The organism is Pseudomonas sp. FSL L8-0168, assembly GCF_037976155.1.
GTDB lineage: Bacteria > Pseudomonadota > Gammaproteobacteria > Pseudomonadales > Pseudomonadaceae > Aquipseudomonas > Aquipseudomonas paracarnis.
Map to the genome: position 1 here is coordinate 5,714,752 of NZ_CP150262.1, position 57,671 is coordinate 5,772,422.

Below are 57,671 nucleotides of genomic sequence, written 5' to 3' on the forward strand. Positions count from 1 at the left end.
AGCAGGAGCGTGCGGCCACCGACAAGATCAAACGTTTCATGGAAGACCGCTTCGAGCTCAAGCTGGGTTCGTTCGAGGTCGCCGAGATTCTTGAGCTGTTCACCACCGAAGTGGCGCCGCATTATTACAACAGGGCGGTTTTCGACACGCAGACGCTCCTTAAGGAAAGGTTCGAAAGCATCGAAAGCGACTTGTGGTCGCTTGAGAAACCCTGATTTCCCAAGCATTGCTGAATATCGAATAAGGTTTGCCAGATGCTGATTATCCCCGCTATCGATCTCAAGGACGGCGCTTGTGTCCGCCTGCGCCAAGGCCGCATGGAAGATTCCACGGTGTTCTCCGATGACCCGGTGAGCATGGCTGCCAAATGGGTAGAAGGGGGCTGCCGTCGTCTGCATCTGGTGGACTTGAACGGCGCCTTCGAAGGCCAGCCGGTCAATGGCGAGGTGGTCACCGCCATCGCCAAACGCTACCCGAACCTGCCGATCCAGATCGGCGGTGGTATCCGCTCCCTGGAAACCATCGAGCACTACGTCAAGGCGGGCGTGAGCTACGTGATCATCGGCACCAAGGCCGTGAAAGACCCGGCCTTCGTCGCCGAAGCCTGCCGCGCGTTCCCCGGCAAGGTTATCGTCGGCCTGGATGCTAAAGACGGCTTTGTTGCCACCGATGGCTGGGCTGAAATCAGCACCGTGCAGGTGATCGACCTGGCCAAACAGTTCGAAGCCGACGGCGTGTCCGCCATCGTTTATACCGACATCGCCAAAGACGGCATGATGCAGGGCTGCAACGTTCCGTTCACCGCAGCCCTGGCAGCGGCCACCAAGATTCCGGTGATCGCCTCGGGCGGCATTCACAACCTGGGTGACATCAAGTCGCTGCTGGACGCCAAGGCTCCCGGCATTATCGGCGCCATCACCGGCCGTGCGATCTATGAAGGTACCCTGGACGTCGCCGAAGCTCAGGCTTACTGCGACGCCTACAACGGCTGAGGACTGACCATGGCGCTGGCCAAACGCATCATCCCTTGCCTGGACGTCGACAACGGTCGTGTGGTCAAGGGCGTCAAGTTCGAGAACATCCGTGATGCCGGCGACCCGGTAGAAATCGCCCGTCGCTACGATGAGCAAGGTGCCGACGAGATCACCTTCCTCGACATCACCGCCAGCGTCGATGGCCGCGACACCACGCTGCATACCGTCGAGCGCATGGCCAGCCAGGTATTTATCCCGCTGACCGTGGGCGGTGGCGTGCGCACCGTGCAAGACATCCGCAACCTGCTTAATGCCGGTGCGGACAAGGTCTCGATCAACACCGCCGCCGTGTTCAACCCTGAGTTTGTCGGCGAAGCCGCGCAACACTTCGGCTCGCAATGCATCGTGGTGGCTATCGACGCCAAAAAGGTGTCCGGCCCGGGCGAAACCCCGCGCTGGGAGATCTTCACCCACGGCGGGCGCAAGCCTACCGGGCTGGACGCGGTGGAGTGGGCGATGAAGATGGAAGGCCTGGGCGCCGGTGAAATCCTGCTGACCAGCATGGACCAGGACGGCATGAAAAACGGTTTCGACCTGGGCGTCACCCGCGCCATCAGTGATGCCCTGGGCATCCCGGTGATCGCGTCGGGCGGCGTCGGCAACCTGCAACACTTAGCCGATGGCGTGCTCGAAGGCCATGCCAGCGCGGTGCTGGCGGCGAGTATTTTTCACTTTGGTGAATACACCGTGCCCGAGGCCAAGGCCTATATGGCGGCGCGCGGTATCGTCGTGCGCTAAACGCTGCTGGACACCATGGCAGGCTCGCGGCACTCTCTGCGCTTGCCATGGATTCCGGTAGCCTTCATGTTCAAACACCTGCTGCTCGCCCTCGCCAGTTCCTCCATGTTCATGGCGGCTACGGCACACGCCGAACAACCGTCTGACGCCTCCCTGGTGTTGCTGACGGAAAATTTTCCGCCCTACAACATGGCGAAAAACGGCAAGAACTTCGCCAAGGACGAGAACATCGAAGGCATCGCCGTAGACATCATGCGCGAAACCTTCCAGCGTGCCGGCATTTCCTACAACCTGACCCTGCGCTTCCCGTGGGAACGAATCTACAAGCTCGCCCTGGAAAAACCCGGTTACGGTGTGTTTGTGATGGCGCGTCTGCCAGACCGTGAAGCCTTGTTCAAATGGGTCGGCCCCATCGGCCCGGATGATTGGGTACTGCTGGCCAAGGCCGACAGCAAGATTCAGCTAGAAAGCCTGGAGCAAGCGCGCCGCTACAAGATTGGCGCCTACAAAGGCGACGCCATTGCCGAAAGCCTCGACAAGCAGGGGCTCAAGCCGATGGTCGCCCTGCGTGACCAGGACAATGCGCAAAAGCTCATGGAAGGCCAGATCGACCTGTGGGCCACCGGCGATCCTGCCGGGCGTTACCTGGCGCGGCAGGTGGGGGTAAACGGGCTCAAGACGGTGTTGCGGTTCAACAGTGCGCAGCTTTACCTGGCGTTGAACAAGGACGTGCCGGATGAGGTGGTGGCCAGGCTCCAGGCCGCATTGGATGAGTTACGCAACAGCGGCCGTATAGACGAAATCATGGCGCGTTACCTCTGAAGTCGGCAGGATGAACATGATCAACAATGTGGGAGCGGGGTTGCCCGCGATAACATTGGATCAGCCAATACCTGTGTGACCGACACTCCGCCATCGCGGGCAAGCCCGCTCCCACAGTAGATCTTTGCGATCTTCCTTAACGGTAAATACCGTCCTTGCCATGCCCGGCCATCGCCCGATTACTGCGCACGCTGATCATCAACTTGATATCGATCCACTCCACGCCCTGGGCCTTGAGCTTGGGCAATTCGCGCTCCAGCACCGCCAGCGTCTGTGGGTAAGGATGCCCGATCATGACTGCCGAACCCTGCTTATGTGCCAGTTTGATCGCGGTCTGCAGTTGCGTGGTAATCGCTGCCTCGGTGCGTTCGTCATCGAGAAATACATCCCGCGACACATGGGCCAAACCGATCTTCTGTGCCTCGGCGGCGGCGACGGTTTGCGCACTGGTGCGGCTGTCGACGAAGAACTTGTGACGCCGTTGCAACTCACCCATCAGCCAGGCCATCGCTACCGGTTGTGCAGTCATGCGGCTGCCCATGTGGTTGTTGATACCGGCGGTGTAGGGCACGGCTTCAAATGCCGCGTCCAGGCGCTTGCCCAGTTCTTCGATGGACAGCTCCGGGTGCCAGGCGAATGGGCCGGTGGCCGGGTCCATAGGCATGTGCAGGATCACGATCTTGCCAGCCTTGTGGGCCTCACGGGCGAATTCGGCGGCGTGGGGCGTGTCCGGCATGATGGCGGCGGTCACCGGGCCGGGTAGCGCAAGCACGCGACGATCCCGAGGCAGGTTTTGCCCCAGGTCGTCGATGATAAGCGTCAGGTAGGCTTTGTGCGGTTCGCCGGCAGGGGCCGCTTGAGCGACCCCTGCCAGGCTGCACAGCACAGCGAAGATCAGGGCAAAGCGCATGATCAACGGCTGCGGGTGATGCTCAAGCCCTTGAGCAGGCTGAGTGCCTGGGCCAGTTGGTAGTCATCGTCCTGGGGCATCGGCTTGGCCTTGGCGCGGCTGCCGGTTGGCTGGTCGGCGCCGCCGTTGCCATTGCCCAGGTGACCTTGCAGATCGGCCTCTTTGTAGTATTCGCCATCGATCTCGTTGGTGATCTTGGCGCGGCGTACTTCGATGTCCGGCACGATGCCCTGGGCCTGGATCGAGCGGCCGTTAGGCGTGTAGTACAGCGCCGTGGTGATCTTCAGTGCGCGTTCGTTGTTCAGCGGCAATACGGTCTGCACCGAGCCTTTGCCGAAGCTGGTGGTGCCCATCAGCACGCCGCGCTTGAGGTCTTGCAGGGCGCCGGCGACGATTTCCGAGGCCGAGGCGCTGCCGCCGTTGATCAGCACCGCCAACGGCACGTTTTCGCTCAAGTCGTTGCCGGTGGCCGAGAAGCGCAGTTCGGAGTTGGCAATCCGGCCTTTGGTATAAACGATCAGGCCCTTGGTGACAAAGTGGTCGACCACTTCAACCGCCGACTGCAACACGCCGCCTGGGTTGTTACGCAGGTCAAGCACGATGCCGTTGAGCTTCTTGCCGTTGTCTTTGCGCAGCTTGGCCAGGGCCTTGGCCACTTCGTCGCCGGTCTTGACCTGGAACTGGGTGATACGGATGTAACCGTAGCCCGACTCCAGCAACTGGCTCTTCACGCTCTTGACCGTGATGGTCGCACGGGCCAGGGTCACGTCAAACGGGTTGCCGCCGTCGCGTACCAGGGTGAGGGTGATCTTCTGGCCGAGCTTGCCGCGCATCTTGTCGACGGCTTCGGTCATGGTCTGGCCACGGGTCGGCTGGCCATTGATCTTCACGATCAGGTCGCCGGCCTGGATGCCGGCCTTGGACGCTGGGGTGTCGTCGATGGGCGAGACCACTTTGATCTGGCCGTCTTCGGAGCCCACTTCGATGCCCAGGCCGCCGAACTCACCACTGGTGCTTTCCTGCAGCTCGGCGAAATCTTCCGGGCCCAGGTAGGCGGAGTGCGGGTCGAGGTTGCTGAGCATGCCCTTGATGGCATTTTCCAGCAGGGCCTTGTCGTCTACGGGTTCGACATACGCTGCCTTGATCCGGTCCATGACCTCGGCAAAGGTGCGCAGCTCGTCCAGCGGCAATGGCGCCTTGGTCGTCGCAGCCATGGCAGGTGCAGCCGGTGCGGCCTGGTCGGCAAAAGCCAGAGGCGCGCCGATCACCAGAGCGATCGTCAGGGCCAGCGAAGTGAGGCGGGACAAATGCAGCATGTCGAACGAACTCCTAATGTAGATGCGACCCTATCCTTGGGACCGGCACCATTGTGCAGGGTCGCTCGGGCGGCCCTGCTGACGAATAGCAAAGTACAGCGCCGGGGTGTCCTGACCACCACTGTTACCGACAGTGGAGATGGATTCACCGGCTTTTACAACATCACCTGCCGACTTGAGTAGTGTCTGATTGTGGCCGTAAAGGCTCAAATAGCCATTACCGTGGTCAAGAATCACCAGCAAGCCGGCGCCCCGCAACCAATCGGCGAACACCACGCGCCCACCATGCACGGCGTGGACCTGGCTGCCGGCAGAGGCGCTGATCATCACGCCATCCCACTTGGCACGGGTGTCATCGCCACGGGTTTCCCCAAAGCGTGCCAGTAATCGACCATCAACCGGCCATGGAAGTTTGCCCCGAGCTGAAGCAAAAGGGCCACCGAAGGACTCGCCACTGCTGGAAACCAGCGGGCCAGGGGCTGCACGCGCCGGTTTGCGCGGGGCCGGAGCGTCGCTGGTGGCAGCCAGTTCGGCCTCACGCTGACGCTTTTTTTCGGCTTCCTGCTGGGCGATCAGCGCTTTTTGCCGCGCTTCTTCGGCCTCGCGTGCCTGGCGGGCCAGGGTTTCTTCGATAGTCTTGAGGACTTTGGCCAGGTCGGCCTGGTCCTGCTCGCGTGCCTGGAGCTTGGCGTCGCGGGCTTTTACGTCGCTGTTGAGCTTGGCCAGGGCCTGCTGGCGTTCCTTGCGCACCTTGTCCAACTGATCACGCTGGGTGTCGAGGGCGGTTTTCTGGTCGAGCAGTTGCGATTGCTGGTCGGCAATCTCCTGCTCGACATTGGCCAATTGGCGCAGGGTTTCGTTAAACCCCTTCAATTGCGCCAGGCGTGCCTGGCTCAGGTAGTCGTAATAGGTGAGGGTACGGGCGAATTTTTCCGGGTTCTGCTGGTTGAGCAGCAGCTTGAGGTACTCCTGGCGTCCGCTCTGGTACGCGGCACGGGCCTGGATCGCGATCAGGCGTTGCTGTTCAACGCGTGCGCTCTGGAGTTTTTTTTTCTCAGCGTCGAGTCGCTCCAGTTCCGACTCGCTCTTCTTTAGTTCTTTTTGCAGCTCCTGGACCTGCTTCTCCAGCTTGCCCATCTCGGTTTCCGTGCCGCGCAGGTCTTTCTGCACCCCGGATTTTTCTTCCTGGAGCTTGCCGAGCAGTTTTTTCAGCTCGGTAATGTCCTGACGCGTAGCGTCCAACTGTTGTTGGGTTTGTGCGCGCTCATCGGCAAATGCCGGTTGGAGCAGGCAGACAAGAGCAAGGGTGATCAAGGCGCGAAGCATAGAGGCGGGCGACACCAGGGGAAAAGGACGGCCTAGTATGCCCGCCAAGCGCTGCAAAAAAAACGCCCAATTGGGGCGGTAGGGCAAGATAGCCGCCGAGTGGCGATGGTATGGCAAAAAGACATCTATCAAACACCACAAAACCAATGTGGGAGCGGGCTTGCCCGCGATTGCGGTGGGTCAGCGACATAGAGGTCGACTGATTAGCCGCTATCGCGGGCAAGCCCGCTCCCACACTGTTTTGTGGCGCACTTTGGATCAGACCAGGATCGAGGTCCCGGTCATCTCCTTCGGTTGCTCCAGCCCCATCAGTTTCAGCATGGTCGGCGCCACATCCGCCAGCACGCCACCTTCACGCACTTTCAGGTCACGTTTGCCGACATAGATGAACGGTACCGGCTCGGTGGTGTGGGCTGTGTGAGCCTGACCAGTGGATTCGTCGGACATCTGTTCGCAGTTGCCATGGTCAGCGGTGATCAGTGCTTCGCCACCGACTTTGTCCAGCGCATCCACGATGCGGCCAACACATTTATCCAGGCATTCCACGGCCTTGACCGCCGCTTCCAGGTTGCCGCTGTGGCCAACCATGTCGCCGTTGGCGTAGTTGACGACGATCACGTCGTAACGCTGGTGATCAATGGCGTCGACGATCTTGTCGGTCACTTCCGGTGCGCTCATTTCCGGCTGCAAGTCGTAGGTAGCGACTTTTGGCGACGGGATCAGGATGCGCTCTTCGCCGGGGAACGGCTCTTCGCGGCCACCGGAGAAGAAGAACGTCACGTGGGCGTATTTCTCGGTTTCGGCGATGCGCAGCTGGGTCTTGCCGTTTTTAGCCAGGTAGTCGCCCAGCACGTTCTCCAGGCTGCCCGGGGCGAATGCCGACGGGGCCGGGATGTTGGCGGCGTATTGAGTGAGCATGACGAACTCGACCTTCGGCTGGCGCGCGCGTTCGAAGTCCTTGAAGCCTTCATCGACGAACACATGGCTCAGTTCACGGGCGCGGTCGGCGCGGAAGTTCATGAACACCACGGCGTCGCCGTCTTCGACCTTCACCGGTTCGCCGATGGTGGTGGCTTTGACGAATTCATCGCTTTCACCTCGGGCGTAGGCCGCTTCCAGGCCTTCCTGGGCGGTGGCTGCGTTGAATTCGGCCTGGCCGTCGACGATCAGGTTGTACGCCTGGGCGACACGGTCCCAGCGGTTGTCGCGGTCCATGGCGAAGTAACGGCCCACCAGGCTGGCGATACGGCCCTTGCCCAGAGCGGCGAAGGTGGTATCCAGCAGTTCGATGGAGGATTGCGCGCTTTTAGGCGGCGTGTCGCGGCCGTCGAGGAAGGCGTGCAGATAGATTTTGTCAGCGCCGCGCTTGAACGCCAGTTCGGCCATGGCGACCAAGTGATCCTGATGGCTGTGTACGCCGCCGTCCGACAACAGGCCCATGAAGTGCACGGCCTTGCCCGCGGCAACGGCTTTATCGACCGCGGCGCAGATGGTCGGGTTCTCGAAGAACTCGCCATCGCGGATCGCCTTGGTGACACGAGTGAAGTCCTGGTACACCACTCGTCCGGCACCGAGGTTCATGTGGCCGACTTCCGAGTTGCCCATCTGGCCGTCCGGCAGGCCCACGTCCATGCCGGAACCTGAGATCAGGCCGTTGGGCACGGTGGCGGTCAGGCGGTCCAGTACCGGCTTGTTGGCCGAGTACACCGCGTTGTCGTGGTGGCTTTCACTGTGTCCGAAGCCATCGAGAATTATCAGGACCAAAGGTTTAGGCGTGGTAGTCATAGATCCTCTCGCGGCGCTAATAAAGGAAGACAATTGAAAAGGGAGTGGCAGTTTAAAGCGAAGTTCCAACCACGTCACCGCTTTACGGGGGTTGGCCCCCCCTGGCGGCTGTGTATACTTACCGCCATTTTAACGCCCTGGAACCTCCTTGATGGTTGATCACCTGATTGCATTTGCCACTGCCCACTACCTGCTCGTGGGTGCCTTCGTCATCCTGCTGGCGCTGCTGATCGCGCATGAACTGAGCCGCGGTGGTCGCAGCCTGAGCACGTCGGAGCTGACCGCGCTGGTCAACAAGGATGAGGCCGTTGTCGTCGATATTCGCCCGGCCAAGGATTATGCCGCTGGCCACATCGTTGGTGCCCTGAACATTCCTCAGGACAAGCTGATCGCGCGCTTGGCCGAGCTGGAAAAATACAAGGCCAAGACCATTATCCTGGTCGACGCCCAAGGCCAGCACTCGGGCACCCACGCCCGCGAGATGCTCAAGACCGGCTTCACCGCCGCCAAGCTGTCGGGTGGTATCAGCAGCTGGCGTGGCGATAACCTGCCGTTGGTGAAGTGATATGAGCCAGGTTGTCGTATATTCCAGCGATTATTGCCCGTTTTGCATTCGAGCCAAGCAGCTGCTGCAGAGCAAGAAGGTCGCCTTCGAAGAGATCAAGGTTGATGGCAAGCCTCAGGTGCGCGCCGAAATGGCCCAGAAGGCTGGCCGCACGTCGGTCCCGCAGATCTGGATCGGCACCCGGCATATCGGTGGTTGCGATGACCTGTTCGCTCTGGAGCGCGCCGGTAAACTTGATGCGCTGCTGTCCGTCTGACTGCCAACCCCTTAAGAACCCCAAGATAAAGAAGGATCTGCGATGACTGATCAACAGAACACCGAAGCAGCAGAAGCTCAAGGCCCACAGTTTTCGCTGCAGCGCATCTACGTGCGTGACCTGTCGTTCGAAGCGCCAAAAAGCCCGGCGATCTTCCGTCAGGAATGGACCCCAAGCGTTGCGCTGGACCTGAACACCCGTCAGAAAGCCCTGGAAGGCGACTTCCACGAAGTCGTGCTGACCCTGTCGGTTACCGTCAAGAATGGTGAAGAGGTCGCTTTCATCGCTGAAGTGCAACAGGCCGGTATCTTCCTGATCCAGGGCCTGGACGAAGCGTCCATGAGCCACACCCTGGGCGCGTTCTGCCCGAACATCCTGTTCCCGTATGCCCGTGAGACCCTGGACAGCCTGGTCACCCGTGGTTCGTTCCCGGCCCTGATGCTGGCCCCGGTGAACTTCGATGCCCTGTACGCCCAAGAGCTGCAGCGCATGCAACAGGAAGGCGCGCCAACCGTTCAGTAATTTGCTGAGCGATGCCGTTCTAAAATGTGGGAGCGGGCTTGTGTGGGAGCTGGCTTGCCTGCGATAGCATCACTGCGGTGTGACTGACACACCGAGGTGCCTGCATCGCGGGCAAGCCCGGCTCCCACCCAAGCCCCCTCCCACATTTGTTTTGCGTTTTATTTAAAGCCCAGTTGTCGCCAGCCTTCGTAAACAGCGACGGCCACGGTGTTCGACAGGTTCAGGCTGCGGCAGCCTTCACGCATCGGCAAGCGCAGGCGATGGCCATCGGGCAATGCGTCGAGCACCTCGGCCGGCAGGCCCCGGCTTTCCGGGCCGAACAGGAAGGCATCGCCCTCGGCAAAGCTGGCATCGTGAAACGGCCGCGAGCCCTTGGTGGTGAACGCGAACAGCCGAGGGTGGCCCAGGCTCTCCAGGCAACTGGCCAGGTCGGCATGGCGCTTGAGGGTGGCGTACTCGTGGTAGTCCAGCCCGGCGCGGCGCAGGCGCTTGTCGTCCATGTCAAAGCCCAGCGGCTCGATCAAATGCAGGTGGCAGCCACTGTTGGCGCACAGCCTGATAACGTTGCCGGTATTCGGCGGAATTTCTGGTTGAAAAAGGATGACGTGAAACATGCACGGCTCCGAAGGCAAAGATGCGCTGCATTCTACCCCCGAAGACGACCCGAGACCGAAGCTATTGCCGAGGGTGTTGGGCTCATTGGCGATTGTCGGCTTGATGATTGGCTTGATGATCGGTCGCTTGACCACCCCCGAGCCGCTTGAGCTGCAACAGGTAGAACCTGCGGCGGATGGTTTGGTGGTGTGGTTCAACGACGAACCCAAGCTGCACGGCGAGCATATCGACGGCACCGTGGCGTTGCTGTTTGACGCCCAGGGCAAAGCTGCCAGCGGGCAGCTCAAGGTCAATGACAAGGACGTGAATTGGCGCATCCGCAAGACCGACGCTGGCCTGCTGCTGAATCTGGTGGCGGCTCGGCCGTTGCGTGGGGAGTGGAGCGGTGCAGAGGTCGATGGCCGCTGGCGGCTGGAGATCCATCTCCAAGAGCAATAAAAGAGGGAGTTCCCGGCCTGCCTGTACCAGGGCTCCCAAAACGGGGTGAAGCCTGAGGCTTCGGTGTTAAAGAGGGGATTCTCGGCCTGCCTGTACCAAGGTCCCCGAAACTGGGTAGTACTGGGGTTATTGCAGGGGGCGTGCCAAAACTTGCAATTGCTGCTGGAAAAAAATGCCAAAAAGCGCAAAGCCCCGGAATACGGGGCTTTGTTTGTTTCTACTGCCAAGAAATTTGTAGCGAAAGCGATAGGCGAGTTTTCTGGTCTGTGCTCAATGCCGGTTCATCGTGCATTGAAGCGGTGCACAGTCTGCAGGCATTGCACAAAACCAATGTGGGAGCTGGCTTGCCTGCGATGACGGCGTGTCAGCCCTATACTGGGTGACTGACACACCGTCATCGCGGGCAAGCCCGGCTCCCATACGGGGCCTTCAGCGGTCTTGGGGTTCAGGCTTCATCACCCTCGTCATCATCCCCACCATCCACCTTCATTCCCAATTCCTTGATCTTGCGCGTCAGGGTATTGCGCCCCCAACCCAGCAGCACGGCGGCATCACGGCGGCGGCCGGCGGTGTGTTTGAGCGCGGTCTCGATCATGATCCGCTCGAACGCTGGCACGGCGCTGTCCAGCAGGTTCGACTGGCCGCGTGCCAAGGCCTGGTCGGCCCATTGGCGCAGCGCCTGTTCCCAGTTGGTCACGGGAGCCGAGTCCTGCGGCAGGCTCAGCAGCTCCGGCGGCAGGTCGCTGATGTGCACTTCGCGCCCGGAGGCCATTACGGTGATCCAGCGGCAGGTGTTCTCCAGCTGGCGCACGTTGCCGGGCCACGGCAGATTCTTGAGGTATTCCTCGGTCTCGCTTTTGAGCAGCTTGGGCTCCACCGCCAGCTCCAGGGCGGCGCGGCTGAGGAAATGGCGGGCGAGGGTAGGGATATCTTCGCGGCGGTCCGACATGCGCGGAATGTGGATGCGGATCACGTTGAGGCGGTGGAACAAGTCCTCACGGAATTTACCCGCATGCACCAGTGTTTCCAGGTTCTGGTGGGTGGCCGCGATGATGCGCACATCCACCTTCACCGGCGTATGCCCGCCCACACGATAGAACTCGCCGTCAGCCAGCACGCGCAGCAAGCGAGTCTGGGTGTCGGCCGGCATGTCGCCGATTTCATCAAGGAACAGTGTGCCGCCGTCCGCCTGTTCAAAGCGTCCGCGACGCAGGTTGGCTGCCCCGGTGAACGCGCCTTTTTCATGGCCGAACAACTCGGACTCCATCAAATCCTTGGGAATCGCCGCCATATTCAGTGCGATAAACGGCGAGGCCGCCCGAGGGCTGTGGCGGTGCAGGGCGTGGGCCACCAGTTCTTTACCGGTCCCCGATTCGCCGTTGATCAGCACGGTGATGTTGGAATGGCTCAAGCGCCCGATGGCGCGAAACACTTCCTGCATCGCCGGCGCTTCCCCGATGATTTCCGGAGTACGGGTCAGGGTCGGCGGCGCTTCCTGGTTCTGTTGTTCCTGGGCGTGCTGGTTGGCGCGTTTGACCAGCGCTACCGCCTCATCCACGTCAAATGGCTTGGGCAGGTATTCAAAGGCGCCGCCCTGATAGGACGCGACAGCGCTGTCCAGGTCCGAGTGGGCGGTCATGATGATCACCGGCAAGCGCGGGTGCTGCTCGCGAATGCGCGCCAGCAAGTCCAGGCCACTGGCCCCAGGCATGCGGATATCGGAAATGATCACGTCCGGTTGCTGACGTGCCAGGCGGCTCATCACCCCATCGGCGCTGTCGAAGCTCTGGGTGGTCATGCCTTCTTGTTGCAAGGCTTTTTCGAGGACCCAGCGGATAGAACGGTCGTCGTCGACGATCCAGACAGTTTCACTACGGCTCATGTCGTGGGGGCTCCTTGTTCCAATGGCAGGAAGATCGAGAACGTGGTGTGGCCGGGGTGGCTCTCACATTCGATCAGGCCCTGGTGCTGGCTGATGATGTTCTGGGTAATGGCCAGGCCCAGCCCGGTACCGTCCGGGCGGCCGCTGACCATGGGAAAAAAGATGGTTTCCTGCAGCTCCGCAGGAATGCCGGGGCCGTTGTCGATGATCTCGACCTTGGTCACCAGGCGATGGCGCACATGGCCGATGGTGAACTGGCGCAGGGCGCGGGTGCGCAAACTGATGCGGCCCAGGCGCAGCTCGTTCTGGCTGCTGATGGCCTGCATGGCGTTGCGCACGATGTTGAGCACCGCCTGGATCATCTGCTCGCGGTCGATCAACACGTCGGGAATGCTTGGGTCGTAGTCGCGCACCAAGGTGATGCAACCTTGGCTTTCGGCCTCGACCAATTGGCAGACGCGCTCCAGCACCTCATGCACGTTGGTCATCGCCAGGGACGGCAGCTTGTTGGAGCCGAGCATACGGTCTACCAGGTTACGCAGACGGTCGGCTTCTTCGATGATGACGTTGGTGTAGTCCTTGAGGTGCTCGTCCGGCAGCTCGCGGGACAACAACTGTGCCGCGCCGCGAATGCCGCCCAACGGGTTCTTGATCTCATGGGCGAGGCCGCGCACCAGCATCTTGCTGGTTTCTTGCTTGGACAGCTGTGCTTCCTCCTTGGTGATACGCAGCAGGCGGTCGCGGGGGTGGACTTCGAGCAGCAACAGGGTCGCGCCATTGCTCAGGATTGGGGTTACGGCGTAGTCGACGGTCAACGTTTGCCCGGTCAGCGCGGTGAGCATCGCTTCGCGCTTGGTGAACGGGTGTGCCTGCTCCACGGCCTGGCGCAACGAGCTCAAGGCTTCGGCCGACTCGGTGAACAATTCGCTGATGAACTGCCCATGGCTGCGCTGGCCGCTGATCGCCAGGAGCATCTCCGCCGCCGGGTTCATGTACTCAAGGCGCAGGTCGGCATTGAGCAGGATGGTCGCGGTGGTCAGGTTGTCGAGTAACAAACGGTGCAGTGCATCGCTGATGGTCATCGGGACCTCTTTTGGAGCAAGGCGCGGGCTTGAGGCACACGCTGATACAAGGAAAATGCAAAAACCAAACCAAGGCTCCGAAAAGAAGCGCTAATGCCCTGAAATAAGGGGTTCAGGCGCGAAACTGTGGCGTTCTGCCAGCCTCAACGGGAAGTTTCGAACCAAAATGGGCTGGGCAATTGAGAAGGGTGCAGGCTATCGCACCAATATAGTGCGGTTTTGTGAAGGTTGTTCAGCCACTGAAGATTGAAGGCAAATCGCAGTCAGTGTGGGAGCTGGCTTGCCTGCGATAGCTGTGGTGCATTCAACACCGTTATCGCAGGCAAGCCAGCTCCCACATTTTTAATTGGATTTGCAGTCCTTTTAACCTTTATAGATGCAAAGCTCGGCGGTGGCGCGGATCATCGCCAGCTGGCGCAGCGGATCATTCAGCGGTTCGTGCACGGCCTCGGCCAGCCATTGGGGGCATTTGGGGTCTGTGCGCAGGGGCGTGAAGTCAGCCAACTGCTGCAGCAGCCTTTTTTGCAGCGCGTCCAATTGCGGGCGAATCTGCTGGACCAGATCCGGGCGCGGGTCGTCGGGCGCTTTGCCCTGGAACTGCCAGTCGGACAGGTGGGTATATTGCACCAGTTTGTTGGCTTCGATCTGGGCGGCGAAGAACTGCTCGGCAGCGGCCGGGTCCAGCTTGTAGCTCGGCGCCTGGGCAGTGACGCTGGCGATCACCTCTTGTTCGCGCTTCTTGTCCTCCACGGGCTTGTGGCTGTCCCACTTGCTCAGTGCTACCTGGTCGGCAATCTCAAGGCGTTCGGCGATGCTGTTGAGCAGGGGTTCGAGCGTAGGCGGCGCAGCTCTCGCACTGGCACTGATGAACAGCAGGGCAAATACAAGTCGATATCTCAAAGGTGATCTCCTGTGGGAGCGGGCTTGCCCGCGATGGCGGTGTGTCAGTGATACAGCAGGTGGCCGGCAGTGCGCTATCGCAGGCAAGCCAGCTCCCACACTTTGATTGGGTTTGAAGAGTTGGGCTAGCGTAACGCCCAGGCAAAAAAAAGACCTCCCGAAGGAGGTCTTTTTCATCACGCTGCCTCAAGCAGCGCTACCGGATCAGCAGCTGTAGTACAGCTCGTATTCCAGTGGGTGTACGAAGGTGCGTACTTTGATTTCTTCTTCGCTTTTCAGGGCGATGTAAGCGTCGATGAAGTCGTCGCTGAAAACGCCGCCTTTGGTCAGGAACGCACGGCCCTTGTCCAGCTCTTCCAGGGCTTCTTTCAGGCTGCCGCACACTTGTGGGATCTCTTTGGCCTCTTCAGGCGGCAGGTCGTACAAGTTTTTGTCGGCGGCGTCGCCAGGGTGGATCTTGTTCTGGATACCGTCCAGGCCGGCCATCATCAGGGCGGCGAAGGCCAGGTAAGGGTTGGCAGCCGGGTCTGGGAAGCGCGCTTCGATACGACGGCCTTTAGGGCTGTTGACGTAAGGAATACGGATCGAGGCGGAGCGGTTGCGTGCCGAGTAGGCCAGCATCACCGGCGCTTCAAAACCTGGGACCAGACGCTTGTAGGAGTTGGTCGACGGGTTGGTGAAGCCGTTCAGGGCCTTGCCGTGCTTGATGATGCCGCCGATGAAGTACAGGGCGGTATCGGACAGGCCGGCATAGCCTTCGCCGGCGAAGGTGTTCTTGCCGTCTTTGGAAATCGATACGTGAACGTGCATGCCCGAGCCGTTATCGCCGTACAGCGGCTTAGGCATGAAGGTAGCGGTGCGGCCATAGGCATCGGCAACGTTGTGCACGCAGTATTTCAGGGTTTGAACTTCGTCAGCCTTCTTCACCAGCGTGTTGAATTTCACGCCGATTTCGTTCTGGCCGGCAGTCGCCACTTCGTGGTGGTGAACTTCAACGGTCTGGCCCATTTCTTCCAGTGCGTTGCACATGGAGGTACGGATTTCATGGTCGAAGTCGAACGGTGGTACTGGGAAGTAGCCGCCTTTCACGCCTGGACGGTGGCCTTTGTTGCCGCCTTCCACGTCCTGGTCGGACATCCACGAACCTTGCTCGGAGAAAATCTTGAACATGGAGCCGGAGATGTCGGATTTGAACTTCACCGAGTCGAAGATGAAGAACTCTGGCTCAGGGCCGAAGAATGCGGTGTCGCCGATACCGGTGGACTTCAGGTATTCCTCGGCACGGTGGGCGATGGCGCGTGGGTCGCGGTCATAGCCTTGCATGGTCGAAGGCTCGATGATGTCGCACACCAGGATCAGGGTTGGCTCTTCGGTGAACGGGTCGAGTACGGCGGTGCTGTCGTCTGGCAGCAGGATCATGTCGGAGGCTTCGATGCCTTTCCAGCCGGCGATGGAGGAACCGTCGAACATCTTGCCGACTTCGAAGAAGTCATCTTCCAGCGCATCGCGAGCCGGCATGGTCACGTGGTGCTGAGTGCCTTTTGTGTCCGTGAAGCGCAGATCAATCCATTTAACGTCATGATCTTTGATGAGTTGAACCGACTTCGACATGGTGTCCTCCGGGTGGCTTCGGGCTTGGGTAGTGGAGTTAGCCCTTAGAATTTGGGTGATGCCGGCGCGGATACTCCGCCAAGGCAACCTGCCTCACAAGAGAGCAAATTGCATGCCAGTGCGCCAACATGGCCGTTTTGCCTCAAAATAGCCCCTATAACGGTGCAATCGGCAAAAATGGCATAAATCGCGCACTGCAATGTAGCGTTTATTTGTGTAAATGACCCGTTTTGGTGCATTGCGTAGGCAATGCATATTAACTGGTTAAACCTTGAGCGATTTCCGCTATAATCCGCGCCCCCCTTTTTCAGCAGGCCCGGCGCGCGCTGTTTCCATGAAATTAATCGTTAAAGTCTTCCCCGAGATCACCATCAAAAGCCGACCGGTACGGACGCGTTTCATCCGTCAGTTGGCCAAGAACATCCGTGCCGTGCTCCGTGACCTGGACCCGGCTGTGGTGGTGAACGGCGTGTGGGACAACCTCGAGCTGGAAACCCGCATTACCGACGCCAAAGCCTTGAAGGACATGACCGAGCGCCTGAGCTGCATGCCGGGCATCGCGCATTTCCTGCAGGTGGATGAGTACCCGCTGGGCGACTTCGACGACATCACCGAAAAGTGCAAGCAGCACTACGGCAATGCGCTTGAAGGCAAGATTTTTTCGGTGCGTTGCAAGCGTGCCGGCAAGCACCCGTTCAGCTCCATGGATGTCGAGAAATACGTCGGCAGCAAGCTGCGTCGCGAGTGCGGTGCCGCTGGAATTTCCCTCAAAGCGCCGCAAATTGAAGTGCGCATGGAAATTCGCGACCAACGGTTGTTCGTGATCCACAGCCAGCACAACAGCATCGGCGGCTACCCGCTGGGTGCCTTGGAACAGACCCTGGTATTGATGTCCGGCGGTTTCGATTCCACGGTGGCGGCCTACCAGATCATGCGTCGCGGCCTGATGAGCCATTTCTGCTTCTTCAACCTGGGCGGGCGTGCACACGAATTGGGCGTGATGGAAGTCGCGCACTTTATCTGGAAGAAGTACGGCAGCTCCCAGCGCGTGCTATTTGTAAGCGTGCCGTTCGAGGAAGTGCTGGGCGAAATTCTCGGCAAAGTCGATAACAGTCATATGGGCGTAGTATTGAAGCGTATGATGTTGCGCGCTGCGTCCCGAATCGCCGATCAATTGCAGATCGACGCCCTGGTGACCGGCGAAGCGATTTCCCAGGTTTCCAGCCAGACGCTGCCGAACCTGTCGATCATTGATTGCGTGACCGAGAAGCTGGTGCTGCGCCCGCTGATCGCCAGCCACAAGCAGGACATCATCGACCTGGCCGAGCAAATCGGCACCGCCGACTTTGCCAAGCATATGCCTGAATACTGCGGGGTCATTTCGGTGAACCCCAAGACCCACGCCAAGCGTCACCGCGTGGAGCATGAAGAAAAAGAATTCGACATGGCGATTCTGGAGCGTGCGCTCGAGAACGCCAAGCTGGTGCCAATCGATCGAGTGATCGACGAATTGGGCCAGGATGTGCAGATCGAAGAAGTCAGCGAAGCCCTGGCCGGCCAGATCATCATCGACATCCGTCACCCGGATGCCGCCGACGACGAGCCGCTGGAGATTCCTGGCATCGACGTACAAACGCTGCCGTTCTATGCATTGAACGCGCGTTTCAAGGAACTGGATGACAGCCGTCAGTACCTGCTGTATTGCGACAAAGGCGTGATGAGTCGCCTGCATGCCCACCATTTGCTCAGTGAGGGGCATGCCAATGTGCGCGTTTATCGACCGAGCTAAGAGCCCGGGGCTGTTTGCCTGTGGCCTGCGTCACCGGCCCCCCGACTCTGCCGTCAAGCTGTAACGGCAAGGCCTGACTCTACTGTTAATCGCTGCCACGACCTGTCAGCACACCGAATCCTCTGATCGAGATACACAAGTGATCGAAAATCTACGTAACATCGCCATCATTGCTCACGTTGACCATGGTAAAACCACCCTGGTAGACAAACTCCTGCGTCAATCCGGCACCCTGGAGCGCAACGAGCTCAACGACGAGCGCGTGATGGACTCCAACGACCAGGAAAAAGAGCGCGGTATTACCATCCTGGCTAAAAACACCGCTATCAACTGGAACGGCTACCACATCAACATCGTGGATACCCCGGGCCACGCCGACTTCGGCGGCGAAGTAGAACGCGTAATGTCGATGGTTGACTCCGTTCTGCTGCTGGTTGACGCTCAAGACGGCCCTATGCCGCAAACCCGTTTCGTGACCAAGAAGGCTTTCGAAGCCGGCCTGCGTCCGATCGTGTGCATCAACAAGGTTGACCGTCCAGGCGCGCGTCCGGACTGGGTTCTGGACCAGATCTTCGACCTGTTCGACAACCTGGGTGCTACCGAAGAACAGCTGGACTTCCAAGTCATCTACGCCTCGGCCCTGAACGGTATTGCTGGTCTTGACCACACCGACATGGCTGAAGACATGACCCCGCTGTACCAGTCGATCGTCGACAACGTACCAGCACCGAAAGTCGACCGTGAAGGCCCGTTCCAGATGCAAATCTCGGCACTGGACTACAACAGCTTCCTGGGTGTTATCGGCGTTGGCCGTATCGCTCGTGGTAGCGTCAAGCCGAACACCCCGGTTGTTGCTATCGGCGCTGACGGCAAGAAGCGTAACGGTCGTATCCTGAAGCTGATGGGTCACCACGGCCTGCACCGCATCGACGTTGAAGAAGCTTTCGCTGGCGACATCGTATGCGTGAGCGGTATGGACTCGCTGTTCATCTCCGACACCCTGTGCCAGCCGGACAACGTCGAGGCGATGAAGCCTCTGACCGTTGACGAGCCAACCGTTTCCATGACCTTCCAGGTAAACGACTCGCCTTTCTGCGGTAAAGAAGGCAAGTTCGTGACCTCCCGTAACATCAAGGAGCGTCTGGACAAAGAGCTGCTGTACAACGTTGCTCTGCGCGTTGAAGAAGGCGACTCGGCTGACAAGTTCAAGGTCTCCGGCCGTGGTGAGCTGCACCTCTCGGTACTGATCGAAACCATGCGTCGCGAAGGCTTCGAAATGGGTGTTGGTCGTCCGGAAGTGATCATCCGTCAGGTTGACGGCGTGAAGCAGGAACCGTTCGAAAACGTCACCATCGACACCCCTGAAGAATCCCAGGGCAAGGTCATGGAAGAGATGGGCCTGCGTAAGGGCGACCTGACCAACATGGTGCCGGATGGCAAAGGCCGTGTGCGTCTGGAATACAACATCCCTGCTCGTGGTCTGATCGGTTTCCGTAACCAGTTCCTGACCCTGACCAACGGTGCTGGCATCCTGACCTCGATCTTCGATCGCTACGACACCATGAAGTCCGGCGACATGTCCGGCCGTCAGAACGGTGTTCTGGTATCGGTAGAAACCGGCAAGGCGCTGACCTACTCCCTGGAAACCCTCCAGGCGCGTGGCAAGCTGTTCGTTGAACACGGTCAAGAGATCTACAACGGCCAGATCGTTGGTCTGAACAGCCGTGACAACGACATGGGTGTCAACCCAACCAAAGGCAAGAAGCTCGACAACATGCGTGCTTCGGGCAAAGACGAAACCATCGCTCTGGTTCCACCTGTTCGCTTCACCCTGGAACAGGCCCTGGAATTCATCCAGGACGACGAGCTGTGCGAAGTCACGCCTAAGTCGATCCGCCTGCGTAAGAAGATCCTGGACGAAGGCGAGCGTACCCGCGCTGCCAAGAAAGCCAAGAACTGAGTTAACTCAGGCTGAATGAAAAACGCCCCCGGTCGAAAGGCCGGGGGCGTTTTTTTATGCCTGCAGGTTTTGTGGTGACTGTGCCGTTGTGATCGTTCCCACGCTCCGCGTCCTGCTTTCAAGAGCGGACGCAGAGCGTCCACAGCTGCATTCCCACGCAGAGCGTGGGAACGATCAAAAACTTAGAACTTGTCGAGGGTCTTGAAGTTGGTCTCGCGCACCACTTCCTTGGGCTTATACGCGCAATACCCCGGCCGCGGCCCGATTTTCGGATGGTTGCGGCACGTATCCGGGCGTTTGTCATAAATAGTGCAAAAGCGCGTCTTACGATCCAGGTACAGGCAGTCGTTGTTGCTCATGCGCTGCAGGGTAAAAATTTCGGACTTGTTGTTGTACCGCTCGACGATGCCTTCTTTCTGCAAACGCTTGGCGATGTTCTTCGGCGGATCGCCGCGCTCGAACTCATCGACGATGCCAATGCGGATCAGGTCCTTGATCTTCACCTCAACCGGTAGGGTGCAGCAGCTGGACACGCAGCCGCCGCACATGTGGGCGGAATATTTCTGCCAGGTCTCTAAACGGTCGAGTTCCGCGGCGGCGATCAGTTGAGGCTTCATCAGGGTTCCAGGGTGGGGCGGTATACGGGCGCGGGATCATACCGGGATTGGTGGTTTTTTGAACAATATTTTGCAGGTTTCAGCTCAAAGGTTTGGCCACTGCCTGATCGGGCACGACCCCTGCATCAAATTCAGTCCATGGCGAATGAGTTAAAAAACTGCCGAACCAGCACGTCTACCGTCTGTCAGACCGACTAGGCTCTAGCAACTCCTTCAATCTCGCCCGAGGTCGCACCGATGTCTCAGGAACCGCTTGCACGAGAAGCAGAGGTAGCCGCATTCCGCGATGCTGTCTTGACCAAACTCACCTACGCGGTGGGCAAGGACCCGGATCACGCCTTCGACCATGACTGGTTCGAAGCCATTGCCCTGGCCGCCCGCGACCAGATGGTCGACCACTGGATGGACCACACGCGGCGTATTTATCGCAAAGGCCAGAAGCGTGTTTATTACCTGTCCCTGGAATTTCTCATCGGCCGCTTGCTCTACGACAGCCTGAGCAACCTGGGTGTGCTGGAGATCGCTCGCGAAGCGCTGTCGGAGCTGGGCGTGGATCTGGAGCGCATCCGCCTGCTGGAGCCCGACGCGGCGCTCGGCAACGGTGGTCTGGGCCGTCTGGCGGCGTGCTTTATGGAAAGCATGTCGACGCTGGGCATTGCGGGCCACGGTTACGGCATTCGTTATGAACACGGCTTGTTCCGCCAGGCCATTGTCGACGGTTGGCAGCAGGAGCAGACCGAACGCTGGCTGGATTTCGGCAACCCTTGGGAATTCGAGCGCGCCGAGGTGATTTACCCGATCGGGTTTGGCGGGAGCGTTGAAACCATTGCGGACGCCTCCGGCAAGATGATCCAGGTGTGGTCGCCCAACGAAACCGTACGTGCCGTGGCCTATGACACGCCGGTCGTCGGCTGGCGCGGGGCCAGCGTCAACACCCTGCGCCTCTGGCGTGCACGGGCCGTAGAAGACCTGCACCTGGAGCGCTTTAATGCCGGTGACCATTTGGGCGCCGTCGCCGAAGTGGCCCGCGCCGAAAGCATCTCCCGAGTGCTTTACCCGGCCGACAGCACCGAAGCAGGGCAGGAACTGCGCCTGCGCCAGGAATATTTCTTCGTCTCCGCGTCCCTGCAGGATTTGCTGCGCCGCCACAAGAACATGCACGGTTCGGTATTGAGCCTGGGCGAGCACGCCGCCATCCAACTCAACGACACCCACCCGTCCATCGCCGTGGCCGAGTTGATGCGCCAGCTGGTCGATTTGCATGACATTCCCTGGGAAGCCGCGTGGGATGTCACCGTCGAGACCCTTTCGTATACCAACCACACCCTGCTGCCCGAAGCGCTGGAAACCTGGCCGGTAGGTTTGATGGAACGCATGCTGCCCCGGCATATGCAGATCATCTACCTGATCAACGCCCAGCATATCGACTCGCTGCGTGCCAAAGGCATCCACGACTTCGATGTTTTGCGCGCTGTGTCGCTGATCGAAGAAGACAACGGCCGCCGCGTGCGCATGGGCAACCTGGCGTTCCTGGGCTCCCATAGCGTCAACGGCGTGTCCGGTTTGCATACCCAGCTGATGCGCAGCACGGTGTTCTCCGAACTGCACAAGCTCTACCCCGAACGCATCAATAACAAAACCAACGGCATTACCTTCCGTCGCTGGCTGTATCAGGCCAACCCCAAGTTGACCGATATGCTGGTGGAAGCGCTGGGCCCGGATATTCTCGACCAGCCCGAGCAGCGTCTTATCGAGTTGGAACCCTTTGCCGAGAAACCGGCCTTTCGCAAAGCATTTGCTGAGCAGCGCCTGCACAGCAAGCGCGCCCTGGCGCAGATCATCCATGAGCGCCTGGGCATTGCGATCAACCCGGCGGCGATGTTCGACGTGCAGGTCAAGCGCATCCACGAATACAAGCGCCAACTGCTCAACCTGCTGCACACCGTGGCGCTGTACCAGGCGATCCGTGCCGAGCCGGGCATCGACTGGGTGCCTCGGGTCAAGATCTTTGCCGGCAAGGCGGCAGCCAGCTACCACCAGGCCAAGCTGATCATCAAGCTGACCAACGACATCGCCCGCACCGTCAACAACGACCCGACCGTGCGCGGCCTGCTCAAGGTGGTGTTCCTGCCCAACTACAACGTCAGCCTGGCGGAAAGCATCATTCCGGCAGCGGATTTGTCGGAGCAGATTTCCACCGCCGGTTTCGAAGCGTCCGGCACCAGCAACATGAAGTTCGGCCTCAACGGCGCGCTGACCATCGGCACCATGGACGGCGCCAACGTGGAGATGCACGAGCGTGTCGGCGCCGAGCACATGTTTATCTTTGGCCTCAGTGCCCAGCAGGTGGAGGCCCGCAAACACGCCGGCGAGTTCAACGCCGGGCCGGATATCGCTGCCTCCCATCGTTTGAATGATGTGCTGCAAGCGATCCGTGGCGGGGTGTTTTCGCCGGACGACCCGGGCCGCTATGTGGGCCTGATCGATGGGCTGATCGACTACGACCGCTTCCTGGTGTGTGCCGACTTTGACGCCTACTGGGACGCCCAGGCGCGGGTCGAGGCGCATTGGCACGACTCCAAGGCCTGGTGGCGCTCGGCCGTGCTCAACACAGCGCGCATGGGCTGGTTCAGCTCGGACCGCACCATCCGCGAATATGCCACCGAGATCTGGAAAGCCCTCGACTGACGGCCGCGGTTAAAAATGTGGGAGGGGGCTTGCCCCCGATAGGGGTTGATCAGTCACTCATGCATTGACTGAATGACCGCAATCGGGGGCAAGCCCCCTCCCACATCAAGCCTGGTCGTGAACTCTATTGGCGTTAAATCCTCTGATTAGAGGAAATCAGCCTCGACTCGCGCTAAACTGCGCGGGTTTTCAGCCCCCCATTCTCCGGAGCCGTCCATGTCCCGCGTTACCTTGAGTCGCTATTTGATCGAGCAGACCCGCAGCAACAACACGCCTGCCGATCTGCGCTTCCTTATCGAAGTGGTGGCGCGTGCTTGCAAGGAAATCAGCCACGCCGTTTCCAAAGGCGCACTGGGCGGTGTCCTGGGCAGCATGGGCACTGAAAACGTGCAGGGCGAAGTGCAGAAGAAACTGGACGTTCTGTCCAACGAAATCCTGCTCGAAGCCAACGAATGGGGTGGCCACCTGGCCGGCATGGCGTCCGAAGAAATGGACAATGCCTACCAGATCCCAGGCAAATACCCGAAGGGCGCATACCTGCTGGTATTCGACCCACTGGACGGTTCGTCCAACATCGACATTAACGCACCGGTCGGCACCATCTTCTCGGTGCTGCGTTGCCCCAACGAATACCTGAGCCAGAACGAAGCCCTGAACGAAAAGGCCTTCCTGCAACCAGGCACCGAGCAGGTTGCTGCCGGCTACGCGATCTACGGCCCACAGACCATGCTGGTGCTGACCCTGGGCGACGGCGTCAAAGGCTTCACCCTGGACCGTGAAATGGGCAGCTTCGTACTCACCCACGAAGACATTTCGATTCCTGCTTCTACCCAGGAATTTGCCATCAACATGTCCAACCAGCGCCACTGGGAAGAACCGGTGAAGCGCTACGTCAACGAGCTGATGGAAGGCGAAGAAGGCCCGTTGAAGAAGAACTTCAACATGCGCTGGGTAGCCGCGATGGTTGCCGACGTGCACCGCATCCTGACCCGTGGTGGCCTGTTCATGTACCCACGCGACAGCCGCGAGCCGTCCAAGCCAGGCAAGCTGCGCCTGATGTACGAAGCCAACCCGATGTCGTTTTTGGTTGAACAGGCAGGCGGTGCGTCTACCGACGGCCACCAGCGCATCCTCGACATCCAGCCTGAAGGCCTGCACCAGCGTGTGGCGGTGTTCCTGGGTTCGAAGGAAGAAGTTGAGCGCGTGACGGCTTATCACAAGAAGTAAGAGCTTGCGGTAACAAAAAAGCCCCGAAATGCGCTCAGCGCTTCGGGGCTTTTGTTTTTATTGAATAAGGTTTTTCAGCAGCAACGCCTGCAGGTTTTTCCGAGTGTCGGCGATGATGTGGACGTAAATGATCGGGTCTCGAATTTCGTAGATGATCCGATTCATGCCACAGACAACCTGTCGATATGGGCTGAGATTCAACTTCTCGATCTCTTGCGGTATCGAGCCAGCATAGGGTTGAGACTCAAGCAGTCGCATGGCCTGTTTCATCGCGTCGTAGGACTGCTGCCAGGTCGATGTCGAGAACTGCCGGATGAGGTATGACTTGATATCTTTAAGGTCGCGTTTTGCCGAGTGAAGAATCACAACCTTGAATGTCATTGAGCGTCGTCCTTGTCCAGCTCGGCGAACACGTCCTCCATGTCTTGAAACTGCCCCAATTCAATCTGCCGGTTGCCCAGGGCCAATAGCTTTAACAAGGCCATGGTTTCTGCCTGCTCCTCAAAACTCTTCACATCCATCACCACCAGCTTCGCTTCGCCATTTTGGGTGATGACCAGGGGTTCGCGGCTTTCCGTGAGTGTTTTGACGATCTCGGCGGTATGACTTTTCAAGTAGCTGATCGGCTTTATCTGCGAAGAAAATTTCATGGGATGACCCCTGCTCAAGGTGTGACTGATTTTAGTCTTAATTTGGTCTTTGCTAGACAGCAACTGATGAAAGGCGGTGATTTTTCACTCGAAAACACGGTTCAAGGGGCCAGTTCACATAAAAAATAAATAGCACCCCCCATCGGGAACCAGACACCCCTTTTCCCTTCTAAGCTTCTGGCAGATACCCCAGCTGCTTTGTCTCTCCAGGAGCTTTTCCATGTCTATACGCCGTCTCGCCCTGCTGGCTTTTTGCGTGCTCTTAGCCGCTTGCAGCAAGGTCACCCAAGAAAACTACCAAAAGCTCTCAGCCGGCATGGCCAAGGCCGAGGTGGAGTCGTTGCTGGGCAAGCCAACCGATTGTTCCGGCGCACTGGGCATGTCCAGCTGCACCTGGGGCGATAAAAACAGCTTTATCAGCGTGCAGTACGCCGGTGACAAAGTTCTGATGTTTTCCGGGCAAGGCCTGAAGTAAACCGGGGCGCGAGCCTGCGGGAGAAGAAGAATGATGCGTTTTGTTTTGTTCCTTTGCGCCAGCCTGTTTTTGGCGGGCTGCGCCAGCCATTCTGGCGATGATCTGCAACCCAAGACTGCGAGCAACGTCAACCTCAAGCGTTACCAGGGCACCTGGTATGAGTTGGCCCGGTTGCCGATGTACTTTCAGCGCAACTGTGCGCAATCCGAAGCCCGCTATACCTTGCTGCCTGATGGTGACATGTCGGTGTTCAACCGCTGCCTGACGCCTGAGTGGAAGTGGCAAGAGGCCAAAGGCACGGCTACGCCGCAGGTACCAGGCAAGACCGACAAGCTGTGGGTGGAATTCAATAACTGGTTTACATCACTGTTGCCGGGCGTTGCCAAGGGCGACTACTGGGTGCTGTATGTCAGCGATGACTACAAGACCGCCATCGTCGGCAGCCCGAGCCGGCGCTATATGTGGATCCTGTCGCGCACGCCGACGGTGAGTGCCGATACCCGCGAAGACCTGCTGAGCAGGGCGCGACAGCAAGGGTATGACACCACGCGGCTGATCTGGCGTACGTCGGACAAGCAGATGGCAAAGTCCTCTCAGTAATCCTGAGTACCCTCAACCCAATGTGGGAGCTGGCTTGCCTGCGATACAGGCACCTCGGTGCATCAGTTGCACCGGGTTGATGCTATCGCAGGCAAGCCAGCTCCCACAGTTGTCATGGGTTGGCCGTTAGTTCAGCAAGTCCTTCAGCACCTGGGTGAATGCCCGGCTGCTGTCTTCTTCGCCAGCATGATGCCCATCTCGCACCACCCACTTGCCATTGACCAGTACATCGCGCACTTGCCGATCACCACCGGCAAATAGCCAGCGGTTGAGAATCCCATCCTCACTGGCCGTCGCCAGGTACGGGTCGCTACCGTCCAGCACTATCCAGTCCGCGCGCTTGCCCACTTGCAGTCGACCAATCGGCTGGCCCAGCGCTTGTGCGCCACCGTCCAGCGCAGCATCGAACAGCGTGCGACCCACCATCGGTTGGTCACTGCGATACAACCGATTACGCCGTTGATCGCGCAGGCGCTGGCCGTATTCCAGCCAACGCAGTTCTTCCACCACGCTCAGTGACACATGGCTGTCGGAACCAATGCCCATGCGGCCGCCCTGGGCGAGGAAGTCCACCGCAGGAAAAATCCCATCGCCCAGGTTGGCCTCCGTGGTCAGGCACAAACCTGCAATCGCTCGGCTGTTGGCCATGCGTGTCACTTCGTCGGCATCGGCATGGGTGGCGTGCACCAGGCACCAGCGCTCATCCACCTCGACATTGTCATACAGCCATTGCAACGGGCGCTTGCCGCTCCAGGCCAAGCAGTCGTCGACTTCTTTTTGCTGTTCGGCGATGTGGATATGCACCGGGCAGCTCTTGTCACTGGCGGCCAGCACGGTATGGATTTGTTCGGGGGTGACGGCGCGCAGGGAGTGGAAGCACAGACCCAGTTGCTGCGCCGGTTGTGCCGCCAGAATGGGCTGCAGGCGCGCTTGCAAGTCCAGGTAGTGTTCCGTGCTGTTGATAAACCGTCGCTGGCCTTCATTCGGCGCTTGGCCACCAAAGCCCGCGTGGGTGTAGAGCACCGGCAGCAAGGTCAGGCCGATCCCGCTGCTGGCGGCCGCCTGGCTGATCTGGCGGGACAGTTCCGTACGGTCGGCATAGGGCTGGCCGCTGAGATCGTGGTGCACGTAATGGAACTCGGCCACCGAGGTGTAGCCGGCCTTGAGCATTTCGATATACAGCTGGCGGGCGATGATCTGTAACTGCTCGGGGTTGATCTTGCCGACCATGCGGTACATCAAGTCGCGCCAGGTCCAGAAGCTGTCATTGGGGTTGCCGGCCACTTCGGCCAAGCCCGCCATGGCGCGCTGGAAGGCATGGGAATGCAGGTTCGGCATGCCCGCCAACACCGGGCCCCTGAGCCGCTCCGCACCTTCTGCACTGGCGTTGGGCTCAACCTTTGTCAGCAGGCCATCGGTGCTGACTTCAAGACGTACATCATTGGCCCATCCATTAGGCAGCAGTGCGCGTTCGGCAAAGAAAGCGGACATGATCAAGGCACCCCGGTCGTGTGTTTATTTGTATATACATATACAGACGTTTGCCTGCTCGGTAAACTCCGGCAATCTATGCATCTTTTTCCCCTGCAAGGATTCCCTGTGCCGACTCCGCCCGCCAAGTCTTCGCTGGCTGCCCACATGGACGAAAGTCCGGCGCCCTTGTATGCCCGCGTCAAACAGATGATCAGCCAGCAGATCCTCAACGGCAACTGGCCGCCCCATTACCGCGTGCCGTCGGAAAGCGAGCTGGTCAGCCAGTTGGGCTTCAGCCGCATGACCATCAACCGCGCCCTGCGCGAGCTGACCGCCGAAGGCCTGCTAGTGCGTATGCAGGGTGTGGGTACGTTTGTTGCCGAGCCGAAAAGCCAGTCAGCCCTGTTTGAAGTGCATAACATCGCCGATGAAATCGCCTCCCGCGGGCATCGGCACACTTGCCAGGTGATCACCCTGGGCGAAGAGGCCGCCGGCTCCGAACGCGCCGTTGCCTTGGAAATGCGCGAAGGCGGGCGGGTGTTCCACTCGTTGATCGTGCATTACGAGAACGACATTCCTGTGCAAATAGAAGACCGTTTCGTCAACGCCCTGGTCGCGCCGGAATACTTGCAGCAGGACTTCACCCAGCAAACCCCGTATGCCTATTTGAACCAGGTCGCGCCGTTGACTGAGGGCGAGCATGTGGTTGAGGCGATCCTCGCCGATGCCGCCGAGTGCAAGTTGTTGCAGATCGAGCCGAGCGAGCCGTGCCTGTTGATTCGCCGACGCACCTGGTCGGGTCGTCAGCCGGTGACTGCGGCGCGATTGATCCACCCCGGTTCCCGTCACAGCCTCGAAGGACGCTTCAGTAAATGAGTGAGATCAACGTCTGGCGTGCCGCCGACTACGTGCGCATGCCGTGGAAGAACGGCGGCGGCAGTACCGAAGAAATCAGTCGCGACGCCGGCACCGGCCTGGAGGGTTTTGGCTGGCGTTTGTCGATTGCCGATATCGCCGAATCGGGTGGGTTTTCCACCTTCGCCGGCTACCAGCGCGTGATTACGGTGATCAAAGGCGCCGGCATGGTGTTGACCGTAGACGGTGAGGAGCAGCGCGGGTTGTTACCGTTGCAGCCGTTCGCGTTCAACGGCGAAAGCCAGGTGTCATGCCGTTTGATCACGGGGCCGATTCGCGACTTCAACCTGATCTACTCGCCACAGCGTTACCACGCACGCTTGCAGTGGGTGGATGGCGTGCAGCAGTTTTTCAGCACCGCGCAGACGGTGCTGGTGTTCAGCGTGGCGGATGAGGTGAAGGTGCTGGGCGAGAAGCTCGGCCACCATGATTGCCTGCAAGTGGACGGTAACACGGGCCTGCTGGATATCTCTGTCACTGGCCGCTGCTGCATCATCGAACTGACCGCACGCGATTAAAAACTGTGGGAACTGGCTTGCCTGCGATAGCGGTATATCAGTAGCTGATGCGCTGACTGACACACCGCTATCGCAGACAAGCCAGCTCCCACCTTTGTTTTTGCATTGTTCACAAAATCTGTTTCCACTCCGCGCACCAATTTGTTACCGAATGCCCCAGCGTGACGCAAAGCTTCGCTGCCGTGACAAATTCCCCGCGCTGCAACAAACCTCCGTAAGAAATTTCATCAAGCTTTGAAGCCTTGATTTACAAGGCTCGCACGCCCCGTGCAAAAAAAACCCAACCACTCCTGGCTAAAGTTGGCCGCTCGATTGCATATGCTTGTACATACAAGTAAAGATGTGTGCGTAAGACTTTGCACCATCCCTGTTCGCGCATCGATCGCCGAGGAGTCCTAGCTGTGACCAAGCCTACAAAATACCGTGACGTCGAAATCCGCGCCGCCCGCGGTAACAAGCTCACCGCCAAAAGCTGGCTGACCGAAGCGCCGCTGCGCATGCTGATGAACAACCTCGACCCACAAGTGGCCGAGAACCCCAAAGAACTGGTGGTGTACGGCGGTATCGGCCGCGCGGCGCGCAACTGGGAGTGCTACGACCAGATCGTCGAGAGCCTTACTAATCTGAACGACGACGAAACCCTGCTGGTGCAATCCGGTAAGCCGGTCGGCGTGTTCAAGACCCACAGCAACGCCCCACGCGTGCTGATTGCCAACTCCAATCTGGTACCGCACTGGGCCAGTTGGGAGCATTTCAACGAACTGGATGCCAAGGGCCTGGCCATGTACGGCCAGATGACCGCCGGCAGCTGGATCTACATCGGCAGCCAAGGCATTGTCCAAGGCACCTACGAAACCTTCGTCGAAGCCGGCCGCCAGCATTACAACAGTGACCTGACCGGTCGTTGGGTGCTCACCGCCGGCCTCGGCGGCATGGGCGGCGCGCAGCCATTGGCCGCGACCCTGGCCGGCGCCTGCTCGCTGAACATCGAGTGCCAGCAAGTCAGCATCGACTTCCGCCTGAACAGCCGCTACGTCGACGAGCAGGCCACCGACCTCGACGACGCCCTGGCGCGCATCGCCAAATACACCAAGGAAGGCAAGGCCATCTCCATCGCGCTGCTGGGCAACGCCGCAGAGATCCTGCCAGAACTGGTCAAGCGTGGCGTGCGCCCGGACATGGTCACCGACCAGACCAGCGCCCACGACCCACTCAACGGTTACCTGCCGGCCGGCTGGACCTGGGACGAATACCGCGCTCGCGCCAAGACCGAGCCGGCCGCCGTGATCAAGGCCGCCAAGCAGTCGATGGCCGTCCACGTCAAAGCCATGCTCGAATTCCAGAAGCAAGGCATCCCGACCTTCGACTACGGCAACAACATCCGCCAGATGGCCCAGGAAGAGGGCGTGGAAAACGCGTTCGACTTCCCAGGTTTCGTACCGGCCTACATCCGCCCATTGTTCTGCCGTGGCATCGGCCCGTTCCGCTGGGCGGCGCTGTCCGGTGACCCGCAGGACATCTACAAGACCGACGCCAAAGTCAAAGAGCTGATCCCGGACGACGCCCACCTGCACAACTGGCTGGACATGGCCCGCGAGCGCATCAGCTTCCAGGGTCTGCCGGCACGTATCTGCTGGGTCGGCCTGGGCCAGCGTGCCAAGTTGGGCCTGGCGTTCAACGAAATGGTGCGCAGCGGCGAGCTGTCCGCGCCGGTCGTGATCGGCCGTGACCACCTGGACTCCGGCTCGGTCGCCAGCCCGAACCGCGAAACCGAAGCCATGCAGGACGGCTCCGATGCTGTGTCCGACTGGCCGCTGCTCAACGCCTTGCTTAATACCGCGAGCGGCGCGACCTGGGTGTCGCTGCACCACGGTGGTGGCGTGGGCATGGGCTTCTCCCAGCACTCAGGGATGGTGATTGTCTGCGACGGTACTGACGAAGCGGCCGAGCGGATTGCCCGCGTGCTGCACAACGACCCGGCGACCGGGGTGATGCGTCATGCGGATGCGGGTTACCAGATCGCTATCGACTGCGCCAAGGAACAAGGCCTGAACCTGCCGATGATCAAGTAACGGGTGGCGCAGTACCTGTGGGAGCTGGCTTGCCTGCGATGCAGACGACGCGGTCTGACAGTAAGACCGCGGTGATGCTATCGCAGGCAAGCCAGCGCCCACGGAAGAGCAAGATGCATACAAAACAATCCATCAGAGGTTGAACAACATGGCTGCAAACGACACCACCCCGTTGATCGAGAAACGTTCGATCGACTACATCCCGGAAGCGGAAAGACATGGTCGTCTATTCAGTCAATTCACCCTGTGGATGGGTGCCAACCTGCAGATCACTGCGATTGTCACCGGGGCGTTGGCCGTGGTGATGGGCGGTGATGTGTTCTGGTCGTTGATCGGCTTGCTGATCGGTCAACTGATCGGCGGTGGCGTCATGGCGCTGCATGCGGCGCAAGGGCCCAAGCTTGGCCTGCCGCAGATGATTTCCAGCCGGGTGCAGTTCGGCGTGTACGGCGCGGCCATTCCGATCGTGTTGGTGTGCTTGATGTACCTGGGCTTCACCGCCACCGGCACCGTGCTGTCGGGCCAGGCGCTGGGCCAGTTGTTCGGGGTCAGCGACAGCGTCGGCATCCTGATCTTCGCCAGTGTCATCGTGCTGGTCACGGTGCTGGGTTACAGGGTGATCCACTTCATCGGCCGGGTCGCCAGCCTGATTGGCGTGGTTGCCTTTGTGTACCTGTTCAGCCGCTTGATGAGCCAGACCGACGTTGGCGCGCTCCTGCAGATCCGCCACTTCAGCTGGAGCAGTTTCCTGCTGGCCGTGTCGCTGGCGGCCTCCTGGCAGATTGCGTTCGGCCCTTACGTGGCGGATTACTCGCGTTACCTGCCGAGCCACACGTCATCGGTGAAAACCTTTCTCGCTGCTGGCGCAGGTTCGGTCATCGGTGCCCAAGTGGCGATGGTCCTCGGCGTGTTTGCCGCGGCCATGTCCAACGGGCAGTTTGCCGGCCACGAGGTGGCGTACATCGTTGGCTTGAGCGGCACGGGGGCTACCGCTGCGTTGCTGTACTTCAGCATCGCGTTCGGCAAGGTCACCATCTCGACGCTCAACTCCTACGGCAGCTTCATGTGCATCGCCACTATCATCAGCGGCTTTCGTGGGCGTCTGGAGGTCACGCGTCTGCAGCGTCTGGTGTTTGTGCTGATGATCGTCGGCACGGCCACGCTGATCGCGTTGCTCGGCCAGCATTCGTTCCTCGGTGCATTCAAGTCGTTCATCCTGTTCCTGCTGGCGTTCTTTACGCCCTGGAGCGCGATCAACCTGGTGGATTACTACTGCATCACCCGCGAGCGTTATGACGTGCCGGCGCTGGCCGACCCGAACGGTCGCTACGGCCGCTGGAACCTGCTGGGCATCAGCGTCTACGTATTCGGCGTGCTGGTGCAGTTGCCGTTCATCTCTACCAAGTTCTACACCGGCCCCCTGGTGGCCGCGCTGGGGGATGTGGATATCTCCTGGATCATCGGCCTGGTACTGCCGGCGGCCCTATATTACGTGTGTGCAAAAAAATGGCACGGCACGGTACCCGATCACCTGATCCTGCCAAAAGAGCAGGGCGCTTCACCCACAACAAACGGGCTGGCTGCACAAGCCTGATGGGACGTGGACAGGGCAGGACGCCTACTGACTGCCGTAATCCATTTCATGATTGGGAGCGTCACAACAATGACTATGAATAAGACCTTGCTGGCTACTTTGTTCGCAGCTGGCGTGCTGGCAAGTGCCGGCGCCCAGGCGGCTGGTTGGTGCGAGTCGGGTAAACCGGTGAAATTCGCCGGCCTGAATTGGGAAAGCGGCATGTTGCTCACCGACATCCTGCAAACCGTGCTGGAAAAAGGCTACGACTGCAAAACCGACAGCTTGCCGGGCAATTCCATCACCATGGAAAACGCTCTGGGCAGTAACGACATCCAAGTGTTCGCCGAGGAGTGGGTAGGTCGCAGCGAGGTCTGGAACAAAGCCGAGAAGGCCGGCAAAGTCGTGGGCGTCGGTGCTCCGGTGGTCGGCGCGGTCGAAGGCTGGTACGTGCCGCGCTATGTGATCGAAGGCGACGCCAAGCGCAAGCTGGAAGCCAAGGCGCCGGACCTGAAAAACATCGCCGACCTGGCCAAGTACGCCTCGGTGTTCAAGGACCAGGAAGAGCCGTCCAAGGGCCGCTTCTACAACTGCCCGGCCGGCTGGACTTGCGAGCTGGACAACAGCGAAATGCTCAAGAGCTACGGCCTGGAAAGCACCTACACCAACTTCCGCCCGGGCACCGGCCCGGCGCTGGATGCAGCGGTGCTGTCGAGCTACAAGCGTGGCGAGCCGATACTGTTCTACTACTGGTCACCGACACCGCTGATGGGCCAGGTCGATCTGGTCAAGCTGGAAGAAAAGCCCGGCGTGGACAAAACCGTGAGCATCAAGGTCGGCCTGTCCAAGACTTTCCACGAGCAAGCCCCGGAACTGGTGGCCGTGCTGGAAAAGGTCAACCTGCCCATCGACCTGCTGAACCAGAACCTGGGCCGCATGGCCAAGGAGCGGATCGAGTCGCCGAAACTGGCGAAAATATTCCTCAAGGAACATCCTGAAGTCTGGCACGCCTGGGTGAGCGACGACGCAGCCAAGAAAATCGACGCGGCCTTGTAGGTCAAGTGTGCACGGCTACCCTCAAGGGTGGCCGGGCGGCTGGCCACAACCCACTGGATCGAGAGCACGATATGTTCCCTGAAAGCTTTACCTTTTCCATCGCCGACTGGGTCAACGGTTGGGTGGACGCACTGGTCACCCACTACGGCGATGTGTTCCGGCACATCTCCGACACCCTGCTATGGGCCATCGTCAACCTGGAAGGCCTGCTGCGCGCAGCGCCCTGGTGGCTGATGCTGGCCATCGTCGGCGGTATTGCCTGGCACGCCACCCGCAAGGTGGTGACCACGGCGGTGATTGTCGGTCTGCTGTTCCTGGTGGGCACGGTTGGCCTGTGGGACAAGCTGATGCAAACCCTGGCATTGATGATGGTGGCCACGGTGATTTCGGTGTTGATCGGCATCCCCCTGGGTATCCTGTCGGCGCGCAGTAATCGCCTGCGTTCGGTGCTGATGCCGCTGCTGGACATCATGCAAACCATGCCCAGCTTCGTGTACCTCATCCCGGTGCTGATGCTGTTCGGCCTGGGCAAGGTCCCGGCGATTTTCGCTACGGTGATCTACGCCGCGCCGCCGCTGATTCGCCTGACAGACCTGGGTATTCGCCAGGTCGATGGCGAAGTCATGGAAGCCATCAACGCCTTCGGCGCCAACCGCTGGCAGCAACTGTTCGGCGTGCAATTGCCGCTGGCGTTGCCGAGCATCATGGCCGGGATTAACCAGACCACCATGATGGCGCTGTCGATGGTGGTGATCGCCTCGATGATCGGCGCCCGTGGCTTGGGTGAAGACGTGCTCGTCGGCATCCAGACCCTCAACGTCGGCCGCGGCCTTGAAGCCGGGCTGGCGATCGTGATTCTCGCAGTGGTCATCGACCGCATTACCCAGGCTTATGGCCGCCCACGGCATGAGGCGAGCAAATGACGACTGTCAGCAAAATCGAAGTCAAAAACGTCTTCAAGATTTTCGGCGCACGCGCCAAGGATGCGCTGGCCATGGTCGGCCAGGGCAAGACCAAGGACCAGGTACTGGCCGAGACCGGTTGCGTGGTCGGCGTCAATGACCTGTCCCTGAGCATCGGCACCGGTGAGATCTTTGTCATCATGGGCTTGTCGGGTTCGGGCAAATCCACCCTGGTGCGCCACTTCAACCGCCTGATCGACCCCACCAGTGGCGCGATCCTGGTGGACGGCGAAGACATCCTGCAACTGGACATGGAAGCCCTGCGCCAATTCCGTCGGCACAAGATCAGCATGGTGTTCCAGAGCTTCGGCCTGCTGCCGCACAAGAGCGTGCTCGACAACGTTGCCTACGGCCTGAAAGTGCGTGGCGAAACCAAGCAAGTCTGCGCCGAACGTGCGTTGCACTGGATCGAAACAGTGGGCCTCAAAGGCTATGAAAACAAATATCCCCACCAGCTTTCTGGCGGTATGCGCCAGCGCGTGGGCCTGGCCCGCGCCTTGGCGGCCGACACCGATATCATCCTGATGGACGAAGCCTTCAGCGCCCTCGACCCGCTGATCCGCGCCGAGATGCAAGACCAATTGCTCGAGCTGCAAAAGACCCTGCACAAGACCATCGTGTTCATCACCCACGACCTCGACGAGGCCGTGCGCATCGGCAATCGCATTGCGATCCTCAAGGACGGCAAGCTGATCCAGGTCGGCACGCCGCGGGAGATCCTGCATTCGCCGGCGGATGAATATGTGGACCGCTTTGTTCAGCGGCGGGCGGCGGTGGTCTGACGGACGCCATCGCAGGCAAGCCAGCTCCCACATTTGATTGGGTTCACACAGTTCAAATGTGGGAGCCGGGCTTGCCCGCGATGACGCCGGCAATGCTGTAGAGATTATGAAGAGGTCAACGATGTCCCAGGCAACAACAATCATCATCGCCGACACCCCACTGCGCTGGCAGGACGTGGTCGCCGTCGCCCGCCACGGCGCCATGCTCGAACTGTCGGGCCACGCCTGGGCGCGCATCGACAATGCCCAAGCCATCGTGCAGCGCATCGTCACCAGCGGCGAGCGTGCCTATGGTGTCAACACCGGCCTGGGCGCGCTGTGCAACGTCTCGCTCAAGACCGAGCAACTGAGCCAACTGTCGCGCAATACGCTGTTGAGCCATGCCTGTGGTGTCGGCCCGGTGCTCAGCGATGAGCAAACCCGCGCGATCATCTGCGCGGCGATCATCAACTACAGCCATGGCAAGTCCGGCCTGCATCCGCAGGTGGTGCACGCGCTGCTGGCGTTGCTCAACCACGGCATCACACCGCAAGTGCCGTCCCAAGGCTCGGTGGGGTACCTGACCCACATGGCCCATATCGGCGTGGCCCTGCTGGGCGTCGGCAATGTGAGTTATCGCGGCCAGATCGTCACGGCGCAACACGCGTTGCAGGCTGAAGGCTTGCAGCCGATGGTGCTCGGCGCCAAGGACGGCCTGTGCCTGGTCAATGGCACGCCGTGCATGACCGGCCTGAGCTGCCTGGCCCTGGCCGATGCACATCACTTGCTGCAATGGGCCGACGTGATCGGTGCCATGAGCTTCGAAGCCCAGCGCGGCCAGATCGACGCCTTTGACGAAGAAATCATTGCTCTCAAGCCGCATCCTGGCATGCAGCAAGTGGGTATCAACCTGCGTGCCTTGCTCGACGGCAGTGAGGTGATTGCCAGCAGTAAAGGTATTCGCACCCAGGATGCCTTGAGCATTCGCTCGATCCCGCAGATTCACGGCGCGGCCCGCGATCAGGTGGAACACGCCACGCGCCAGATCGAGACCGAACTCAACAGCGCCACCGACAACCCGCTGGTGCTGGGCACGCCAGACAGCTACCGCGTGGTGTCCCAGGCCAACCCCCACGGGCAGTCCGTCGCGATGGCGGCCGACATGCTCGCCATCGCCATGGCCGAGATCGGTTCGGTGGCCGAGCGTCGCCTGGACCGCCTGGTCAACCCGCATGTCAGCGGCCTGCCAGCCTTCCTGGTGAGCAACCCGGGGGTCAACTCCGGGATGATGATCGTGCAGTACGTCGCCGCGTCCTTGTGCGGGCAGAACCGCCAGTTGGCGCAACCCGCGGTGCTCGACAATTTCGTCACCTCGGGCCTGCAGGAAGACCACTTGAGCATGGGCACCAACGCCGCGCTCAAGCTGCACCAGGTGCTGGTCAACGTCACCCAGATTCTTGCCATCGAGTACCTGCTGGCGGCCCAGGCTTTCGAGTTTCTCAAGGACCAGCGCTTCGGTGCCGGTACCGACCGCGCCTGGCGTTTGCTGCGCGAAGTGGTCCCTGCTTATGAACAGGACCGCTGGCTGGCGCCGGATATTGCCGCCGCTGCCCAGCTGCTTAAAGACACCGCATTACCGAATTTGCACTGAACACCTAAGAACAATTCACAAGGAGAATGAATGTGACTGCGCTAAACCTGATTCCAGGCCAACTGAGCCTCGCCCAACTGCGTGCCATCTACCAGCAGCCAGTAACCCTCAGCCTGGATGACAGCGCCTCGGCCCAGATCGAAGCCAGCGTTGCCTGCGTGGAGCAGATTCTCGCCGAGAACCGCACCGCCTATGGCATCAACACCGGTTTTGGCCTGTTGGCCTCGACCCGCATCGCCAGCGAAGACCTGGAAAACCTCCAGCGTTCCCTGGTGCTGTCCCACGCCGCCGGCGTCGGTGAGCCGATCAGCGATGCGCTGGTGCGACTGGTCATGGTGCTCAAGGTCAACAGCCTGAGCCGTGGCTTCTCCGGGATTCGTCGCCAGGTGATCGACGCGTTGATCGCGCTGATCAACGCCGAGGTGTACCCGCACATCCCACTCAAGGGGTCAGTGGGTGCTTCCGGTGACCTGGCGCCGTTGGCGCACATGTCCCTGGTACTGCTTGGCGAAGGCAAGGCACGCCACAAGGGCCAATGGCTGGAAGCCACCGAGGCGCTGAAAATCGCCGGCCTCACGCCGCTGACCCTGGCCGCCAAAGAAGGCCTGGCCCTGCTCAACGGCACCCAGGTGTCCACGGCCTATGCCCTGCGTGGCCTGTTCGAAGGCGAAGACCTGTTCGCCGGCGCCCTCGCTTGCGGCGGCCTCACTGTGGAGGCGGTACTGGGTTCGCGTTCGCCGTTCGATGCGCGTATTCATGCAGCGCGTGGCCAGCGTGGCCAGATCGACTCGGCAGCGGCCTATCGCGACCTGCTCGGTGAGAGCAGCCAGGTGTCCCAATCGCACCAGAACTGCGACAAGGTGCAAGACCCGTATTCCCTGCGTTGCCAGCCGCAGGTCATGGGTGCGTGCCTGACTCAATTGCGCCAGGCCGCCGAGGTGCTGGTGGTAGAAGCCAACGCAGTGTCGGATAACCCGCTGGTCTTTGCCGCCGAGGGTGACGTGATTTCCGGTGGCAACTTCCACGCCGAACCCGTGGCCATGGCCGCCGACAACATGGCGCTGGCCATTGCCGAAATCGGCTCCCTGAGCGAGCGCCGGATCTCGTTGATGATGGACAAGCACATGTCGCAACTGCCGCCGTTTCTGGTGGGCAATGGCGGGGTGAACTCCGGCTTCATGATCGCCCAGGTGACCGCCGCCGCGCTCGCCAGCGAGAACAAGGCGCTGGCCCATCCCCATAGCGTCGACAGCTTGCCGACTTCGGCCAACCAGGAAGACCACGTGTCCATGGCCCCGGCTGCGGGCAAGCGTTTGTGGGAAATGGCCGAGAACACCCGGGGCATCCTCGCGGTGGAATGGCTCGCGGCGTGCCAGGGCCTGGACCTGCGCGACGGCCTGAAGACCTCGCCCAAGCTGGAAAAAGCCCGTGGCATCCTGCGCGACAAGGTGGCGTTCTATGACAAGGACCGCTTCTTCGCCCCGGACATCAACGCCGCCAGCGAACTGCTCGCCAGCCGCTGCCTGAATGAGCTGGTGCCGGCCAGGTTGCTGCCAAGCCTCTAAGAGCGACATTGACCCATGTGGGAGCTGGCTTGCCTGCGATAGCGGTGTATCAGTCACAGATGCATTCACCGCTAGACAGCTATCGCAGGCAAGCCAGCTCCCACAGTTTGAATGTTTGCAGCTTTGAATTTTCTCGGGATAAGAATAACTAGGGAAGAGAAATGCACCAGCCAGAAAAAGGTTTGAAACGCGGGCTCAACGCCCGACATATTCGCTTCATGGCCCTGGGGTCCGCGATCGGCACCGGGCTGTTTTATGGCTCCGCCTCCGCCATCCAAATGGCTGGCCCTGCCGTGCTGCTGGCCTACCTGATCGGCGGCGCTGCTGTATTCATGGTGATGCGCGCCCTCGGTGAGATGGCCGTGCACAACCCAGTGTCTGGCTCCTTCGGCCACTATGCCAGCACCTACCTGGGGCCCATGGCCGGGTTTATCCTCGGCTGGACCTACGCCTTTGAAATGATCATCGTCTGCCTCGCCGACGTCACCGCGTTCGGCATCTACATGGGCTTCTGGTTTCCCGAAGTGGCCCGTTGGGTCTGGGTGCTGGGCATCGTATTCCTGATCGGCGGCCTGAACCTGTGCAATGTCAAAGTCTTTGGCGAGATGGAGTTCTGGCTGTCGTTGCTCAAGGTCGGTGCTATTGTGGCGATGATCCTCGGCGGCTTTGGCATCATGTTGTTCGGCATTCACTCGGCGGGCGAAACCCAGGCCAGCGGACTGAGTAACCTGTGGGCCCATGGCGGCTTCATGCCCAACGGCATCGGTGGGCTGATCGCCTCGTTTGCCGTGGTGATGTTTGCCTTTGGTGGCATCGAAATCATCGGCATCACCGCCGGTGAAGCCAAGGACCCGCAGCGGGTGATCCCCAAGGCGATCAACGCGGTGCCGCTGCGTATCCTGTTGTTTTACGTGCTGACCCTGTTCGTGTTGATGGCCATCTACCCGTGGCCGCAGATCGGCAGCCAGGGCAGCCCGTTCGTGCAGATCTTCAGCAACCTGGGGATTGGCTCGGCGGCGACTATCCTCAACATTGTGGTGATCTCGGCGGCGGTGTCGGCCATTAACAGCGACATTTTCGGCGCCGGCCGCATGATGTACGGCCTGGCTCAACAAGGGCAGGCGCCCAAGGGCTTCGCGCAATTGTCCAAACAAGGCGTGCCATGGATGACCGTGGTGGTCATGGGCGCCGCTTTGCTCGGCGGTGTGGTGCTCAACTACCTGATCCCGGAAAACGTGTTCCTGCTGATTGCTTCGATTGCCACCTTCGCCACGGTGTGGGTATGGCTGATGATCCTGTTTACCCAGGTCGCCATGCGCCGCTCGATGACCAAGGCGCAGGTCGCCGAACTGAAATTCCCGGTGCCGTTCTGGCCCTATGCGCCGGCAGCGGCCATTGTGTTCATGCTGTTTGTGTTTGGTGTACTCGGTTACTTCCCGGATACCCAGGCGGCGTTGATGGTGGGCGCCGTGTGGATCGTGCTGCTGATCATCGCCTACTGGCTGTGGGTCAAGCCTGCCGCCGGGCAAACGGCCAAGGTCGATTACGACCCGGTTTTGTCTCATCGATAACTTAGGGAGGCGTTGATGAAAACGCTTTGGCAACACTGCCACGTCGCAACCATGGCCAACGGCAAATACTCGATCATCGAGGATGCCGCCATGGTGACTGCCGGCTCGCTCATCGAGTGGGTCGGCCCCCGCAGCCAGGCGCCAACCGCGGATTACGCCCAGGTGCATGACCTGCAAGGCGCGTGGGTCACCCCCGGGCTGATCGACTGTCACACCCATACGGTGTTTGGTGGCAATCGCAGTGGCGAATTCGAGCAGCGCCTCGAAGGTGTCAGCTACGCCGAGATCGCGGCCAAGGGCGGCGGCATTGCCAGCACGGTGCGCGCAACCCGTGCGGCGAGCGAAGATGAGCTGTTCTCGAGCGCTGAAAAGCGCCTGCGCAGTTTGCTGCGTGACGGCGTGACCACGGTGGAGATCAAGTCCGGCTACGGCCTGGACCTGGCCAACGAACGCAAGATGCTGCGTGTGGCCCGGCGCCTGGGTGAAGCACTGCCGGTCAGCGTGCGCGCCACCTGCCTGGCCGCCCACGCGTTACCGCCGGAGTACAAGGACCGCGCCGACGATTACATCGAGCACATCTGCAGCCAGATGCTGCCGGCCCTGGCGGCTGAGGGGTTGGTGGATGCGGTCGATGCCTTCTGTGAATACCTGGCGTTTTCCCCCGAGCAGGTTGAGCGGGTATTCAAGGTCGCCCAGCAACTTGGCCTGCCGGTGAAGCTGCACGCCGAGCAACTCTCGTCGTTGCATGGCTCAAGCCTGGCGGCGCGCTACCACGCGTTGTCGGCCGACCACCTGGAATTCATGACTGAAGAAGACGCCATCGCCATGGCTGCGGCCGGTACCGTCGCTGTGCTATTGCCGGGCGCGTTCTACTTTCTGCGTGAAACCCAGCTGCCGCCGATGGAGGCCCTGCGCAAGCACGGCGTGAAGATCGCCATCGCCAGCGACCTCAACCCCGGTACTTCACCGGCGCTGTCGGTGCGGCTGATGCTGAACATGGCCTGCACCCTGTTTCGCATGACCCCGGAAGAAGCCCTGGCTGGCGCCACGCAACACGCAGCCACCGCGTTGGGCCTGGGTGATACCCATGGTTCCCTGGAAGTGGGCAAGGTCGCGGACTTTGTCGCCTGGCAGATCGATCGCCCAGCCGACCTGGCCTACTGGCTGGGTGGCGAGCTGGATAAACGCGTTGTGCGCCACGGCGCCGACGTCACTGTTTGAGAGGATGCAGTTGTGGATAAGGTTCTGACATTCAAGCAAGGCCGCGTACCGCTGCTGATCAGCATGCCCCACGCCGGCCTGCGGCTCACCCCTGCGGTGGAGGCCGGGTTGATCCCCGAGGCGCAAAGCCTGCCGGACACCGACTGGCATATCCCCCTGTTGTATGACTTTGCCGAAGAACTGGGCGCCAGCACCCTGGCTGCGGAGTACTCGCGGTTTGTCATCGACCTCAACCGGCCTTCCGACAACACGCCGCTGTATGCCGGCGCTACGACGGGCCTGTACCCCGAGACGCTGTTCGATGGCGTGCCGTTGTTCCGGGAAGGGCAAACGCCCTCCGAGGAGGAGCGGGCCAGTTACCTGCAAAAAATCTGGGGGCCGTACCACCGTCAACTGCAAGAAGAACTGGCACGCCTCAAGGCCGAGTTCGGTTATGCGTTGCTGTTCGATGCGCACTCGATCCGCTCGTTGATCCCGCACCTGTTCGACGGCAAATTGCCGGACTTCAATTTGGGTACCTTCAACGGCGCTGCGTGCGACCCGCAGCTAGCCAGCCAGCTGGAAGCCATCTGCGCTCAGCATCCGCAATATACCCATGTGCTGAACGGGCGCTTCAAGGGCGGCCATATCACCCGTCATTATGGCAACCCCGCGCAGGATATCCACGCGGTGCAGCTGGAGTTGTGCCAGAGCACCTATATGGAAGAGTTCGAACCGTTCCGTTATCGCCCGGATTTGGCCGAGCCGACTCGGGTGGTGTTGAGGCAGTTGCTTGAAGGGCTGTTGGCTTGGGGAAAGAAGCACTACCGGTAATTGTTGGTGCTGCTGCAATAGCTTTCGCGAGCAAGCCCGCTTGACCGCGCTCTATCATGAGAATGCGCTCGAAATGTGGGAGCTGGCTTGCCTGCGATAACGGTGGTTCAGCAACACTTTTATCAACTGACACACCGCCATCGCAGCATCGGTATCTACACAACTTCGGTACGACGCTGATCCTGTGGCGAGGGAGCTTGCTCCCGTGACGACCGGACAGCCGGCGCATATCCACCTGACACCCCGCGATCAAACTGTGGGAGCGGGCTGCTCGCGAAGGCGGCCTGACAGTCAACACAGTTGGATTGTATATATCCATTGCTGCGGTAACGGCCACTTAGAGTTCCGCCTGACGGCGGGTCACTTTGGAAAAGAGCCGGAATGCCGGCCCAGCCCAAAGTAACTCGCGGGGGGGGCACGCGAACAGGTGCCGGAGGTGGATCGGCTGTATGACTATCTGCTCGGTTATCTGAGGAGCGAACTGCTGACACAGGTCTAAGTGCTCAAGGACATGCTCATTGCACAATTCGGGTTTATGATGCCAGACGGCAAAATAATAGACGTCCCCCCAGGGATGAACCCGACACCCTACGGAGCACGCAATGCAGACTTGGTACCCGCAGATCAAACCCTACGCCCGGCACGATCTGGCTGTCGATGACACCCACACCCTGTATGTCGATGAAAGTGGCTCCCCCGAAGGCTTGCCTGTCGTGTTCATCCATGGAGGCCCCGGCTCCGGTTGCGACGCCCAGAGTCGCTGCTATTTCGACCCGAACCTCTACCATATTGTCACCTTCGACCAGCGTGGCTGCGGCCGCTCTACGCCAAGGGCCAGCCTTGAGAACAACACCACCTGGGATCTGGTCGCCGACCTTGAACGCATCCGCGAGCACCTGGGCATCGACAAGTGGGTGCTGTTCGGCGGCTCCTGGGGTTCGACCCTGGCCCTGGCCTACGCGCAAACCCATCCCGAGCGTGTGCTCGGCCTGATCGTGCGCGGCATCTTCCTTGCCCGCCCCCAGGATATTCGCTGGTTCTACCAGGAGGGCGCGAGTCGCCTGTTCCCCGATTACTGGCAGGACTACGTGGCACCGATCCCGGTGGAAGAGCGCCACGACATGATCGCCGCTTACCACAAGCGACTGACCGGCAACGACCAGATCGCCCAGATGCATGCGGCCAAAGCCTGGTCGGGCTGGGAAGGCCGTATGTTGGGCCTGTGCCCGAGCCCGCAGCATGTGGAACGGTTTTCCGAGCCGCAGCGCGCCTTGTCCATCGCACGTATCGAGTGCCATTACTTCACCAACAACTCCTTCCTGGAACCCAACCAACTGATTCGCGATATGCACAAGATCGCCCATCTGCCTGGCGTCATCATCCATGGCCGCTACGATATGATCTGCACGCTGGATAACGCTTGGGAGCTGCATCAGGCCTGGCCCAACAGCGAGTTGCAGGTGATCCGCGAAGCCGGGCATGCGGCGTCCGAACCGGGCATTACCGACGCGTTGGTGCGTGCGACCGGCGAAATGGCCCGGCGCCTGCTCGACCTGCCGCCTGAAGAAGCATGAAGGGCCTGTTGCAGCGGGTGCGTGGCGCCCGGGTTGAGGTCGCAGGGGAGGTGGTAGGCTCGATTGACCAGGGTTTGCTGGTGCTGGTGGCCGTCGAGCCTTCAGATACGCCCGAAAGCGCCGACAAACTGCTGCACAAGCTGCTTAACTATCGGGTGTTCAGTGACGAGGAGGGCAAGATGAACCTGTCCCTCAAGGACATCGGCGGCGGTTTGCTGCTGGTGTCGCAGTTCACCCTGGCGGCGGATACCAAAAGCGGGCTACGGCCCAGCTTTTCCACAGCGGCTCCTCCGACCCTGGGAGCGGCGCTTTTTGAGCACTTGTTGTTACAAGCGCAACAATTGCATGGCAAGGTGGCTTCGGGGCGTTTTGGCGCGGATATGCAGGTGCACTTGGTCAATGATGGCCCTGTGACCTTCCTCTTACAGACATGAATGTATGAAAAACGACGTTAATGCCTAAAAACGCAGGGTTTCGCTACAAATACTTCACTGTCCCTGATGCGTTGTCTCGCGGGCTACTAGATAATCGCGCGCTACGGGGATCAGCGTTGTTTGGTCCATTTTTGACTTAGGTAGAGCCTTGTCCGACAACCGCATGGGGAATCATTTTGCCCCAGAGGAGTCGGAACATTGCTCGCCAACCTGGCATATAGATAGCTGGCCGTTGGTTTTTTGATCTGTTTTCGGCGAGGGTTGCTCGTGATTGTTAGTCCCTGTAATGCACCAAAATTGTCTGCCAAACGGTTACGAAACGCACTGGTGACGGGCTCTGCCCTGTTTTGCCTGTTCGGCGCGGGTCAACTGTGGGCGTTCAGTCTGGATGATGTGTCGGCCAAGGCAAAAGAGCTGGCTGGGCAGAAGTACGAAGCTCCGCGCAGCAATCTGCCGAACGAATTCCGCGAAATGAAATTTGCGGATTACCAGAAAATTCGTTTCCGCAATGAAAAAGCCGAGTGGGCCGATCAGAACACCCCGTTCAAGCTGTCCTTCTATCACCAGGGGATGCATTTCGATACCCCGGTGAAAATCAACGAAGTCACCGCCGATAGCGTGCACGAAATCAAGTACGACCCGACGCGTTTCGATTTCGGCGACGTGAAATTTGATCCTAAAGCCACCGAACAGCTGGGTTACGCCGGTTTCCGTGTGCTTTTCCCGATCAACAAGGCCGACAAGCAAGACGAAATCATGACCATGCTCGGCGCCAGCTATTTCCGCGTCGTAGGCAAGGACCAAGTGTATGGCCTGTCTGCCCGTGGCATGGCAATCGACACCGCGTTGCCGTCTGGCGAAGAATTCCCGCGTTTCACCGAGTTCTGGATCGAGCGTCCAAAGCCGGGTGACAAGCATTTGGTGATTTTCGCGCTACTGGATTCGCCACGCGCCACTGGCGCTTATCGTCTGATCCTGCGCCCTGGCACCGACACCGTGGTGGACGTCAAATCCCAGATGTACCTGCGTGACAAGGTCAGCAAGCTGGGCGTTGCGCCGTTGACCTCGATGTTCCTGTTCGGCGCCAACCAGCCGTCCAAGGTCCTCAACTACCGTCGCGAGCTCCACGATTCCAGCGGCCTGTCGATTCACGCCGGCAATGGCGAGTGGATCTGGCGTCCGCTGAACAACCCTAAACACCTGTCGGTCAGCAACTTCAGCGTCGAGAACCCGCGTGGGTTCGGCCTGCTGCAGCGTGGCCGCAACTTCAGCCACTACGAAGACCTGGACGACAACTACGACAAGCGCCCAAGCGCCTGGATCGAGCCTGAAGGTGACTGGGGCAAAGGCTCCGTCGACCTGGTCGAAATTCCGACCGCCGATGAGACCAACGACAACATCGTGGCCTTCTGGAGCCCGGCCGAGCTGCCGGAAGTCGGCAAGCCGCTGGACGTGGCTTACCGTCTGCACTGGACATTGGACGACGCGGCCTTCCATTCGCCGGACAGTGCCTGGGTCAAGCAGACCCTGCGTTCTACCGGTGACGTGAAGCAATCGAACCTGATCCGTCAGCCCGATGGCAGCGTGGCCTACCTGGTAGATTTCGAGGGCCCGTCCCTGAAGAAACTGCTGCCGGACGCTCCGGTACGTAGCCAGGTGAGCGTGGGTGATAACGCTGAACTGGTTGAAAACAGCGTGCGCTACAACGAACACACCAAAGGCTGGCGCCTGACCCTGCGTATGAAGATCAAGGACGCAAGCAAACCGACCGAAATGCGTGCGGCATTGGTGCAGGATATCGTGCAGCCTGAGCCTGAGTCGGTTTCCAACCATGTGCTCAAGGCCGATAAAGTCTTGGCCAAGCAGCATGAGAAGCAGGCCAAGAAAGACGCCAAGGACAAGGAAGCCAAACAGCCTGAGGCTGCCCCAGCCACACCGGAGCCGATCAAGACCGAGCAAGTCCTGACCGAAACCTGGAGCTATCAGTTGCCTGCCGATGAGTAATTCTCAAGTCAAGCCAGAGACTCTGTCCGAGTACCTGGCGCATCTACCCATGACGGCTGAGCAGCGCGCCGAGCTGGCGGGCTGCAAGTCCTTCAGCGAGTTGCACGAACGTCTGTCGTCCAAGACCTTCGACGCACCGACCGACGCTGCCCAAGCGTCGGTCGGCCGCCGCTTGACCCTCAACAGCGCCGAAGAGCTGCAAGACGCCGAGATGCTGGCGCTCGATGCCAGCGGTCGTGTGTGCCTCAAGGCCACACCGCCGATTCGCCGGACCAAAGTGGTGCCCGAGCCTTGGCGCACCAACATCCTGGTGCGCGGTTGGCGCCGGATGACCGGCCGCACCAACCCGCCCAAGCCACCGAAAGATGAGCGGGTATTGCCGGCTGCGCGCTGGCGTACCGTGGGCTCGATCCGTCGTTACATCCTGCTGGTGCTGATGCTGGGCCAGACCATCGTGGCCGGCTGGTACATGAAAGGCATCATGCCGTACCAGGGCTGGTCGCTGGTCGACTTCGACGAAATTCGCAACCAGACCCTGCTGCAAACCGCTACCCAGGTACTGCCTTACGCGCTGCAAACCAGCATCCTGATCATGTTCGGGATTCTGTTCTGCTGGGTGTCGGCCGGTTTCTGGACTGCGCTCATGGGCTTCCTGGAGCTGCTGACCGGTCACGATAAATACCGTATTTCCGGTAAAAGTGCCGGTGACGAGCCGATTCCGAAAGATGCGCGCACCGCCCTGGTGATGCCGATCTGTAACGAAGACGTGCCGCGTGTATTCGCCGGCTTGCGTGCAACGTTCGAATCGGTGGCCGCGACCGGTGACCTGGATCGCTTCGATTTCTTCGTGCTCAGCGACAGTAACGACGCCGACATCTGCATCGCCGAACAGCAAGCCTGGCTCGACGTATGCCGCGAAGCCGGTGGCTTCGGCAAGATCTTCTACCGCCGTCGCCGCCGCCGCGTTAAGCGCAAGAGCGGCAACCTCGACGACTTCTGCCGTCGTTGGGGCGGTGACTACAAGTACATGGTCGTTCTCGACGCAGATAGCGTGATGAGCGGCGAGTGCCTGACCAGCCTGGTGCGCCTGATGGAAGCCACGCCGGATGCCGGGATTATCCAGACCGCGCCGCGTGCGTCGGGCATGGACACCCTGTATGCGCGCATGCAGCAGTTCGCCACTCGCGTGTACGGCCCGCTGTTTACCGCCGGCCTGCACTTCTGGCAGTTGGGTGAATCCCACTACTGGGGCCACAACGCCATTATCCGTATGAAGCCGTTTATCGAGCACTGCGCCCTGGCGCCGCTGCCCGGTAAAGGCGCGTTTGCCGGTGCGATTCTCTCCCACGACTTCGTTGAAGCCGCGCTGATGCGCCGTGCCGGCTGGGGCGTGTGGATTGCCTACGACCTGCCGGGCAGCTACGAAGAACTGCCGCCGAACCTGCTGGACGAACTCAAGCGTGACCGTCGCTGGTGCCACGGTAACCTGATGAACTTCCGCCTGTTCCTGGTTAAAGGCATGCACCCGGTGCACCGTGCGGTGTTCCTGACCGGCGTGATGTCTTATCTGTCGGCGCCGTTGTGGTTCTTCTTCCTGGTGCTGTCCACGGCCTTGCTGGCGGTGAACACGCTGATGGAGCCGCAGTACTTCATGGCCCCGCGCCAGTTGTACCCGCTATGGCCACAATGGCACCCGGACAAGGCGGTGGCGCTGTTCTCCACCACCATCGTGCTGCTGTTCCTGCCTAAACTGCTCAGCATCATCTTGATCTGGGCCAAGGGCGCCAAAGAGTTCGGTGGCAAGTTCAAGGTAACCCTGTCGATGCTGCTGGAGATGTTGTTCTCCATGCTGCTGGCGCCGGTGCGGATGATTTTCCACACCCGTTTCGTCCTCGCCGCGTTCCTCGGTTGGGCCGCTACCTGGAACTCGCCGCAACGTGACGACGACTCCACGCCCTGGAGCGAAGCGGTCAAGCGCCACGGTCCGCAAACCGTGCTGGGCTTCCTGTGGGCGCTGCTGGTGGTGTGGCTGAACCCCAGCTTCCTGTGGTGGCTGGTGCCGATTGTCGGCTCGCTGATGCTGTCGATCCCGGTGTCGGTGATTTCCAGCCGGGTCAAGTTGGGCCTCAAGTCCCGCGACGAGAGCCTGTTCCTGATCCCTGAGGAATACAACCCGCCGCAGGCCCTGCTGTCGACCGAGAAGTACACCCACGAAAACCGTTGGCACGCCCTCAACGACGGCTTTGTGCGTTCGGTGGTAGACCCGCAGCAGAACGCTCTGGCCTGCGCCTTGGCGACCTCGCGGCACCGTGAGGCCGAGCCCATCGAGTACCTGCGCATGGAGCGTGTTCGCCACGCGTTGAAAGTCGGCCCGGCTGGCCTCAACAACAGCGAACGCCTGGCCTTGCTCAGCGATCCGGTGGCCTTGGCTCGTCTGCATGAGCAGGTGTGGAGCGAAGGTCACGCCGAGTGGCTAGGCGCTTGGCGTGCCTCGATCAAGGCCGATCCGCACGCGCCATTGCTGCCCCTGCAACCACAGTCGCCCCAGGCCCAGCCGGCCTGATTCAGGCACCCCCGAAGGCTCACTTCGGGGGTGTTTCAAACGTTGGTCCTACAGCGTTTTTAGCCTCTTCCTTTTATCGCTAACTCCTTGTTATTTCGAAACAAAAGACCTTTGTTCGAAGCGTATTGCCGTGCCTGCGGCTGGGTTAGGATCGCCCCCCAAATTGGACTCGCTGCGGGGGCATTCATGATCAAAAGGTATTGTTTGGCATTGCTGATGGGCTTTTTCCTGGGGGGACAGGCAGGCCTGCTTTACGCCGGCGCGCTGGACAATGCTGTGCACCGCGGCGTGCTTAAGGTCGGCACCACCCCCAATAACGTGCCCTTCGAAATGCTCGATAAGCAGGGGCGCATCGTCGGCTTTGAAATTGACTTGCTCCACGCCATGAGCCGCGCGCTGGGCGTAGAGCTTGAATTGGTGGCGGTGCCCTACACGGAGTTGTTGTCGGGGCTGATGGCGAACAAGTTTGATCTGATTGGCAGCGGCATGACGGTCACTCAGGAGCGCAACCTCAAGCTCAACTTCAGTGACTCGTTTATCGTGGTGGGCCAGACTGTGCTACTGCATCCGCGCCTGGGCGGGAAAGTGTCCAGTATTGAAGAGCTGGACGATCCCAGTTACCGCGTCGTTGCAACCCAAGGCACCACCGGCGAAGCCGCGGCACAGCGCTTTCTCCTATCAGCGCGGCTCAACAGTGTGGCCAACCCGGAAGAAGGCGTGCGGCAGGTCGTTGAAGGCAAGGCCGATGCTTTTATCCATGATGCGCCCTACAACCTGATCGCGATGAGTCGGCCGCAGAACAGTGCATTGTTGGTACTGGAGCAACCCTTCACCTTTGAGCCTTTGGCGTTTGGCCTGAAAAAAGGCGATTACGACAGCCTCAATTGGATCAACCATTTTCTCAACCAGATCGCCCAGGACGGCACCTACGATCGCCTCCATGACAAGTGGTTCAGGGACACGGCCTGGATAGCCGAGATCGACTGATCGTCATAACTGCTTACACATCAATCCCTAATCGAGAGGTCGCGCGCAAGCGTCTGCCTCTGTGCCTGGCCGGCTCGCTGTCAGTGTTTTGCGACACACGCCGATAACATTTACCGGTGAAACCTTTGTGGCGGACAACGAGTGGGTTAGGATCGCACCCCGAAATGGCGCAGCCCTTCTGTGCGCCCACCTTATAAGAATCGTTCAGGGGTCTTGATGATGAAAAAGTATCTTTCGATGCTGATGCTCGGTGTCACCGCGCTGGTCGCCGCCACTGCGGCCCAAGCCGGCGCCATTGATGAGGCGGTCAAGCGCGGCACGTTGAAAGTCGGTATGGACCCCACCTACATGCCGTTCGAAATGACCGACAAGCGCGGCGAAATCATCGGTTTCGAAGTGGACATCCTCAAGGCTATGGCCAAGTCCATGGGCGTCAAGCTGGAGCTGGTGTCCACCGGGTACGACGGCATCATCCCGGCCTTCCTGACCGGCAAGTTCGACATGATTGGCAGCGGCATGACCCTGACCCAGGAACGCAACCTGCGCCTGAACTTCAGCGAACCCTTCATCGTGGTCGGCCAGACGCTGCTGATCCGCAAGGAGCTGGAAGGCACCATCAAGTCCTACAAAGACCTGAACGACGAGAAATACCGCCTGACCTCCAAGCTCGGCACCACCGGTGAGATGGTTGCCAAGAAGCTGATCTCCAAGGCCAAGTACCACGGCTACGACAACGAGCAGGAAGGCGTGCTCGACGTGGTCAACGGCAAGGCTGATGCGTTCGTCTACGACGCACCGTACAACGTGGTGGCCGAAAAGAAGGTCGGGAACGGCAAGCTGGTGTTCCTGGAAGAACCCTTCACCTTTGAACCTCTGGCGTTCGGTTTGAAGAAAGGCGATTACGACAGCATCAACTTCATCAACAACTTCCTGCACCAGATCCGTAACGACGGCACCTACGATCGCATCCATGACAAGTGGTTCAAGAGCTCCGAGTGGCTCAAGGACATGGAATAAGGCCTGACACCGAGTTGCCTGCATCGCAGGCAAGCCAGCTCCCACATTTGACTGTATTCACACATCAACCTGTGGGAGCGGGCTTGCCCGCGATGGCGGCCTATCAGGCGACACCTATGCGGAAAGTGAAATGAAACATAAAAAAGCCCAATGGCCCTGGCACCTGCTGACGGTGGTGGTGCTGGTCGGCCTGGCGGGTGCCTTGTACTACGCCACGTCGTTGATGTCCTACGAGTGGCGCTGGAACCGCGTCCCCCAATACTTCGCCTATCAAGCCGAAACCTCCCAGCGCGCCGCGGATATTTCCACCGTGGTCGAGTTGGTGCGCAAAGGCGATATGGCCGAAGTCACCCTGCGCAACGACGCCGGAGTGGAACAAAAGCTCACAGTCGCCGATAACAGCCTGCAAGTGGCGCGCGGCGATGATGTGGCTGAAGGCGATGTGGTCGGCGTGACTCGGCAATGGGCACTGGGGCCGTTGATGTGGGGCTTGTGGACCACGCTGTGGCTGTCGGTGGTGTCCGGCATCCTGGGCTTGGCGATTGGCTTGGCGACCGGGCTGTGCCGGCTGTCGAAAAACCCCACCTTGCGCGACCTGTCGACAATCTACGTCGAGCTGGTGCGGGGCACGCCGCTGCTGGTGCAGATCTTCATTTTCTATTTCTTTATCGGCACGGTGCTCAACCTGTCCCGGGAGTTTGCCGGGATTGCCGCGCTGTCGTTGTTCACGGGTGCCTACGTGGCAGAAATCGTGCGCGCCGGCGTGCAGTCCATCACCCGTGGCCAGGACGAAGCGGCGCGCTCCCTGGGCTTGAGTGCCAGCCAGTCGATGCGCCACGTGGTGCTGCCGCAGGCCTTCAAGCGCGTGCTGCCGCCCCTGGCCGGGCAATTTATCAGCCTGGTCAAGGACACGTCCCTGGTGTCGGTGATCGCGATTACCGAGTTGCTCAAGAGCGGCCGCGAAGTGATCACCACCTCGTTCTCGCCGTTTGAAATCCTGTTTTGTGTGGCGGGCTTGTACCTGCTGATCAACCTGCCGCTGTCGAAGATGGCCAGCCGGCTTGAGCGGAGGCTTGCCCAAAGTGATTGAAGTACGCGATCTGGTAAAGGTCTTCGATACCCGTGGGCAGGTGGTGCGCGCGGTGGATCATGTCACCACCCAAGTGGCCAAGGGCGAGGTGCTGGTGGTGATCGGTCCCTCGGGTTCCGGCAAGTCCACCTTTCTGCGCTGCCTTAACGGCTTGGAGGAATTCGACTCGGGTTCGGTGAGCATCGACGGCCTGCAACTGGCCGACCCGAAGACCGACGTGAATGCCTACCGCCGTGAAGTCGGCATGGTGTTCCAGCACTTCAACCTGTTCCCTCACATGACCGTGCTGGAAAACCTGTGCCTGGCGCAAAAGGTCGTGCGCAAGCGCGGCAAGCAAGAGCGGGAGGCCAAGGCCCTGGCGCTGCTGGAAAAGGTCGGTATAGCGCAGAAAGCCCGCGAGTTTCCATCGCGCCTGTCTGGCGGCCAGCAGCAGCGGGTTGCCATTGCTCGGGCCCTGGCGATGGAGCCTAAGGTGATGCTGTTTGACGAGCCCACCTCGGCCCTCGACCCGGAAATGGTCGGTGAAGTGCTGGACGTGATGAAGACCCTGGCCCTGGAAGGCATGACCATGGTGTGCGTCACCCACGAGATGGGCTTTGCCCGGGAAGTGGCAGACCGGGTGTTGTTTTTCGATCACGGCAAATTGCTGGAAGACGCCGCGCCGGCGGAGTTCTTCAATGCGCCAAAAGACCCGCGTGCCCAGGCCTTCCTGCGCCAAGTCCTGTAGAAATATTTGCCTCTGTGGCGAGCGAGCTTGCTCGCGCTGGAGTGCGTAGCGCTCCCAAGATTTTGGGGCCGCTGCGCAGCCCAGCGGGAGCAAGCTCCCTCGCCACAGGTCAAAGCTTGAATTTGTCGACCAGCGTCTGCAAGTCCAGGCTCAACCTCGCCAACTGAACACTCGCCGCCGCCGTTTCCTCGCTGGCGGCGGCGGTTTGTTCCGACACGTCCCGTACCTTCAGCACACTGCGGTTGATCTCCTCGGCTACAGCGCTTTGCTGTTCCGCTGCGGCGGCGATCTGCGGGTTCATTTCCTGGATGATCGACACCGTGCGGGCAATGGCGATCAGGGCGTCGCCGGCGTCGCGGGTCAGGGTGACGCTGTTATCGGTCAGGTTACGGCTGCTGTCCATGATATCCGCCACCTGCTGGGTGCCGCTATGCAGGCCGAGGATCAGCCCTTCGATCTCCTCGGCCGATTCCTGAGTGCGTTGGGCCAGGCTGCGCACTTCGTCGGCGACCACCGCAAAGCCTTGGCCGGCAGCGCCCGCACGCGCCGCTTCAATGGCTGCGTTCAGGGCCAGCAGGTTGGTCTGCTGAGAAACAGACTTGATCACATCCAGCACACTGGCGATCTTCTGGCTCTCCTGTTGCAGCGCGAGCATCGCACGGCCCGACAGCGCCATTTCACTGGCCAGGTTGCCAATCTGCTCCATAGCCTGGGTGACCACCTGCTCACCGGCGCCGGCCTGATGGTCGGCTTCTTGGGCCGCCAGCGAGGCGCGTTCGGCGTGGCGCGCCACTTCCTGGGCAGTGGCGAGCATTTCATTCATTGCCGTCGCCACCTGGTCGGTTTCATCTTTCTGCTCGTTGAGCCCGCTGCGGGTCTGCTCGGTGACGGTGGATAACTGCGTGGCCGCTCCGGCGATCTGCCGGGCGCTGTCACCGATACTGCTGATCAGGCTACGCAGGCTGCGGGTCATTTGCCCGATGCTTTGCTGCAACTGGCCGAGTTCATCGCGACGGTCGACCGCCATGTCGTGGCTGAGGTCGCCTTCGGCAATGCGGCGTGCGGCGCCAAGGATCTCCCGCAGTGGTACCGCAATCTGCCGGGCGATCCACCAGGCGGCCAGCGCGCCCAGGGCCAGGGCGGCCACTGTCACGCTCATCAGCAATGTGCGGGTGTGGTCTGCCTCGCTGTTGCGCTTGGTGTTCTGGCTTTGGCTCAACTGGTTACTGTTGTCGCGCAGGTCATCGAGTTGCTGTTCGAAGCGGTTTTGCACGGTCTCCACGTTGAGCTGGGCTTCCTTGAGCTCGATCAACTGCTCGCGATAGTTAGCCAGGTCGGTCTTGAGCAGTGCTGAGTCCACGGGCAGCGCTGTGACTGCCAGTTGCGCGGTCTCCAGGGCGTCAAGGGCCTTGCCGATGGCCTCTGTATACATTGCCAGCGATTGCGCGGCCCAGGCGGGGCTCTGGGCGCGATCTTCGGCCAGCTCCATGGCCTGCCGCAGTTGCTCAATGGCATCAAGGGCCTTTTCGTCGTTCTGATCAGGCAGGTCACTGGCAAATTGGGCGAGGGTATCGCTGGCTTGCAGGGCGACTTTTTTCAGCACCGGGCGGATGCGCTCACGCTGTTCGACCAAGGGCGGAAGTTGCGTCAGGGCCGCCTTGAAGTGGCTTGCAAGGCTCTTGGCTTCTTCAAGTCGCTGCAGGTCAGCCGGGTCTTTCAGGCGGTTTGATAGGTCGGCCAAGTGCTGGTCCATCCGTTCAATCTTCGCGGCCATTTTGCTCAGGCTATCGCTGTCTGTCAGGGTGCGGTACACGATGCGGTCGGCGCGCATGGCCTCGGCGTCAACGGCCAATTGACCCAGGGTCGTCAGGCTATTGGATCGGTAAAGCACGGCGTTCAAGGCTTGCCAGCCCGTAGCGGCGATCAGGAAACTGAGGATCAGCACTTGGCCAAAACCCAGGGCGAGCTTGAGGCGGACGCTGGCATTGACCAGCACGCGGGTTAGCCGAGAAAACATGGTGAACCTCCGAATCAGAGAAAGCATTTCGCAACACATGAAACGCTAATTCGATTCGGGGCCGTGGAGGGCTGATAACTGCGTAGGAAATTTCACAAGTTACGGCGGCTTTGGTAAGCCGCCGTGTAGGGTAATTCAGACCCGGAAGCGCCCAACCAGGGTCTGCAGGTAGATCCCCAGGCGCGCCAGTTCGGCACTGGAGGACGCAGTTTCTTCGCTGGCCGACGAGGTTTGTTCGGAGATGTCGCGCACATTCAACACGCTGCGGTTGATCTCTTCAGCCACGGCGCTTTGTTGCTCGGCGGCGGTGGCGATCTGCGAGTTCATGGCCTGAATGGTCGAGACAGTACGGGTGATATTGCCCAGCGCGTGGCCAGCGCGGCGCGTCAGCTCAACACTGCTCTCGGTCAGCCCGCGGCTGTTGTCCATGATGGTTGCCACCTGCTGGGTACCACTTTGCAGGCCGACGATCAGCTCTTCGATCTCTTCAGTGGACTTCTGCGTGCGCTGGGCCAGGCTGCGCACCTCGTCGGCCACCACGGCAAAGCCACGGCCGGCCTCACCGGCACGCGCGGCCTCAATGGCGGCGTTAAGGGCCAGCAGGTTGGTTTGCTGGGCTACGGATTTGATCACGTCGAGCACACTGCCGATCTTGTCGCTCTCGCGCTTGAGTTCACCCATGGCCACTGTGGAATTACCCACCTCGGTGGCCAGGCGCTCGATCTGGGCGATGGCTTCACCTACCACCTGGTCGCCTTCACGGGCTTGCTGGTCGGCAGCCACGGCGGCTTCCGAGGCCTCTTCGGCATTGCGCGCCACTTCCTGCACGGTGGCCGCCATCTCGTTCATGGCGGTGGCCACCTGGTCGGTCTCGACCTTCTGGCTGTTGACCCCGGCGCTGGTTTGTTCGGTCACGGCCGACAACTGCTCGGCGGCGCTGGCGATCTGGGTGACACCGTCGCTGATCCCGCCGATCAACTCGCGCAGGCCTACGGTCATGCTTTGCATGGCACGCTGCAATTGACCCAGTTCGTCCTGGCGGCCCGATTCCAGGTTGTGGCTCAGATCGCCGGAGGCCACACGCTCGGCGACTTTGAGGGTCTGGTTCAGGGGGATGACGATCTGGCGGGTGATGGCCCAGGCTGCGAAGATGCCGACGATCAGCGCCAGCACGGTGGCAAGCAGCAACAGGTATTTGGCCTGCGCGGCATCTGCGTCACGCACGGCGGTCTGGGAGACGGTGAGTTTTTCGCTGTGGCCCAGCAGGATGTCGCCTTGGGCGATCATGGTTTTCAGCGCAGCCGCGCTGGCGACCTGGGAATCGCGATACTGGCTGACGGCGGCGCGGTAGGCTTGCAGTGAAGCCCCGGCTTCTTGCAGGTTGGCCTGGTATTGGGCCGGCAGCTGGCCTTGCAGTTCGGTGATTTTCTTCAGGGCGTTGTCGATAGCATCCAGGGCCGGTTGCTCGGCTTCGACCTTGCCGCTGTAGGTGTAGCCGCGTACTTGGAAGCGCGATTGCTGGATCAGCTTGCTCTGCTCCACCACGCTGTTGAACTGGGTGACGCTGTCACCTTGCAGCAGGGCTTTTTCGATTTCATTGATCTTGGCGACAGCATTGTCGGCAGTGTCGCCGAGCTTGCTGCGAGCACCCTCACGCTTGAGGCCCGCCTGGACCATGGCCGCGAAGGCCTTTTTGTATTGGTTCAAGGCTTCCTGCTGTTGCTCGACCAGGGCTTTGTCGTCAGGTTGCTCGATCAGCTCGGCGGCGGTCTTCAGGCCGCTGTCGAGGTGGGCGAGCAGGCCGTCGACCTTGTCCGTGCCTTGCTCGCCACGGCGCATATCGAAGTCCAGACGTGCCAGGCGCAGGTCTTTGGTCAGGCCATTGAGGCTGGAAATGAAGCCCAGCTTGTCGCCGCGACTGATCACATCCCCCAGGCCGGTCCAGCCGGTAAAGGTGATCAACAGCGTCAGGACCAATACCAGGCCAAAGCCGACGCTCAGCTTGCGGTTGACGCTTACATTCCCCAACTTCTCGGCTAACCAACGATACATGCTGCGAACTCCCCTGGAACAAGGCTTGGACTTATTCAAAGGCTATCGGCACGGGCGCGAGATTCTGTAGCTATGCACATGATCGTTCCCACGCTCTGCTGATCGTTCCCACGCTCTGCGTGGGAATGAATGGCGTGACGCTCTGCGTCACAAGGGCGGACGCAGAGCGTCCTGAGCGGCATTCCCACGCAGAGCGTGGGAACGATCAGTCGGGGGGTTAGAACAGGCGGGCGAGCAGGGCCGTTACGGCGGTTTCGACGCGCAAAATACGTGCACCCAGTTGCACCGGCTGCAAACCGGCCTTGGCCAGCAAGTCCACTTCATAGGGAATCCAGCCGCCTTCCGGGCCGATCGCCAGGGTCACCGGTTCCTCGAGGGCTCGGGGGCAGGCTGGGTAATCGCCCGGATGGCCGATCAGGCCCAGGGTGCCAGCCGCCATGGCCGGCAGCCGATCTTCCACAAACGGCTTGAAGCGTTTCTCGATAATGATCTCGGGCAGCACCGTGTCCCGCGCTTGTTCCAGGCCGAGGATCAATTGCTCGCGCACCGCTTCAGGCTCCAGGAACGGGGTTTGCCAGAAGCTTTTTTCCACGCGGTAGCTGTTGACCAGCACCACCTTGGGCACGCCCATGGCCGCCACGGTTTGCAACACCCGGCGCAGCATCTTCGGGCGGGGCAGGGCCAGCAGCAAGGTCAGGGGTAATTTGCTCGGTGGCGGTTGGTCGAAGCTCACTTGCAGTTCGGCTTCAGCGGCTTCCAGGCGCAGCAGTTGGGCATTGCCCATCAGTCCGCCAATCCGGCCCACGCGCAGGGAGTCACCGACGGCGGCGCGGTGAACCTCCTGCATATGCACCAGGCGCCGATCACGCAGCACTACGCGGTCGGCCGCGATAAAGTCGGCCTCTTCGAGCAGTAGCAGGTTCACGGCTGGGTCGCAGGCGGCTGGTCGTCGTCGACAGGCGCGTCATCCGGGTGTTCGCCACGCTTGCTGATCAAGCCGCTGAACAGGATGCCCACTTCGAACAGCATCCACATCGGCACGGCCAACAAGGTCTGGGAGAAGATGTCCGGTGGCGTGAGGATCATGCCGACCACGAAGCAGCCGATGATCACATACGGGCGGATCTTCTTCAGGTACTTGACGTCGACCACGCCGATCCACACCAGCAACACTACCGCTACCGGAATTTCAAACGCCACGCCAAAGGCGAAGAACAGCGTCATCACGAAATCGAGGTAGCTGGTGA

The 57,671-nt window shown here is 60.4% G+C and carries 50 protein-coding genes and 1 pseudogene (2 of these 51 only partly in view); 34 read left to right on the plus strand and 17 right to left on the minus strand.

Annotation, left to right across the window (positions count from 1 at the left end; translation table 11 throughout):
* The 4 genes from MHH62_RS26210 to MHH62_RS26225 all read left to right on the plus strand — a co-directional run.
* A protein-coding gene (locus MHH62_RS26210; RefSeq protein ID WP_014716514.1) for a DUF2164 domain-containing protein crosses the window boundary here: on the plus strand, positions 1-215 show its 3' portion. 43 nt of this gene lie to the left of the window's left edge; only the last 215 of its 258 coding nucleotides appear in the window; its start codon lies off the left edge, out of view; its stop codon occupies positions 213-215.
* Between the two features lie 39 nt (positions 216-254).
* Positions 255-992, plus strand: coding sequence for a 1-(5-phosphoribosyl)-5-[(5-phosphoribosylamino)methylideneamino]imidazole-4-carboxamide isomerase (hisA, locus tag MHH62_RS26215; RefSeq protein WP_003187784.1), 738 nt, complete (start codon positions 255-257; stop codon positions 990-992).
* A 9-nt stretch (positions 993-1,001) separates the two neighbouring features.
* Complete coding sequence (hisF, locus tag MHH62_RS26220) at positions 1,002-1,772, plus strand: imidazole glycerol phosphate synthase subunit HisF (protein ID WP_003187786.1); 771 nt, start codon at positions 1,002-1,004, stop codon at positions 1,770-1,772.
* A gap of 66 nt (positions 1,773-1,838) precedes the next feature.
* Complete coding sequence (locus tag MHH62_RS26225; protein ID WP_014716515.1) at positions 1,839-2,594, plus strand: ABC transporter substrate-binding protein; 756 nt, start codon at positions 1,839-1,841, stop codon at positions 2,592-2,594.
* 136 nt (positions 2,595-2,730) lie between these two features.
* Here the strand turns inward: MHH62_RS26225 and MHH62_RS26230 are convergent, their stop codons facing one another.
* The 4 genes from MHH62_RS26230 to gpmI all read right to left on the minus strand — a co-directional run bounded on the left by MHH62_RS26230 (position 2,731) and on the right by gpmI (position 7,931).
* Complete coding sequence (locus MHH62_RS26230) at positions 2,731-3,504, minus strand: divergent polysaccharide deacetylase family protein (RefSeq protein ID WP_019819983.1); 774 nt, start codon at positions 3,502-3,504, stop codon at positions 2,731-2,733.
* 2 nt (positions 3,505-3,506) lie between these two features.
* Entirely contained in the window at positions 3,507-4,820 is a 1,314-nt protein-coding gene (locus MHH62_RS26235; protein ID WP_020302395.1) for a S41 family peptidase, read from the minus strand.
* 30 nt (positions 4,821-4,850) lie between these two features.
* Positions 4,851-6,146, minus strand: a complete 1,296-nt coding sequence (locus tag MHH62_RS26240; RefSeq protein WP_019819986.1) for a murein hydrolase activator EnvC — start codon at positions 6,144-6,146, stop codon at positions 4,851-4,853.
* Positions 6,147-6,404: 258 nt separating this feature from the next.
* Entirely contained in the window at positions 6,405-7,931 is a 1,527-nt protein-coding gene (gene gpmI / locus MHH62_RS26245; protein WP_339232147.1) for a 2,3-bisphosphoglycerate-independent phosphoglycerate mutase, read from the minus strand.
* A gap of 151 nt (positions 7,932-8,082) precedes the next feature.
* On the opposite strand from gpmI, the gene MHH62_RS26250 reads away from it, so the two are divergent.
* Genes MHH62_RS26250 through secB form a run of 3 tightly spaced genes read left to right on the plus strand, consistent with a single transcriptional unit; the run spans position 8,083 to position 9,274 of the window.
* Positions 8,083-8,496 (plus strand): rhodanese-like domain-containing protein, encoded by a 414-nt coding sequence (locus MHH62_RS26250; protein WP_003187796.1) that lies wholly within the window; start codon positions 8,083-8,085, stop codon positions 8,494-8,496.
* A 1-nt stretch (position 8,497) separates the two neighbouring features.
* Entirely contained in the window at positions 8,498-8,752 is a 255-nt protein-coding gene (grxC, locus tag MHH62_RS26255) for a glutaredoxin 3 (RefSeq protein WP_019819989.1), read from the plus strand.
* A 42-nt stretch (positions 8,753-8,794) separates the two neighbouring features.
* The gene (gene secB / locus MHH62_RS26260) at positions 8,795-9,274 is read left to right on the plus strand and encodes a protein-export chaperone SecB (protein ID WP_014716520.1); all 480 of its coding nucleotides are present in this window, start codon (positions 8,795-8,797) and stop codon (positions 9,272-9,274) included.
* A 158-nt stretch (positions 9,275-9,432) separates the two neighbouring features.
* Here the strand turns inward: secB and MHH62_RS26265 are convergent, their stop codons facing one another.
* Positions 9,433-9,888, minus strand: coding sequence for a tRNA (cytidine(34)-2'-O)-methyltransferase (locus tag MHH62_RS26265; RefSeq protein ID WP_003171120.1), 456 nt, complete (start codon positions 9,886-9,888; stop codon positions 9,433-9,435).
* Between MHH62_RS26265 and MHH62_RS26270 the strand changes: the two genes are divergently transcribed.
* Entirely contained in the window at positions 9,887-10,327 is a 441-nt protein-coding gene (locus MHH62_RS26270; protein WP_019819992.1) for a hypothetical protein, read from the plus strand. The two genes, MHH62_RS26265 and MHH62_RS26270, sit on opposite strands and share 2 nt — an antisense overlap.
* Positions 10,328-10,772: 445 nt before the next feature.
* Here MHH62_RS26270 and ntrC read toward each other — a convergent pair whose 3' ends face one another.
* The 4 genes from ntrC to glnA form a co-directional block, all read right to left on the minus strand.
* Positions 10,773-12,209 carry a nitrogen regulation protein NR(I) gene (gene ntrC, locus MHH62_RS26275; protein ID WP_003187806.1) on the minus strand — a complete coding sequence of 479 codons (1,437 nt, stop codon included), beginning with the start codon at positions 12,207-12,209 and terminating at the stop codon, positions 10,773-10,775.
* Positions 12,206-13,291, minus strand: a complete 1,086-nt coding sequence (gene glnL / locus MHH62_RS26280) for a nitrogen regulation protein NR(II) (protein ID WP_014716523.1) — start codon at positions 13,289-13,291, stop codon at positions 12,206-12,208. Before glnL ends, ntrC begins: the two co-directional genes overlap by 4 nt.
* Before the next feature lie 363 nt (positions 13,292-13,654).
* The gene (locus MHH62_RS26285; protein WP_122299503.1) at positions 13,655-14,191 is read right to left on the minus strand and encodes a chorismate mutase; all 537 of its coding nucleotides are present in this window, start codon (positions 14,189-14,191) and stop codon (positions 13,655-13,657) included.
* A 204-nt stretch (positions 14,192-14,395) separates the two neighbouring features.
* The gene (glnA, locus tag MHH62_RS26290; RefSeq protein WP_003187811.1) at positions 14,396-15,802 is read right to left on the minus strand and encodes a type I glutamate--ammonia ligase; all 1,407 of its coding nucleotides are present in this window, start codon (positions 15,800-15,802) and stop codon (positions 14,396-14,398) included.
* A 334-nt stretch (positions 15,803-16,136) separates the two neighbouring features.
* Between glnA and thiI the strand changes: the two genes are divergently transcribed.
* Both thiI and typA read left to right on the plus strand, forming a co-directional pair.
* Positions 16,137-17,591 (plus strand): tRNA uracil 4-sulfurtransferase ThiI, encoded by a 1,455-nt coding sequence (gene thiI / locus MHH62_RS26295; protein ID WP_014716525.1) that lies wholly within the window; start codon positions 16,137-16,139, stop codon positions 17,589-17,591.
* Positions 17,592-17,730: 139 nt separating this feature from the next.
* Positions 17,731-19,551, plus strand: coding sequence for a translational GTPase TypA (gene typA / locus MHH62_RS26300; protein ID WP_014716526.1), 1,821 nt, complete (start codon positions 17,731-17,733; stop codon positions 19,549-19,551).
* 182 nt (positions 19,552-19,733) lie between these two features.
* Here typA and MHH62_RS26305 read toward each other — a convergent pair whose 3' ends face one another.
* A complete protein-coding gene (locus MHH62_RS26305) occupies positions 19,734-20,168 on the minus strand; it encodes a YkgJ family cysteine cluster protein (RefSeq protein ID WP_003187815.1) in 435 nt (144 codons plus the stop codon).
* Positions 20,169-20,405: 237 nt separating this feature from the next.
* Here MHH62_RS26305 and MHH62_RS26310 point away from each other — a divergent pair, with 237 nt between their 5' ends.
* Together MHH62_RS26310 and MHH62_RS26315 are read left to right on the plus strand one after the other, a co-directional pair.
* Positions 20,406-22,856, plus strand: a complete 2,451-nt coding sequence (locus MHH62_RS26310) for a glycogen/starch/alpha-glucan phosphorylase (protein WP_020302392.1) — start codon at positions 20,406-20,408, stop codon at positions 22,854-22,856.
* A 216-nt stretch (positions 22,857-23,072) separates the two neighbouring features.
* The gene (locus MHH62_RS26315; protein WP_003187818.1) at positions 23,073-24,083 is read left to right on the plus strand and encodes a class 1 fructose-bisphosphatase; all 1,011 of its coding nucleotides are present in this window, start codon (positions 23,073-23,075) and stop codon (positions 24,081-24,083) included.
* 57 nt (positions 24,084-24,140) lie between these two features.
* Here the strand turns inward: MHH62_RS26315 and MHH62_RS26320 are convergent, their stop codons facing one another.
* The gene (locus MHH62_RS26320; RefSeq protein WP_198833526.1) at positions 24,141-24,464 is read right to left on the minus strand and encodes a type II toxin-antitoxin system RelE/ParE family toxin; all 324 of its coding nucleotides are present in this window, start codon (positions 24,462-24,464) and stop codon (positions 24,141-24,143) included.
* Complete coding sequence (locus tag MHH62_RS26325) at positions 24,461-24,733, minus strand: type II toxin-antitoxin system Phd/YefM family antitoxin (RefSeq protein ID WP_003171142.1); 273 nt, start codon at positions 24,731-24,733, stop codon at positions 24,461-24,463. Before MHH62_RS26325 ends, MHH62_RS26320 begins: the two co-directional genes overlap by 4 nt.
* A 220-nt stretch (positions 24,734-24,953) precedes the next feature.
* On the opposite strand from MHH62_RS26325, the gene MHH62_RS26330 reads away from it, so the two are divergent.
* Complete coding sequence (locus tag MHH62_RS26330; RefSeq protein ID WP_003187823.1) at positions 24,954-25,208, plus strand: hypothetical protein; 255 nt, start codon at positions 24,954-24,956, stop codon at positions 25,206-25,208.
* Between the two features lie 30 nt (positions 25,209-25,238).
* The gene (locus MHH62_RS26335) at positions 25,239-25,808 is read left to right on the plus strand and encodes a lipocalin family protein (protein ID WP_014716529.1); all 570 of its coding nucleotides are present in this window, start codon (positions 25,239-25,241) and stop codon (positions 25,806-25,808) included.
* A gap of 126 nt (positions 25,809-25,934) precedes the next feature.
* Here the strand turns inward: MHH62_RS26335 and MHH62_RS26340 are convergent, their stop codons facing one another.
* Complete coding sequence (locus MHH62_RS26340) at positions 25,935-27,299, minus strand: formimidoylglutamate deiminase (protein WP_032901814.1); 1,365 nt, start codon at positions 27,297-27,299, stop codon at positions 25,935-25,937.
* Between the two features lie 78 nt (positions 27,300-27,377).
* Between MHH62_RS26340 and hutC the strand changes: the two genes are divergently transcribed.
* The 20 genes and pseudogenes from hutC (at position 27,378) to MHH62_RS26440 (ending at position 52,355) form a co-directional block, all read left to right on the plus strand.
* Positions 27,378-28,157 carry a histidine utilization repressor gene (gene hutC, locus MHH62_RS26345; RefSeq protein WP_172832676.1) on the plus strand — a complete coding sequence of 260 codons (780 nt, stop codon included), beginning with the start codon at positions 27,378-27,380 and terminating at the stop codon, positions 28,155-28,157.
* Positions 28,154-28,714: a HutD family protein gene (locus MHH62_RS26350; protein ID WP_014716532.1), complete on the plus strand. Its 561-nt coding sequence runs from the start codon at positions 28,154-28,156 to the stop codon at positions 28,712-28,714. Before hutC ends, MHH62_RS26350 begins: the two co-directional genes overlap by 4 nt.
* Positions 28,715-29,115: 401 nt before the next feature.
* A complete protein-coding gene (gene hutU, locus MHH62_RS26355; RefSeq protein ID WP_014716533.1) occupies positions 29,116-30,786 on the plus strand; it encodes a urocanate hydratase in 1,671 nt (556 codons plus the stop codon).
* A gap of 148 nt (positions 30,787-30,934) precedes the next feature.
* A complete protein-coding gene (locus MHH62_RS26360) occupies positions 30,935-32,380 on the plus strand; it encodes a cytosine permease (protein WP_339232149.1) in 1,446 nt (481 codons plus the stop codon).
* A gap of 69 nt (positions 32,381-32,449) precedes the next feature.
* Positions 32,450-33,415 (plus strand): ABC transporter substrate-binding protein, encoded by a 966-nt coding sequence (locus tag MHH62_RS26365; RefSeq protein ID WP_014716535.1) that lies wholly within the window; start codon positions 32,450-32,452, stop codon positions 33,413-33,415.
* 71 nt (positions 33,416-33,486) lie between these two features.
* Positions 33,487-34,338 (plus strand): proline/glycine betaine ABC transporter permease, encoded by an 852-nt coding sequence (locus MHH62_RS26370; protein ID WP_102666462.1) that lies wholly within the window; start codon positions 33,487-33,489, stop codon positions 34,336-34,338.
* A complete protein-coding gene (locus tag MHH62_RS26375; protein ID WP_014716537.1) occupies positions 34,335-35,159 on the plus strand; it encodes a glycine betaine/L-proline ABC transporter ATP-binding protein in 825 nt (274 codons plus the stop codon). The genes MHH62_RS26370 and MHH62_RS26375 overlap by 4 nt, the downstream gene beginning before the upstream one ends.
* A gap of 121 nt (positions 35,160-35,280) precedes the next feature.
* Positions 35,281-36,789, plus strand: coding sequence for a histidine ammonia-lyase (gene hutH / locus MHH62_RS26380; protein WP_058410923.1), 1,509 nt, complete (start codon positions 35,281-35,283; stop codon positions 36,787-36,789).
* Between the two features lie 26 nt (positions 36,790-36,815).
* Positions 36,816-38,354 carry a histidine ammonia-lyase gene (gene hutH, locus MHH62_RS26385; RefSeq protein ID WP_093114373.1) on the plus strand — a complete coding sequence of 513 codons (1,539 nt, stop codon included), beginning with the start codon at positions 36,816-36,818 and terminating at the stop codon, positions 38,352-38,354.
* A gap of 161 nt (positions 38,355-38,515) precedes the next feature.
* Complete coding sequence (locus MHH62_RS26390) at positions 38,516-39,925, plus strand: amino acid permease (protein WP_014716540.1); 1,410 nt, start codon at positions 38,516-38,518, stop codon at positions 39,923-39,925.
* A 15-nt stretch (positions 39,926-39,940) separates the two neighbouring features.
* On the plus strand, positions 39,941-41,146 hold the full coding sequence (gene hutI, locus MHH62_RS26395) for an imidazolonepropionase (protein ID WP_014716541.1): 1,206 nt from the start codon (positions 39,941-39,943) through the stop codon (positions 41,144-41,146).
* A 12-nt stretch (positions 41,147-41,158) separates the two neighbouring features.
* Positions 41,159-41,959: an N-formylglutamate deformylase gene (gene hutG, locus MHH62_RS26400; RefSeq protein WP_200599102.1), complete on the plus strand. Its 801-nt coding sequence runs from the start codon at positions 41,159-41,161 to the stop codon at positions 41,957-41,959.
* 602 nt (positions 41,960-42,561) lie between these two features.
* Positions 42,562-43,533 (plus strand): prolyl aminopeptidase, encoded by a 972-nt coding sequence (gene pip, locus MHH62_RS26405; RefSeq protein WP_014716544.1) that lies wholly within the window; start codon positions 42,562-42,564, stop codon positions 43,531-43,533.
* Complete coding sequence (gene dtd, locus MHH62_RS26410) at positions 43,530-43,967, plus strand: D-aminoacyl-tRNA deacylase (RefSeq protein ID WP_014716545.1); 438 nt, start codon at positions 43,530-43,532, stop codon at positions 43,965-43,967. Before pip ends, dtd begins: the two co-directional genes overlap by 4 nt.
* A 267-nt stretch (positions 43,968-44,234) precedes the next feature.
* Positions 44,235-45,971: a glucan biosynthesis protein G gene (locus MHH62_RS26415; RefSeq protein WP_014716546.1), complete on the plus strand. Its 1,737-nt coding sequence runs from the start codon at positions 44,235-44,237 to the stop codon at positions 45,969-45,971.
* Positions 45,964-48,542 (plus strand): annotated as a pseudogene (mdoH, locus tag MHH62_RS26420) (glucans biosynthesis glucosyltransferase MdoH); the annotation flags it as partial. The gene MHH62_RS26415 and the pseudogene mdoH, both read left to right, overlap by 8 nt.
* A gap of 178 nt (positions 48,543-48,720) precedes the next feature.
* Positions 48,721-49,521, plus strand: coding sequence for a transporter substrate-binding domain-containing protein (locus tag MHH62_RS26425; RefSeq protein ID WP_014716548.1), 801 nt, complete (start codon positions 48,721-48,723; stop codon positions 49,519-49,521).
* Between the two features lie 219 nt (positions 49,522-49,740).
* Positions 49,741-50,538, plus strand: coding sequence for a transporter substrate-binding domain-containing protein (locus MHH62_RS26430; protein WP_032901820.1), 798 nt, complete (start codon positions 49,741-49,743; stop codon positions 50,536-50,538).
* 130 nt (positions 50,539-50,668) lie between these two features.
* Positions 50,669-51,628: an amino acid ABC transporter permease gene (locus tag MHH62_RS26435; RefSeq protein WP_014716550.1), complete on the plus strand. Its 960-nt coding sequence runs from the start codon at positions 50,669-50,671 to the stop codon at positions 51,626-51,628.
* Positions 51,621-52,355, plus strand: coding sequence for an amino acid ABC transporter ATP-binding protein (locus tag MHH62_RS26440; protein WP_020302382.1), 735 nt, complete (start codon positions 51,621-51,623; stop codon positions 52,353-52,355). Before MHH62_RS26435 ends, MHH62_RS26440 begins: the two co-directional genes overlap by 8 nt.
* A gap of 109 nt (positions 52,356-52,464) precedes the next feature.
* Here MHH62_RS26440 and MHH62_RS26445 read toward each other — a convergent pair whose 3' ends face one another.
* The 4 genes from MHH62_RS26445 to tatC form a co-directional block, all read right to left on the minus strand.
* Entirely contained in the window at positions 52,465-54,372 is a 1,908-nt protein-coding gene (locus tag MHH62_RS26445; protein WP_137270855.1) for a methyl-accepting chemotaxis protein, read from the minus strand.
* 135 nt (positions 54,373-54,507) lie between these two features.
* Entirely contained in the window at positions 54,508-56,424 is a 1,917-nt protein-coding gene (locus MHH62_RS26450; RefSeq protein WP_014716553.1) for a methyl-accepting chemotaxis protein, read from the minus strand.
* Between the two features lie 217 nt (positions 56,425-56,641).
* Complete coding sequence (locus tag MHH62_RS26455) at positions 56,642-57,349, minus strand: 16S rRNA (uracil(1498)-N(3))-methyltransferase (RefSeq protein WP_014716554.1); 708 nt, start codon at positions 57,347-57,349, stop codon at positions 56,642-56,644.
* Positions 57,346-57,671, minus strand: partial view of a twin-arginine translocase subunit TatC gene (gene tatC / locus MHH62_RS26460; protein ID WP_003187874.1) — the final stretch only. 466 nt of this gene lie beyond the right edge of the window; only the last 326 of its 792 coding nucleotides appear in the window; its start codon lies beyond the right edge, outside the window; it ends in the stop codon at positions 57,346-57,348. Before tatC ends, MHH62_RS26455 begins: the two co-directional genes overlap by 4 nt.

Coding starts and splice junctions, on each gene's coding strand:
- MHH62_RS26270 (WP_019819992.1), top strand. CDS start 9,887: ATGCACGGCTCCGAAGGCAAAGATGCGCTGCATTCTACCCCCGAAGAC.
- MHH62_RS26350 (WP_014716532.1), top strand. CDS start 28,154: ATGAGTGAGATCAACGTCTGGCGTGCCGCCGACTACGTGCGCATGCCG.
- MHH62_RS26240 (WP_019819986.1), bottom strand. CDS start 6,146: ATGCTTCGCGCCTTGATCACCCTTGCTCTTGTCTGCCTGCTCCAACCG.
- hisF (WP_003187786.1), top strand. CDS start 1,002: ATGGCGCTGGCCAAACGCATCATCCCTTGCCTGGACGTCGACAACGGT.
- MHH62_RS26450 (WP_014716553.1), bottom strand. CDS start 56,424: ATGTATCGTTGGTTAGCCGAGAAGTTGGGGAATGTAAGCGTCAACCGC.
- MHH62_RS26375 (WP_014716537.1), top strand. CDS start 34,335: ATGACGACTGTCAGCAAAATCGAAGTCAAAAACGTCTTCAAGATTTTC.
- MHH62_RS26340 (WP_032901814.1), bottom strand. CDS start 27,299: ATGTCCGCTTTCTTTGCCGAACGCGCACTGCTGCCTAATGGATGGGCC.
- MHH62_RS26250 (WP_003187796.1), top strand. CDS start 8,083: ATGGTTGATCACCTGATTGCATTTGCCACTGCCCACTACCTGCTCGTG.
- MHH62_RS26360 (WP_339232149.1), top strand. CDS start 30,935: ATGGCTGCAAACGACACCACCCCGTTGATCGAGAAACGTTCGATCGAC.
- MHH62_RS26315 (WP_003187818.1), top strand. CDS start 23,073: ATGTCCCGCGTTACCTTGAGTCGCTATTTGATCGAGCAGACCCGCAGC.
- MHH62_RS26370 (WP_102666462.1), top strand. CDS start 33,487: ATGTTCCCTGAAAGCTTTACCTTTTCCATCGCCGACTGGGTCAACGGT.
- hutH (WP_058410923.1), top strand. CDS start 35,281: ATGTCCCAGGCAACAACAATCATCATCGCCGACACCCCACTGCGCTGG.
- gpmI (WP_339232147.1), bottom strand. CDS start 7,931: ATGACTACCACGCCTAAACCTTTGGTCCTGATAATTCTCGATGGCTTC.
- MHH62_RS26310 (WP_020302392.1), top strand. CDS start 20,406: ATGTCTCAGGAACCGCTTGCACGAGAAGCAGAGGTAGCCGCATTCCGC.
- ntrC (WP_003187806.1), bottom strand. CDS start 12,209: ATGAGCCGTAGTGAAACTGTCTGGATCGTCGACGACGACCGTTCTATC.
- MHH62_RS26225 (WP_014716515.1), top strand. CDS start 1,839: ATGTTCAAACACCTGCTGCTCGCCCTCGCCAGTTCCTCCATGTTCATG.
- glnL (WP_014716523.1), bottom strand. CDS start 13,291: ATGACCATCAGCGATGCACTGCACCGTTTGTTACTCGACAACCTGACC.
- hutI (WP_014716541.1), top strand. CDS start 39,941: ATGAAAACGCTTTGGCAACACTGCCACGTCGCAACCATGGCCAACGGC.
- hutC (WP_172832676.1), top strand. CDS start 27,378: ATGCATCTTTTTCCCCTGCAAGGATTCCCTGTGCCGACTCCGCCCGCC.
- pip (WP_014716544.1), top strand. CDS start 42,562: ATGCAGACTTGGTACCCGCAGATCAAACCCTACGCCCGGCACGATCTG.
- MHH62_RS26425 (WP_014716548.1), top strand. CDS start 48,721: ATGATCAAAAGGTATTGTTTGGCATTGCTGATGGGCTTTTTCCTGGGG.
- MHH62_RS26435 (WP_014716550.1), top strand. CDS start 50,669: ATGAAACATAAAAAAGCCCAATGGCCCTGGCACCTGCTGACGGTGGTG.
- MHH62_RS26335 (WP_014716529.1), top strand. CDS start 25,239: ATGATGCGTTTTGTTTTGTTCCTTTGCGCCAGCCTGTTTTTGGCGGGC.
- MHH62_RS26235 (WP_020302395.1), bottom strand. CDS start 4,820: ATGCTGCATTTGTCCCGCCTCACTTCGCTGGCCCTGACGATCGCTCTG.
- dtd (WP_014716545.1), top strand. CDS start 43,530: ATGAAGGGCCTGTTGCAGCGGGTGCGTGGCGCCCGGGTTGAGGTCGCA.
- MHH62_RS26265 (WP_003171120.1), bottom strand. CDS start 9,888: ATGTTTCACGTCATCCTTTTTCAACCAGAAATTCCGCCGAATACCGGC.
- hutH (WP_093114373.1), top strand. CDS start 36,816: ATGAATGTGACTGCGCTAAACCTGATTCCAGGCCAACTGAGCCTCGCC.
- MHH62_RS26365 (WP_014716535.1), top strand. CDS start 32,450: ATGACTATGAATAAGACCTTGCTGGCTACTTTGTTCGCAGCTGGCGTG.
- MHH62_RS26305 (WP_003187815.1), bottom strand. CDS start 20,168: ATGAAGCCTCAACTGATCGCCGCCGCGGAACTCGACCGTTTAGAGACC.
- MHH62_RS26230 (WP_019819983.1), bottom strand. CDS start 3,504: ATGCGCTTTGCCCTGATCTTCGCTGTGCTGTGCAGCCTGGCAGGGGTC.
- MHH62_RS26390 (WP_014716540.1), top strand. CDS start 38,516: ATGCACCAGCCAGAAAAAGGTTTGAAACGCGGGCTCAACGCCCGACAT.
- thiI (WP_014716525.1), top strand. CDS start 16,137: ATGAAATTAATCGTTAAAGTCTTCCCCGAGATCACCATCAAAAGCCGA.
- glnA (WP_003187811.1), bottom strand. CDS start 15,802: ATGTCGAAGTCGGTTCAACTCATCAAAGATCATGACGTTAAATGGATT.
- grxC (WP_019819989.1), top strand. CDS start 8,498: ATGAGCCAGGTTGTCGTATATTCCAGCGATTATTGCCCGTTTTGCATT.
- MHH62_RS26430 (WP_032901820.1), top strand. CDS start 49,741: ATGAAAAAGTATCTTTCGATGCTGATGCTCGGTGTCACCGCGCTGGTC.
- secB (WP_014716520.1), top strand. CDS start 8,795: ATGACTGATCAACAGAACACCGAAGCAGCAGAAGCTCAAGGCCCACAG.
- MHH62_RS26445 (WP_137270855.1), bottom strand. CDS start 54,372: ATGTTTTCTCGGCTAACCCGCGTGCTGGTCAATGCCAGCGTCCGCCTC.
- hisA (WP_003187784.1), top strand. CDS start 255: ATGCTGATTATCCCCGCTATCGATCTCAAGGACGGCGCTTGTGTCCGC.
- MHH62_RS26320 (WP_198833526.1), bottom strand. CDS start 24,464: ATGACATTCAAGGTTGTGATTCTTCACTCGGCAAAACGCGACCTTAAA.
- MHH62_RS26330 (WP_003187823.1), top strand. CDS start 24,954: ATGTCTATACGCCGTCTCGCCCTGCTGGCTTTTTGCGTGCTCTTAGCC.
- MHH62_RS26325 (WP_003171142.1), bottom strand. CDS start 24,733: ATGAAATTTTCTTCGCAGATAAAGCCGATCAGCTACTTGAAAAGTCAT.